We start from the raw sequence: 42,733 nt of genomic DNA, 5'->3' as shown, positions 1-42,733 counted from the left end.
AGGAGATCACCGACCGCATCATTGCCGAGCTGGAGCGCGGTACCGTGCCATGGGTCAAGCCATGGGGCAGCGCAAAAGCAGGCCTCGGCCTGCCGAGGAATGCGTCCACGGGGCGCAGCTATTCCGGCATCAATATCCTCATCCTGTGGGGCGCCGTCATCGAGCGCAGCTATCCCAGCCAGAATTGGCTGACCTTCCGGCAGGCGCTTGCCCTGGGCGGCAATGTCAGGAAAGGCGAGCGCGGCACGACCATCGTGCATGCCGACCGCTTTGTCCCCAAGGACGAGAAGGAGCGCGCACGCCACGAGGGCGATGCACCACAGGCCGTGCCTTTTCTGAAGCGCTTTACCGTCTTTAATGTCGCGCAGTGCGACAATCTTCCGGAACACCTCCATGCCCCCGCCGAGCCGCTGCCTCAGTGCGAGATCGCGCCGCAGGCCGAAACGCTGATTCGCGCCAGTGGTGCGGATTTCAGGGTCGGCGGCGATCGCGCTTTCTACATGCCGGGCAGCGACCACATTCAGGTGCCGCCGCAGCCGGCGTTCCATCAGCAGATCGACTATTACCGGACCTGCTTTCACGAGCTTGGCCACTGGACCGGCCACCCGACGCGGCTTGCTCGCGACCTCTCCGGCTCCTTCGGCTCCAAGGCTTACGCGCGTGAAGAATTGGTCGCCGAAATCACTGCCGCCTTCGTCTGCAGCAATCTCGGCATCGAGCCGACCGTGCGTCACGCCGATTACATCGGCTCATGGCTGAAGGTGCTGCGCGAGGACAACCGCGCCATTTTCCGTGCCGCCAGCCTCGCTTCGAAGGCCGCCGATTTCCTGCTTGGCCTTCAGGCCGATGCGGAAGGCGAGGCGCAAGAAGGGACTGCGGCATGACGATGCCCGATGCTCAACTGGCCACGACCGAGCCGACGCCGGATAGCGAGGAGATGCCCATTCCCGACGGCGCCCGGGACTCACCCGCCCCGATGCAGAACTATGCCGATCTGCATCGCCAAGGTGCGCCCCGGGTCGCAGCGCGCAGCCAACGAGACAGTGACTGCCAGCCTTGCCGGCTGCAAGGCTGACGCCGCATTCGGCAAATGCGGCACAAGCTGTTGGCCTGCCCGGTGGTGGCCAGCGGCAATCGCGACCCCTTGCTGCCGCCGGCATGTTCGCGCGCAAGGTGGGCGCTTGGCGACGACAATTCGTGCGCGTCGTCGGCATATGGCGGCAACCGGACAATGGCGTTTCGATCGCTTGCGCGACGAGGAAATCGCCGATTCGATGCTCGCCGAGATCGGCGGCAAGAACATCGAGAAGCCGCCTCAGCTTGAGGCCTGGCTGCCGCGCTGGATCAAATTCCCGGCCGAAAGCTACCCAGCTGCGAGGCCTTCCTATTCGCCGATCTGTGCGCAAGGAAGCAGTCGCTGTTCGTGCGCGAATAGTCGATCAGGGCCCGAGCGGCGTTTTCTCGAGTACTGCCGCTAAGGACGCGCGCGCCGCTCCGGGCCGCGCCGGCTCCGATTGATCGTCTTGCCGAGCCAGTGCCGCGTGCGATAAATTCCAACGCCAATTCGCCCCCATTCGGCAGCCCCGCACCGCCCCGGATTGCTTGCTGAGGCGCCAGGCGCATGGCGCCAATTGTACATCCGGTTGCCGAGAGAGCCCGCGCCGCCGGCCCCCTGCATAGTGCCGCCTGCTTATTGTGCCCCCGATCGCGCACCCTCTCTCCATTGTGTCTCAGGGACCATTCCCCTGCGCCTGGCTTGACGACCTATGGGCGGATCCGGCCGGCCCGAAACCCTCGCCGGCAGCTTTTTTCCCCGCCGCCTGCGGCGGCTTCCTCGCGCCGCTTCGCTTCAAAAAAACTCCCCGCTCGGGTCCTCCGCTATCGCTGCGGCCGTGCCGGTTCCGGCGATCCGGACGCGCCCATCACGGTCCGCCATCGCAGGGGAATGGTCCCCTGCGAGCACCAAGAGGAGACTGAAAATGACCGCAATCGGATACGTGACCAAACAGGAAAACGGCGGCTACAAGGGCCAGCTCAAGACGCTCAGCGTCCGCGCCGACATCGACATCGTGCCCAATCAGGCAAAGAGCGCCGACACCCATCCGGACTACCGGGTGCTGACGCAAGGGGTCGAAGTGGGTGCGGCCTGGATCCGCACCGGCGAGACCTCCGGCAAGGACTATGTGAGCCTGTCGATTGCGGCCCCCGAGTTTGGCCCGCGCAAGCTCTACGCCAATCTGGGCCGCGCCGCCGGCCAGGATGACGACGACACTTACGCCATCATCTGGAACCCGGTCGACTGACCGGCCGACCCGCAAAGCCCTGCGCCGCCCACCGGCGCAGGGCCTCTCTCAGGACCCGTGAGGCCGCCGAAGGGGCGGCGAAAACTCGCCCCCCACTCTTCGCCCGTCCCCAAAACGATCTCGCTCGCCGATCCTCGCCTCGCTTGCCCGTAACGAACCGAGGATCATCATGGACGACGAAAACGAACGCGCAGCCCGCGCCAAGAAGGGCAGTCCGTTTCTCAACACCGCGCAGGCGGCCTTCTATATCGGGCTGTCCCAGCGCACGCTGGAGAAGATGCGCCTCAAAGGCGGTGGCCCACAATTCCGCAAGCACGGCCGCTATGTCCGCTATCACATCGACGAACTCGACGACTGGTCGAAGGGGCACGCGCAGGAGACCGCGCCCGAGGATGGCGCGCACCAATCCGGCTCGGCCGGTGAGGGAGGCCGCTCATGAGCCGGCGTCCCACCATCCGTCTGATCGGCAGCCATCTGCGGCGCATTCGAGCCCGCAAGACGATCGTCGTTGCCACAATCGGCCTTGGCCTGATCGGCTTCGCCGCCTTCGGCAAACCATCGCCCTGGCTGGTCTGGAACGCCTCGGCGAGTGCGCCGGTCGGCCTCTATCGCGTCGCATCCGGATCGCCCGCTCGTGGTGATCTCGTACTCGTCCGCCCACCAAGACCGGTCGCCGATCTCGCCGCCGAACGCTTCTATCTGCCCAGCAACGTGCCGCTGATCAAGCGCCTTGCGGCGCTGCCCGGCGAGCATGTCTGCACCTTCGGCGACGCCATCATCATCGGCGGCGAGATAGCCGCGCGCCGGCTTGCAACCGACACGCAGCACCGTCCGCTGCCTTGGTGGAATGCATGCCGAAAACTCGCCGCCGCCGAGGTTTTCCTGCTCGGCAGCGATAAAGATCGCTCGTTCGACAGCCGCTATTTCGGGCCGGTGCCGGCCGAAAACATCATCGGGAGGCTCGTGCCGCTATGGACGGAGTGACCCTCCTTATGCTGAGCATGGCGTGTCTCGCACCATGCTCCTGTTCCGCCGCGACCAACACGAAGCCGGTCGTCATCTCCCATAGTCCGCAGCTTGCAAGATGGCAGCCCTTCGTAGCCGAAGCAAGCCGGCGTTTCAGCATTCCACAGACCTGGATTTATGCCGTCATGGATGCCGAAAGCCGGGGGCAGACGACGCTCAATGGGCGGCCGGTCACGTCGAGCGCCGGCGCCATTGGCCTCATGCAGGTGATGCCAGCCACCTACGAGGAGTTGCGCGCAGAGCTTGGCCTGGGAGCCGTCCCGCACGACCCTCGCGACAACATTCTGGCAGGCACTGCCTATCTGCGCGCCATGTATGACCGCTTCGGATTTCCAGGCCTGTTTGCAGCCTATAACGCCGGGCCGAAGCGCTACGAGCAGCATTTGCAGCGCGGGCGACCGCTGCCCAGCGAGACGGTTTCGTATCTGGAAGAGATCAAGGCGGCGGGCATTTCGGCCGCCGATATGGACGCGCTCACCGGCAAATCCCGTTCCAAAAGCGCGCCGGGAATCCCGTCCGGGCAGTCGCTGTTTTTTCTCCGAAACGGTGTTTCCGTGACCGGCCCGAATGGCCAACTCCTGGTGCCGCTCGGATCGGAGCGAGCAAGGTCAGGCCGGCCGGATCGCAGGTGAGGGCAGCGGCTACCGTGGTTCGGGCGGGGCAGGGAGGCAGGTCGGCGGAAGGCAAGATAAAGGCAGCGCCTCCTGGAGGCGGCGAAGTGTCTGTCTGCACATCGTTTTCCCCGGAGGTTGCCTCCGAGTCCAGGAGGGTGTGGCGGGCAAGCTTCTGATTTTGCTGCTGGTTCATCGGAGGCCGCATGCAGGATAACGAATTCACGCCGAAGCTCGGCAAAATTGGCTCGCGCGGCTCGAAGGCGGGCAAACGCTACGCTGGCCAGGTGCAGGCCGCGGTCAACCGAGCAGGCGGCAGGAGCGGACGTGGCAGCCGCTTCATCGGAAGCCGGGTGGGGCGCGGCGGGGCCGCTGCCGCCGTTCTTAGAGCGCGCGACCGCCACGCGGCGTTTCGGCAGCGGCGCGCAGTCGTCAAGGCACGCATCGTCAAGCTGGCCGGCAAGGGAGTCGACGGGGCTCGTGCGCACCTCCGCTACCTCCAGCGCGACGGCGTCACCCGGGAAGGCGAGCGTGGCGAGCTCTACGCTGCCGACAATGACCGCGCGGACGGCAGGGCCTTTCTCGATCGCGCGAACGGTGACCGTCATCAGTTCCGCTTCATCGTCGCCCCTGAAGACGGTATCGAGTATGATGACCTGAAGCCGCTCACCCGTCGCCTCATGGCGCAAATGGAAGAAGACCTCGGCACCAGGCTAGACTGGGTGGCCGTCGACCATTTCAACACCGGCCATCCCCACACCCACATCATCGTGCGCGGCAGGGACAATCACGGCGAAAACCTCGTCATAGCGCGGGACTACATCTCCTCTGGCTTGCGCGAGCGCGCAGCCGAACTGGTTAGCCTCGACCTTGGCCCGCGCACCGACCGCGAGATCGAGCAGCGCTTGCGCCAGGAGATGGAGCAGGAACGCTTCACCAGCATCGACCGGCAGCTGATGCGCATGCGCGACGATGAGGGGTGTGTCTCACTGGCCAGCCGAGACACCTTTCGCCAGACGCTGCACCAGGGCCGCCTGCGCAAGCTCGAGCGGATGGGCCTCGCCGAGGAGATGCCTGCCGGTCGCTGGCGCCTGGAGGATGAGCTCGAAGCCACGCTACGCCACATCGGCGCGCGCGGCGACATCGTCAAGACCATCCATCGCGAGCTGACCGGCAAGGGGCTCGTCCGCAGTGCCGCCGACCATCTTATCCACGATCGATGCGACGGGTCGGCTCAAACCGTGGTCGGACGTGTCGTCGGGCGCGGGCTGGCCGACGAAATGACTGACCGCCATTACCTCGTCGTCGACGGCGTGGACGGCAAAAGCCACTATTTCGATATCGGCAAAGGCGAGGCCACCCAACCGACACCAGAGGGCTGCATAGTGCGGGTCAGGCCGAGGGACACCGGGCCAAGAAAAGTCGACCGCACAATTGCCGGCATCGCCACGGTCAACGACGGGCGCTACAGCATCGATATACATCTCAAGCATGACCACTCGGCCACCGAACGCTTTGCCGAAACGCACGTGCGGCGACTGGAGGCGATCCGCCGTGCGACCGGTGGCGTCGAGCGCGAGCCGGACGGCACATGGACAGTCGCGCCCGACCATCTCAACCGCGTCGCGGATTACGAGCGTCAGCGAGCGAGGGCCCAGCCTGTTGTCGTTGACAAGCTCTCATCAATGCCGCTGGAGAGCCAAGTAGGCTTCGACGGCGCCACCTGGATCGACCAGGAGCTGGTATCAGCCCACCCTGAGTCCTTGCGCGACTCTGGCTTCGGTCGCGAAGTACGTCAGGTCCAGGCCCGCCGACAGCAGTGGCTGATCGCGCAAGGTCTTGCCCATGATGCGCAGGATCGGGTCATCTATCGCGCCAACATGCTTTCAATGCTGCGCCAACGAGAGCTGAACCGTGTTGCCAGTCAGCTCTCGGACGAACTCGGGCTCTCGTATTCTGAAGCGCAGCATGGCAATCGAATAGACGGAACGCTGCGCCGCTGCGTCGAGCTCGCCGGCGGAAAATACGGTGTCATCGAGGAATCGCGCGAGTTCACGCTGGTGCCTTGGCGGCCGGTGCTTGAGCATCATATCGGTAAGGAGGTGTCTGGCGTGGTGCGCGCCGAGGGGATTTCCTGGACGATCGGACGCCAGAGGAGCGGGCCCGGCGTTTCGTGAACTGGCTACAATTTATTTGTCCGCGTTGAAACACATACTCAGCCCAGACGGAGTTCCTCCGCCTGCTGCTTGCTCGCAGCATTCATTTGGCGGAGAGTCAGTGTTCTGCATTAAGGAGTAGCTCGTTCCGTGTCCAAGCCCAGACAAGCCTTGGTTTTCTCACGGGCGCGATACAAAAGGCACAGGCTGGACTTGGCTGTCGGAGGCGGGGCTTGTCGACCGCTCGATGGAAAGTGAGATGCGAGGCGGAGAATCACCCATGTGCAGAGCGGCAAGGCGCTCGCCTACCTCCCTGTCATTCACCGTTAGCCGATGGTTTAGACGAAGATAGTCCGTCCATGTCGGCGTGCGGAATGTCTCGGTCCAAAGCGTCGACTTCTGAAGGTCGCGCTGGAGGGTCCAGTCCCGCGCACCGGCGCGGCTCTGAACGCGCCGCCTTTCGCGCATGCAGCTCAGAAATTCATCGATACTCTCCTCGAGTATCGAGTACTCCATCTTGATCACGATCGGACCGCTCCTGGGCTTCAAAGGGAGGGCCAGTTCTGGTGGCCTGAAGTCGACGGCCGCTTGATCCGATTCCTCCCATAGCCGCACCGGCAATAGCTTTCCCACAGCCGCGACCAGCAACAGTGCCGCTGCAGCACCTTCCAAAGCCCACGTCAGCGAATAGTACTGCGCGACAGCACCCCAGATCCAGCTACCCGCTGCCATGCCGCCGTAGGTCAGGGCGTAATAGATGGACAGGGTGCGACCAACGACCCACCTTGGGCTTGCCAACTGCACACACACGTCGGTTCCGGTCCAGGTGACAACCCAGCCAGCGCCACCGATTGCAAGCGCGATCGCCGCCACAGCCACCGACGATGTGAGGGCCATCAAAAGGCAGCACGTTGCGCAAGCAACGGATGCGAGCGTGATCAATCGGTTCTGGGACGTGATGCGTCTCAAGTAGCTGCTGCCAATGCCGGCGATGAAGGCGCCTGTGCCGAAGCCGGCCAATAGCACGCCGTACACAATTGGCCCTCCCGCCAGCTGGTCGCGAACCAGGAGGGGGAGCAAAGCAAGGATCGAGATGCTTGATAGCCCGAACAGGGTTGCACGCACGATCGCCACTCTGATCTCTGAGGATATCGCCGTGAATCGCATGCCATCATGAATGGCCGTAGTCATCCGCTCGCGCGGAAGAGGCGAAGAGCGAACTTGCCATTGTGAGCGCAGAACAGCGCTCAACGGGACCAGGTCACTTAGCGCAGCGAGGGCGAAAGCCGTAAGGGGGCCCAGCAAAGCTAAGATTACACCGCCCAGCGCCGGTCCTATGCTGCGAACCACGTTGTACCCCACCGACATCAGCGTCACTGCAGCGGGTATGTCGCGCTTTTCCAGGATATCGCCGACCGAGGCGTGCCAGGCTGGATCGTTCAAGGCAAAGCCGCATCCGGCCAAGAAACTCAGTCCCAGGATTAGCCATGGACTAGCAAAGCCCAGTCCCACAGAGAGTGCCAGCGCCGTGGATGCCAGTGCGATCAGGCAGTGTCCGGCAAGCATCACGCCACGGCGGCTGAAGCTGTCTGCAATGGCTCCAGCAAGGATCGACAAGAAGAACGCGGGCAGTGTCGATGCAGCCTGTACGAGCGCAACCATCAGATCGGAGGCTGAAATCGTGGCCATGAGCCAGCTTATAGCCACGCTCTGCACCAGCCAGCCAAGGCTGGATATCTGCGTGGCTGTCCAGATAGAACGAAAGACCGGGTTGTGAAGAGGGATCAGTGTGTTTGCCGCAAAGCGCGGAGGATCTTGACGCCGCATCACTTCTTCACCTCCACTGGGTGTCGTTCTTCCGCTCATTTTGCTTACCAGCGGTGCGCTCTCTGCACAGACTGCGTCACAACGAAGTTCCGAGATCGCGCTCGCAACAAGGACAATGTCGCATCCACGGTGCTGATGCGCGTTGAGGTACCAACCTGGCCGTTAGCTGATGGGTCCCGCAGCCCGCTTGGTGCGGTCGGTTCTGCCCTGCGACTCTTGGCTTTGGACGGTGCTAGCGCCCCGATGGCCGGCTTGTCAAACTGCCGTAGTGCCAGCACATCCATCCCATCTGTTGAACGCGATCTCCGACGAGGTCGAGCAGCAGTAGGTCAACGGCAAATCTTGGTATTTCCGCTTCCGGTCGAGCGCGTGGCCATCGTCCAGAAACCCGAAGACGTTCATCACCCATGCGACCACGCGCCCGAGACGATGCGACACGGCGATAGCGGTTCACCAGAGGACGTGCGTTCTGCTCAGCAGGAACATTGTTCTGCCGATCGTCGGCTGCGCCAGCAGCCACATAAAGCGGCGCCAGAGTTCTTGCACGCGTCATTGGACTCCCGCTTTGCAGGTTTCGCCTAGGGCCTGCATCAGGTCATCGATAATGTCCTGAGGATGTTCAAGCCCTACAGAAATTCGCAGCAATCCGCCTGGCGCTTTGGACTTCGCACCTTCAACGGATGCGCGATGCTCTATCAGAGAATGCGTCCCGCCAAGGCTTGTCGCCCGGACAACAATCTTCAGGCGGCCGGCCACGGCCATTGCAGCATCGGCTCCGCCCTCGACGACAAAGGATAGCATCGCTCCGTAATGGCTCATTTGCCGCGTAGCAAGATCGTGTCCCGGATCAGTTTGCAGACCAGGAAAGAGCACTTTTTCGACGCGCGGATGAGACGCCAGGGCCTCGGCCACTTTCTGGGCGCCTTCGCAATGGGCGCGCATGCGGACCGGCAATGTCTGCAGGCCCCGCAACGCCAGCCAACAGTCGAAGGGCGCTGCAACGCTGCCCTTGTGTTTCTGGACCATCCGCAATGGGCGACCGAGGGGTGACGCGTTTGGGACAATGACTACTCCGGCCATCAAATCCGAGTGGCCGCCAATGTACTTTGTCGCCGAGTGCATTACCGCGTCTGCCCCGATTTCGAGTGGCAGTTGAAGCACTGGGGTGGCCCAGGTGTTGTCCACCACCGCCAAGGCACCGGCCTCGTGCGCGATTGCGCAGATGGCCGCAATGTCGACAACGCGGATCATCGGGTTTGACGGCGTCTCGATCCAGACGAGGCCAGTCCGCTTCGATGTCACCGCGGCGCGCAAAGCGTCCAAATCGCGCATGTCGACTGGGGCAAAGTCGAAGCGAGACCCAATGTCGGTCTCTTCGATCAGCGAACGAATGCCGAAATACATGTCATCCGGCAGAACGATCCGACCCGCCGACGGATGGCTCTCGAAAACTGCAGCGATTGCGGCCATGCCTGAAGCGAAGGCGATGCCGTCTTCCCCTCCCTCAAGCATCGCCATGGCCGCCTCGAACGCATTGCGTGTAGGATTTCCATCCCTTGTGTATTCGAAGCCGGACGGAAATGACCCGTTGACACCGCGTTCGAACGTCGTGCTGGTGTGCAGCGGCATGGATACGGCCCCCGTGGACTCGTCGACCCCTCGGCCGCAGTGGATCGCCTTCGTCTCAAAACGCATCGGTCATTTCCTTCCTAACGGGCAGTTGCAATTTCGGCCTGGTCATTATACTGACCACAATAGGTGAGCCGAGGTCCTAAGTCAATATAATGACCGATGTTACGACAGCGATGGGTTCCGAGCAGGTGCTTGGCAAAGCTATAGCGGTTCGAATCCGAGACTTGAGGCGCGACCAAAATCTGACCCTGGATCGACTGGCAAAACTGAGCGGCTTGTCCAAAGGAACCGTCGTCTCGCTGGAGCAAGGCAAGGCGAACCCTAGTATCGGCATACTTTGCCGACTGGCGGCGGCGTTTTCGCTCTCCGTGGCCGATTTGCTGAATGACGAGGCTTCCACAGTTCGCCTTCCTATTGAGCGGACAGAGACAAGGACACTTTGGACAAGCGCCAAGGGAAGCTTTGCACAACTTCATTCATCGACCTCGGGGCGCACGATGTTCGAATTGTGGAGCTGGGTCATTATGCCGGGCGACGTGTTTTCCGCGGACGCTCATAGTCCGGATACGCGCGAGCTGATCTCGGTCAGTCAGGGTGCCCTGAGCGTTGTGGTAGGTGCCCATGTGGTAATATTAAGCGAAGGCGAGAGTGCGCGGCTTGTCACTGACCAACCGCACTCATATGCGGCGGCATCTGATGTGCCCGCCCACTTCACGATGGCGGTGCTTGAGCGTAGTGGACACCGAGATCCGGGGCACTCGTCGACGGCAGCGAAGATTCAGGGGCCCGTTCCGTAAGATTTCGCCGATCACTAACAGCCGCCATTCACGACAGGAGATTTAGCGTTGTACGTTCCGCCACATTTTGCCGTCCCCGATCAGAACGCCCTGTTCGAGCTTATCGAGAGACACCCGCTCGGTATCCTGGTCACCCACAGCAAAGGCATCCTCGACGCGAACCACGTCCCCTTTGAGCTCGACCGCTCGAAGGGAGACAAGGGCGTCCTCAATTGCCATGTTGCCCGCAAGAATCCAGTCTGGGAGGAAGTCGCCAATGGCGATGAGGTTCTCGTAATCTTCCGTGCGGCCGACGCTTACATCTCGCCGAACTGGTATCCAAGCAAGCATGAATTCCACAAGCAGGTGCCGACGTGGAACTATCTCGTCGTCCATGCCCACGGACGCATCACTGTCCGGGATGATGAGCGGTATGTGCGCCGCAACGTGGCGAAGCTCACTCATATGCAAGAAACCTCCCAGCCGGTCCCATGGAAGATGGGCGACGCGCCGAGGGACTTCATCGACACGATGGTCAAGGCAATCGTCGCCCTGGAGATCGAGATCACCGGCCTGGTTGGAAAATCAAAACTCAGCCAGAACAAAGAGGTGCGCGACATTCAGAACCCTGGTGAAATGCTGCGTGCCCAAGGGGCCATTGCGATGGGAGAAGCGATGCTCGCGGCTGCGGCGGCCAAATCCCAATAGCATGTGTCTTGTCCCGACAAAGCCGCTGGTGCCGGCTTCCGACGGGTCACCTAGCCCGCCTTGACGCACGGCAATAGCTTTTGACGGCCTCAAGCGACGCTGTGGTCACCGTTGTGATACTTTCCCACGCGCCTGGTCAGGCGGCAGGATTGCTCCGTAGCGGCCGACGGGTTCGTTTCAGTCGCCTGCGCCCCGTTGTATGTCGGCGACCATCCGCTACCGGTCTTGAATGAGGCGCATTCCACGCGTTTCGAAGCCACGTACCTTGGGCGGCAAGCTCGACCATGCACTCGACGCAGCTCCCAAGTGGCGGCGCCGTCAACGATCTCCTTGAACCTGCGGAACTTGCCTGAAAGCACTTCTCTTACGGGAGATGATTGGCTATGTCGCCGAACCGATGATGGAGATGGTGGCGGGCGCCGCCGTAGCGATCAGACCCGCCTTGCAGCGCAATGGCTACCCGGGCCCGACCGGGAGATGCGGGCGGGACTGTGGAACTGCGGAGACGGAGCGGATCGGCATGGAGCCGTGACCGCTTGCGGTCTGGCTCTGGAACGAGTTAACGAAGCGCGGACTTCCGATCGTGTCAAGCGCCGCCCTCTCGATGATGCCGGACAAATCGGGCCCCCACGAGCGGCGGGCCTTGCCAGATCGGACGGCCGGATGGTTTAAGCAGGTTCGCACCAAGAGCCACGGCACCTGTGTCGTGCGGGTGCTGCTGTCGGCACGCGACCTTCTCGTCAGCCTAGTAGGCAAAATCGAGAACAGATGCCTGGGCTTCTTAACGCCTTCGGCGTCATATTCGGCAAGAAGATCGATGCCCAGGTGATCCTACACATGCTCAGGATCCAGGCGACGCAGGTCTACCATGATCCGCTGCGAGCCGGCATCAACGACGTGCAGGAACTGTCGAAGACACATGAAGCGATCGCCAGGGCCGAGACCGAGATCCAGCACCGCATCCTGACAACTACCTGCCGCTGTATTTTCCCGAGATCGATCGCTTCCGGGGGAACAGCCGCAGCGATCGGTTCTTTGCCTTCCTCGATGCCTTTTCGACCCCAGCAAGCATCACGGCGCTGACGAAGGAGGAGTTTGTGGCAGCAGCTTGGGATGTCGTCGGCCGCAAGGTCAGCAAGACGAGATTCTGATGGATGTTCGAGACGGCGCGCCCATCGATCGGATTGCCGCTGCCACTTGATGCGCCTGCCGTTCGCATGTTCCGGATGGTCATTGACGAAGCACGCAGCCTGATCCGGCAACGCAATGAGATCGAAGCACAGGCCGACGATCTGCTGCGGCACAGCCAGGATTATCAGCTCCTGCGACAAATCCCGGGCATCGGACCGATCAAGGCATTGACCGTCATTGCCGAAGTCGGCGATCCTCGCCGCTTAGGTCATCATCGCCAGTTTTTAAAGTTCTGCGGGCTGGACCTCTCGACACAGAAGTCCGGTCAATATCGAGGCCAGACCCGCCTTTCCAACCCAGTCTCCCCGGTTCGGTCTGAATGGACAACCTCCCGAAAACTCACAGCAAGCACACGACCCATTCAGCATTCCTAAGCATACTGACCAGGGCGACCTCGACCCCCCTAATCACAGCGGTGAGCTCGCAGGCGGGGTCGATGAACACTATTGAGGCCGAGCTTGAGCGGCATCTCTATCACATTGATAGCCTATTAGGCTGGTCCGGCGTTTGATCGGACCCATGATCCATCCGAGCAGCTTGTGAGGGATGCAGCCGAACCAGGCGCTGCTCCCACAGTCTTCGCAGGTCCTCCATCAGAGCTTCATGCTCAGCCTGATCCGGCGCAATTATATTGAGGTGATCGCTTAACACGGCTTCGCCCTCAATCCGCATCAGCAGATTAAACAGGTCGTTTGAAATTCGCACACTGTCAATGCTGGAGTGGTTCGGAATAATCTCGCAGACAGTCTCCTGATGATCTCGCGCTGTGTAAGCACGGGTTTGATGGAGGGAGACTGAGGGAGGCAATGAAATCGAAAGCGCAGTCCAATCCTGCAGCGTTGCAGCCCGTTTTTTTACCAGGAAGGGCCCGACCACAAGTCCATCCAGCTCTGTCGTCAAAAATGTGGCAATCGCGTCTGCAACCGTATCCACGATCGGTTCAGCATTGTTGTTAAAGGACGTATTGAGCAGAATTGGAGTGCCTGTCCGCTTCTTGAACGCATTGATGACCTCCCAGTAAGCGGGGTTGGCATCGCGCGATACTGTTTGCAGCCGAGCCGTACCGTCGACGTGCGTAATGGCACCCAACAAGGCGCGCTTTGAGTCACGCACGCGAACGACGAAATTCATGAATGGAAATTCGTGTTTACCGTCCGGGAGGTCGAAAAATTCGCTCGCATCCTCTTCCAGCACAGATGGTGCGAAAGGCCTATAGCCTTCGCGCTTCTTGACCATGGCATTGATCCGGTCCTTGTTTGCAGCGGGCCGAGGGTCGGCAAGAATGCTGCGGTTGCCCAGCGCACGTGGCCCAAACTCCGAACGACCCTGCACCCAGCCGATCACGGCGCCGTTGGTGATCCAGTGGGCTGCACTGCTCGCTACGTCATAAGAGCGTTCAACCTCGAGATGTCCGGACCATGCATTCAGTTCCTGTTCCACGGCGCGGTCGCTCCCGAGATCAGGACCCCAATAGACCTCCTGCAGTCGCTCACGCGGCGCGGGGCGGCCCATCTCGTTAGAGACTATCAGCGCAGCTCCCAATGCGCAGCCAGCGTCGTGAGACGCGGGTTGCACGAAGATGTCTTCGAAAAGCCCTGAATACAGCAGCTTGCCGTTCATCGTGCAGTTGTGGGCTACCCCTCCCGCCAGACACAACCGCTTCATGCCGGTGGCCTCACGGTGGTGCCGGAGAATGTGGAACACGATCCGCTCAAGCGCTTCCTGCAGTGACGCACTCACATCTCGATGCTGCTGGGTGAAAGGCATTCCCTTTCGCCTGATCTCGATGTTGCGGAGCAACGCCGGACCGATGCGGTCGAGGTGAACACGGTAGCCACCGTTGGCGGAGAGCTCGTAGAACTGCTCGAAGAGCTCGCGATAGGGAGCGGGGTCGCCATAGGGCGCGAGTCCCATTACCTTATACTCGTCGAACATGCCGTAGCCGAGACAGCGGATCGTCTCGAGATAAAACAGCCCAAGAGAATTGTCCTCCGGGAAAGCCTCGATTTGCGTAATTTCTGTGCCAGACCCTATCGCCACAAGGCCCGACAGGAAATCACCACAGCCATCAATCGCTAGAATGAGACTTTGTTCGAAGCCCGACATTGCAAAGGCGCTCACGGCGTGCGCCTGATGATGACCTACGAATGAAATACGCGAACTGTCCAACTTAGTGCCGAACTCACGCGCTAACAGGTTCTGCACCAACATTTTAGCATCCAACGGAGTGGAGAGAATGTCCGGTTGGGAAGCGGACATACCTTCAAGCATGGCGTTGGCATAGGGCTCGCTGGCGTAGACCGCGACACGATCGATGTCGCTGAGCTGAACCCCGGCCGTCGAGAGACAGTATTGAATCGAACCACTTGGCAGCTTGTTCGAGTGCTTGATTCGATTGAGGCGTTCCTCTTCTACGGCGGCTATCACCTTTCCGTCTCGGACGAGCACCGCGGCGCCATCGTGCATAAAGGCGTTCGGACGCTCGAATCGGTTTTCATGGACTTGGTCAAGTCCGCCGCTGATTCCTAGGCACAGCATTTCTTTCTCCAGATAGTAACGGGAAGCCAAATTGGCTTACCTCGACTGTTTCCAACTAAATAGGCCGTGTTGTCGCCTGCAGCTGCGACCGCCCGTCAGGCATCAGCGGCATCGAAGAAAGCCTCATAAACGATCAATGAGATGCTTCGACTGTGACGCCTACGGTGCCATCACGCCGAGAGCTTGGCTGGATCATCCAATCCTGAGCGGCTGCTGACATGTATCCGGCGATGTTGTTTTCATCGGCAGAACCAACTTGCGATGCCGCCTGTCTTGGGAAGGGCGGCCGTCGACGAATAACAGTACCGCCCCCGTGGACTGGCCCGATTTCATTCTCCGAAGCGACCATGGTCGCACCGCCCGACATTGTCGGCCAGTTGCAACTCACTTTCTCGGCACGACCTCCACTGCACGTCAGGGCGCATCGAAGATTTTCTCCTTTGGATTGTTCCTAAGGCAGCTTTCGTCACGCGATAGAGCAGGGTGTGATTGGTGCGTGAGGCTCTTTTTTGTCCATGCACGATTCCGGAAGAGTGATGAAATCGATTGTTTTGATCAAAGTCATCCACGCTATGAATAACAGCCGCAGCACATGCGTTTTCAAAGCGCTTCAGGCTTCCCGGATGGCTACTCCGATGTGAAGCGCATGGCATTCCAAGCGCTCTGTCAACCAAACGATGAGTATCGGCGTCGACCCTCATTGCCTTCGTCTTCGCGACTCCGTGACAGCGGCTGGCATTGTGTTTGTAGGGCATCGGGCGAAGATCATGTCGATCGGCCATCTCGCCTGCCTATTGACAAACCCTTGAACAATGATCCACGCACCAGCGCGATTGTGATCACGAGCGCCTCTGAGCTCGGGAGGTTCGGTTTTCTGAGGGTTCCTGGGTCTCCGAAGCGATGGAGGTAGCTAGCCTTCCTGGTGCTATACGGTTGTGCTCTTCATGGAGTGGACGCATTTGCGTCTCGAAAGCGGTTCTTCAGTGGAACCGGCGCCAAGGCCCGTCTGTGGTCGTTCAGAACACGGGGTGCCGTCTCCAAACCGGATATTGGAGCGGGCAGCCGCCGGAATTTGACCAATGGAAATGAGCGCCTGTCAGGAGGCGTTCGAAAACGGCGCGATCTTCATCGCGGCTGTTTCATGGTGTCATTCCTGACATGTTCTTTATAATCGGCAGCTTGCGGATAGTCTTGCCCGTCGCCGCCCGTAGCGCGTTGGCGACGGCCGGGCCGATCGGCGGCACACCTGGCTCACCAACTCCCGTGGGCGGCTCCTCGGACGGCACAATGTGCACCTCGACTCGCGGCATCTGCTCGATCCTGAGCGGTGTATAGGTATCGTAGTTCTCTTGGTCTACGACACCGCCCTTCAGGGTCAGCTCCTCCTGGAGGATCGCACCTAGCCCGAATCCGATACCGCCCTCCATCTGAGCGCGAATCTGGTCAGGATTTATCGCGGTGCCGCAATCTACCGCGCAGACGACGCGGTCGACCTTGAAACCATTTTCATCATTGAGGGTGATCTCCACCACATCGGCGACATAGGTCGAGAGGCTTTCATGCAGGGCCACGCCGCGGAAACGGCCTTCCGGCAGAGGCTTGTCCCAGCCTGCCTTCTCAGCAGCCACTTTAAGCACGGCGGCATGCCGTGGATGGTGACCGAGCATTGACAAGCGGAAGTCGACCGGATCACGGTTCGCAGCGGCGGCGAGCTCATCGATCAGGGTTTCCACCGCGTAAGCGGTGTGGGTGGAGCCTACCGAACGCCACCACAGCACCGGGATGTTCACGTCCGTGGTGGTCAGCTGGACCTTCAGGTTCGGGATCGCATAGGGCAGGTTGGTGGCGCCCTCTACGGAGGTTGGATCGATGCCGTTCTTGATCATCGCCGCAGAGGTCGAACCGCCCAAGACCGATTGGCCCACGATGTGGTCATGGAGAGCGACGACATTGCCTTTCTTGTCGAGCCCCGCCTTGACTGCGTGCACATAGGCCGGCCGGTACCGCCCACCCCGCATGTCATTCTCGCGGGTCCACTGCACCTTCACTGGCTTGCCGCGTCCCAGTGCACGCGCTGTGGAAACAGCTTCGATAATGACATCTGCATCCAAGACCGCGCGGCGGCCGAAACTGCCGCCGGTCTTCATCACGTGCAGCCTCACCTTGTCCGGCGTGGTGCCGCCTACCTGAGCGGCAGCCGCCTGATAAAGGTCGGGCATCTGGTGTCCGCCCCAGACGTCGATGGTGCCGTCTTCGTTGATTCGGGCGGCCGCGTTGAGTGGCTCGATCGAAGCATGGACAAGATAGGGGAATTCGTAGTGCCCCTCGATGATTTTCTCAGCACTGGCGAACGCTGCGGGAGTGTTACCGTCGTCGCGCGCGGTGGCCGCGCCCAGATCGTCTGCTGCCTTGTTGTATTCGGCCATGATCTCGGCCGTGCCGCGCTCTTCGGCCTTCTCCTCGTTCCAGGTCACCTCCACGAGGTCGCGGCCCTTCAGCGCCGTCCAGGTGTCCCTGCCAACCACGGCAATGCCTCGCGGCGTCTGGACGACATCGACAATGCCGTCGAGTGCCTTGGCCTTGGTTGCGTCGAAGCTCTCGATCTCGGCGCCGAACTTCGGCGGATGGATCATAACGGCCGTCTGGAGTCCCTCCATCATGAGGTCGATCGTGTAGGTCTGCGCGCCGTTGGTCTTGCCGGCGGAATCGTAGCGCTTGAGGCTGTCCGATCCGATCTGGGCCCACTTGTCGCGCGGCTTTAGCGGCACGTCGTCGGGAACCGGCATTCCCGCTGCGGCTTCAGCCAGGTCACCGTAGCGCGCCTGCATCCCTGAGGCGTGCGACACGACCCCGGAAGCGACTTTGATCTCGCCGGCTGGCACGTCCCACCGCTGCGCCGCGGCCGCCACCAGCAAGGCCCGTGCGGCAGCACCCGCCTTGCGGTAGCGTTCCCACGACGAGCCCATCGACGTGGAGCCACCAGTTGCCTGTGCGGCCCCGCCCCAGGCGAGATTGCCGTAGAACGCGGTATTGCCATATCCGCCGACCACGTCCACCTGCGCCCAGTCGCCGTCGAGCTCTTCCATAACCAGGGTGGCGATGCCGAAATAGGAGCCTTGTCCCATCTCGAACTGCGAGGAGTGGATGATGATTCGGTTCTCCTTTGTGATCTCGACATAGGTCTGGAAGGGGTTCGCCTGAACCTTTGCAGGGGTCGTTTGTGCGATGTCGGGCGCGGCCAGCACTGGCCGGTAGCCCACTGCGAGGCCGCCGGTGGTGACGCCCGCGCCGACGAGGAACCAGCGGCGCGTGGGCCGCACGGCAGTATGCTTCGAGAGAAACTGCGACATGCCTCAAGTCTCCAGCCGGTTGGCGGTCTCGTGGATGGCCGCGCGGATGCGATGATAGGTGGCGCAGCGGCAGAGGTTGCCGCTCATCGCCGAATCAATATCATCGTCCGTCGGCTTAGGCGTTTCTGTAAGGAGGGCCACGGCCGACATGATCTGGCCAGACTGGCAATAGCCGCATTGAGGTACGTCGAACTCGGCCCACACGGCCTGGACCGTTTCGCCTATCTTGCCCGACACACCCTCAATGGTGGTGATCGAGGCTCCTTCGATGTCGCCGACTGCGGTCTGGCACGAGCGCGTCGGCATGCCGTTAACGTGAACCGTGCAAGCGCCGCACTGGGCAAGCCCGCAACCGAATTTCGTTCCCGTGAGTCCGATGACGTCACGGACCGCCCAGAGCAGCGGCATCTCTGGATCGACGTCGAGTGTTCGCGCCTCGCCATTGAGGGTAAAAGCGACCATTGCTTGCTCTCCTTGTCCTGAGCTGGCTATCTCGTTGAGCCTCCGCCCGCCTGGCAACCGAGCTCTTGTTGCTGAGGCCTAGCGACCACACCGTAGGAACGCGCAGCTCAAGCAACAAGCCGCTAGGTTGGCGAGTTACGAGATCGTGAAGTGGGTCGTGTCGAAAGGCTGGAGGCAACTGAATGTCATTTTTTGGGCGGACAGGCCGCTTTAGGCTGGGTTACACGAGACTGGACATTCGGGTCGTCGCGAACATCGACCGCTGGTCGGCCGCGTCCGGCAGGGCCCTGATTGGCTACACGAAATGAAATGGGACTACTATCGATGGGGGCCTACCTCGACCCGCAACCTCCACGACTGGACCCTCAGGTTTCCGGCTATCGTCCCGGGCGGTGGCCGAGCTCGGCGCCTCGGACGCGATAATAGACGGTGAGGCGTTCGTCGCTGACCAGAAGGCTTGTCGCGCATTCCCAGTCTTCAGCGGGCTCTTGGCCGCGGCGGGAGACGTCAGGACCGTGCTTGCCGGCTTCGACCTGCTCAAGATCGACGGCGAGGGTCTTCGCGATCGGCCACTGTCGATCGGCGCAAAGCGCTAGTTAACCTGCTGAGACGCCGCCAAACGGCATCGTTCTGAGCGACGAGATCAGCGGCGGCAGCGACATTCTCGCGCAAGTCTCCCAGTTCGGCCTCGAGGGCATCGTCTCCAAGCTGCGTGTCAGTCCATATCGATCCGGCCGGCGCCAAGAATGGGTGAGACAAAATGCGTGCTGAGTGATGAGTTCATCGTCATCGGCTGCGAACCCGGCAACAGTTACGGCGGTCGGGAAGCGTGCTCTGGCGAATGTCGAGGACGGAAATCTGGTGTTCGCCGGCGGCATTGGCACCGGCTTCAATGCGCGCACCGGGCCGGAAGTAAAGCGCCGGCTCGATGCCATTCCAATGGATAAACCACCGATTCCTAGTTTGAAGGCGAACGGTGCGGCATGGGCGGAGTGCCCTGCGCAGTCTGTACCTCCGCAGTCGATTGTCGAGTTCGAAGGGGGTGTGATTGGCGTCGAGACCGCTCCAGCCATGGCTATCAGCACGCCGAGTGCGTTGTTTTCGATCAGTTCTCGAAATGAGCGGGTAAATACCTTTCACTTGCCGAACGGGGTTTGCTGTTCACCGGCTGGCATCCGATGGCAAACCTTTCAACGCGGCGGCGATCTGGCGCTTCGCTGCTGGGGGCAGAGGCAGGATGGGACGCGGGGGTTCGGCACTGCAAACGTCGAGCAATTCAGCGAGTGCATAGACGACGCGAAGGCTCGAGAACTCCTTGAAGAGGCTCCAGATCGGGACCAGCGCGGCATTGATCCGTCGCGCTTCGGCCGCATCGCCCTGTTGCGCCGCTGTGACGATCGTCATGCAGACCTCGGGCAGGATGCCCGCGAGGACGCTGTACCATGTGTCGGCGCCGGCGATCATGGCCTCGGCGGCGTTCCAGTCGCCGCTGTAACCAATCGAGAACCCTTCCGGCAGTGTGCGCCTCTGGGCGGTCAGGTGGTTCTTGATCGCATCGCTTTTGTCTGTCGGATTCTTGATGGCGACAATCCCAGCCACCTTTGCCAGGCGGCTGACAAGGGGTGGACTGAAATGGAAATGCGTCGTTCCTGGATTGTCGTAGACGACGATCGGCAGGCCACTTTCGCGCGCCACAGTGGAGAAATGATCGAACACCTCGTCATCAGTAAGCGGGGTGTAGGAGGCGGCGGCAAGCAAACCCGCAGCTGCTCCAAGGGCCTTGGCGTCTTGCGCGAGCCCCACGGCTTCATCGGTGCGCAGCGCGCCCACACCCACCACGACCGGCATTTGCCCCGCCGTTTGGTCCAAGGTCTCGGAGAGCGCCCGCCGCCGTTGCTCGCGCGACAGATAGATGTATGTGCCGGTGCTGCCGAGAAGACCGATGGAATCGACCTGAGCAATGCCAAGCCGAGCAATCAGCCTGCGCAAGGCAACGCTATCGACGCGGCCGTCACGATTGGTCGGGGTGATGGGGAACGCGGAAAGACCGCTCAGGAATGCCATGGCAAGGCTCCAGATCTATGTGTGAGCGCAGAGGTGGCCGCACGCCAGGTCATTACAAGACGTCCAAAGCCCGCCGCAGATCGGCGATCAGGTCATCAGCGTCTTCAAGCCCCACCGAGAGACGCATGAGATCCTCGCCGACTCCATCGGCCAAATGGGCATCCTTGCGGATCGGCTGCCGAGCACGGGTGAGGCTTGCTGGATGATAGATGAGGCTGTCGGCATCGCCGAGGCTGACGGCGCGAATGATCAGGTTGAGCCGGTCCATCATCCGGCGCGCTCCTTCGTATCCAGCGTGGAGGCCAAAGGCCAACATGCCCGATCCGTTGGACATCTGTTTTCGCGCCGTCACCTGATCAGGGTGCGAGTCGAGGAACGGATAACTCACAAATGCCACCGCCGGGTGCGCTTCCAGCGCCCGAGCCACCGCAAGGGCTGTGGCGCTGTGCCGTTCCATACGCAGCGTCAGCGTCTTGAGACCGCGCAGGATTAGGAAAGCTGACATGGGCGAGAGCGCTGCGCCGGTGATGTAGCGCAGGCCCGTTTCATGCAGCGTACGGAGCGTTTGGGCGTCGCCGAGAAGCGCCCCGCCAAGGGCATCGCCATGACCATTGATGTACTTGGTCATCGAATGGAGCACGATGTCCGCCCCGTGCTCAAGCGGTCGCTGGAGCGCGGGCGAGGCGAAGGTGCTGTCGACTGCAACCCTTACACCGCGCGCGTGAGCGCGCTCGGCAATTGCCGCTATGTCGAGGATGCGGCTCAGCGGATTCACCGGCGTCTCGAAGAAAACCAGCCGCGTCCGCTCGGTGATCGCAGCATCGAGATTGTGGGGATTTGACAGATCGACCGCGACGACCTTGATGCCGAAGCGGGGGACCGCCTGTTCGACCATGGCAAGCGTGTTCGCATAAAGCGTCTTGTGGACGATGAGTTCATCGCCCTGGGACAGGAGCGACAGGATCAGAGTGCCGAAGGCCGCCATCCCCGAGGCAACAACCAGCCCCGCCTCGGCTCCTTCCAGATTCGCGAGCCGCTGCTCGAGGATCTCGGTCGTGGGATTGTATTCGCGCGCATAGAGCCTTCCACCAAGGGCGGCGGCGGCATCGTTTGCTGCCACGCTTTCGAACCCATAGGTTGACGTCAGGAACACTGGCGGCTGGACGGCATTGGAAAAGCCGGCCGGATCGTAGCCATGATGGATCGCCCGGGTGGCAAATCCGGGGCTGGTGCGGTTGAGCGACCCCGTGGGAGCATCGGTTTCGGATTGATGGGAGCTGGTCATTCGGCCTCTGCGATCTCTCTTGGGGTTCCGAAAGATTGACGGCAACCTGGCCAATGTGAAATATCCAGTTGGCGATGAAAGAGATGGTCCAGTCTTCAAGTGCCGGGTCTGCAGCGCGCTCGCACGCGATGGGTGCACGCCAGATATACGAAGCCCTTCGCGAGCAAATCCTCGGCGGCGTCTACGAAACCGGCAGTCAGTTGCCATCCTCCCGGGCCCTGGCAAATGACCTCGGCGTTTCGCGAACCACGGTGACGGTCGCCTATGAACAACTGGCTGCGGAGGGTTTCATCGAAGTCCGTCAAGGCGCACGACCTCGCGTTGCGTCTTCGTTGATGGGCCATGGGACGGGGCGCACTCACGCGCAACGGGTCGGCCCAATCCACCTGTCCGCATATGGCGAGCGGCTGCGCGCGACGTCACCCTGGCCAGATTATCTGCCGACTGGGCTGAAGGTCGAGTTCCGCTATGGCGACCTCGCGCCGTCGGATTTCCCTTCATTGGTCTGGAAACGCGCGATGAACGAGGCGATGGGGCAGCGCCCGCTGCGTCTTGCCTATGACGATCCTCGCGGCTCGCGCCGGCTTCGCCAGGCGCTTCAGGGCTATCTCTGGCGCGCCCGGACCCTGAGCTGCGACCTCGACCAGATCATAGTTGTGAACGGTTCGCAGCAGGGCCTTGATCTGTGCGCGCGCCTGCTTCTCGATCCCGCCGACCGTTTCGTCATCGAGGATCCGTGCTACAGGATGGCGCGTCAGGTCTTTGCCAGTACGGGTGCGTCACCCATCCCGGTCATCGTCGACGAAGACGGGATGAGGACCGAGTTGCTGGCGGGGATCGGAGCACGACTGGCTTATGTGACGCCATCGCATCAGTTTCCGCTGGGCGGCGTCATGCCGATCGCGCGCCGCCATCAGCTTCTGAAATGGGCGCGGCACAACAACGCCTATGTGATCGAGGACGACTACGACAGCGAATATCGCTACGACATCAATCCGGTCCCTCCGCTGCACAGTCTCGAGGACCACGGGGCTGTCATCTACCTCGGCACGATCTCCAAAACGCTCTCGCCGATGCTGCGCATCGGCTACCTCGTCGTCCCGCCCGAATTGCAGGAGGTCTTCGCAACCGCCAAACAATTCGCAGACCGGCATTCGCCGGTCGCTGAACAGGAAGCGCTGGCATCGTTGATCGAGAGCGGCGGCTACGAAAGCCATGTGCGCCGTGTGCGCAGGCTGAACGGCGAGCGTCGGGAAACGTTGTTGGGTGCCTTGCAGCACAGCTTCGGGGATCGCATCACTATCCAGGGAGCAGATGCGGGACTGCACGTCGCGGTTTGGTTCAATGACCTGCCACGATCGCGGGAAACGGCCTTGGTCGAATCCGCCCGCGACGCTGGCCTGGGGCTACACCTGATCTCGCCGCTCTACGAACGGCCATCGGACGAAGGCCGCACCGATCGCGTCGGACTTGTCATGGGCTATGCCGCCTTGAGCATTCGGCAGATCGGGAAGGGCGTTGAGGTCCTGCGAGAGGTTGTCAAGCAGGTGCAAGACGCGATGCCGGCGCGGAACAACTGAGCCGGGGCGACGCCGAAAGCTGGCGCTGAAAACGGTCCGAGGGCCCCCCGTATTTCTTTCCAAACAGCCAACTGGACCGGGAAAATGCCATGCAACTGGCGCTGTTGATCAGGCCAGTTTTGCAGCAGGTTTCCACGAGACGAATTTCCGAGAGCGATGATGACCTGGCGAGGAAAGCTGCTTCACGTCCACATCGCGCCTGCCGCCTCCTATGAAATGGAGGAGCTGGCGCAGGCGCAGCTTATTGCCGGCCAAGGCGTTGTCGGAGACCGCTACTACCTGGGGACGGGGACCTATTCCGCGCGTCCTGACGTTCGCGAAGTGACGCTGATCGAAGCTGAAGTCTTGGACGCCATCGCGCAGGGCGAACCCAGAATTCCGGGCTTCAAGGCCAAGCTCGCACCCGAAGATCACCGGCGCAATCTGACGACACGAGGCGTTCCGCTTAGCGATCTTGTCGGCAAACGCTTCCGGGTCGGGGAAACGATTCTCAGGGCCGCCCGGATGAATGTGCCGTGCAAGTATATCGAGGAGTTGCTCGGGCTTCCGGGTCTCTACGAGGGGCTTCTGAACCGCTCCGGCCTGAACTGCACAATCGAGGTCGGGGGCGTGATCCGCCCCGGTGATCTGATCTTGCCCATCGACGAGTGAAACGCCATGGCCTCGCCGCGCATCATCATGAAGCTGACCGTGACCGCCGCCCGCAAGGAGCCGGGCGACGTGCTGGTCATCGACCTGAAACACCCACGCAAACCTGTGCTGCCGGCGTTCGAAGCGGGTTCTCACGTCGACGTCCATCTGCCTGAAGGGAAGGTGCGTCAGTATTCACTTTGCGGCGATCCGACCGAGCTTGGCCGCTACACCATCGCGGTGAAGCGCGAGAATGACGGCCGTGGCGGCTCGGCGTGGATCCACGAAACCATTGCCGTCGGCTCCACACTGCCTGTCTCCGCGCCACGCAACCATTTTGCGCTCAAGCCAGGCGAGGGGCCGACTTTGCTGCTGGCAGGGGGAATCGGGATCACCCCGATTCTGGCCATGGCGCGCGCGCTCACCCGGCAGGCCAAGCCCTTCGAGTTGCACTATTTCACCCGCAGCCGGGCGCTCACGCCACTCTTGGCGGCGATCGGGAGCGATCTTCCTGGCGGCAATGTGCGGATCCATTTCGACGACGAGCCTCAGACCCGGCAGAACATCGCCGCGCTGCTGGCGAACCGTTCGGACGACGCGCAGACATACTACTGCGGACCGCCTGGCTTCATGGCGGTTGTGGGGCGCGCGGCTCAACACTGGCCCGAGGGTACTGTTCATTTCGAAACTTTCCAGCCTCCCGAGTTTGATGGCGCGCCACCGGAACCGTTCGTCATAGAACTGGCTGAGGGCAGGGTGGTTGAGGTTTCGGCTGAGACCACGGCACTGGCCGCCTTGCGTGCGGCCGGTGTGCCGTTGATGGCCTCGTGTGAGAACGGGGTGTGCGGGACCTGCGAATGCGCAATGCTGGCGGGACAGCCGATCCATCGGGATGCCGTCCTGTCCAAGGAGGCACGCGGCCACCGCTTCATCCCCTGTGTGTCGCGCGCGACAGGTGTGTTGAAACTCGATCTTTGACCATTTGGGCGGGGGTCCTGTGAGACCGGCAGCTGATTTGCGGGAAACTGAATGACGAGGAAACTGGAATATCTGAACGAGATCGAGCGCTGCGTCTCCTGGCTCGCAGCCTGGACGATCCACCACGCCAACCACGTCCGCGAGGGCGATGAGATCAAGGTCGGGGGGCATCAGGCCTCGTCCGCGTCGCTGAGTACCATCATGACCGCGCTCTACGGTTCGGTCCTGCGCCCGCAGGATCGGGTGGCGGTCAAACCCCATGCGGCGCCGATCTTCCATGCACTTCAGTATCTGGCGGGCAACCAGACCCACGAAAAGCTCATGAACTTCCGCGGCTACAAGGGCGCGCAGAGCTACCCTTCGCGGACGAAGGATGTCGACGATGTCGACTTCTCGACCGGGTCGGTGGGTCTCGGCGTTGCTCAGACGCTGTTCTCGTCGCTGGTGCAGGACTACGTCTCGGGTCACGGCTGGATGAAGGAGCGTGCCGAGGGCCGAATGGTCAGCCTGATCGGCGACGCCGAGATGGACGAGGGCAACATCTACGAGGCCCTGATCGAAGGCTGGAAGCACGGGCTCAGGAACTGCTGGTGGGTGGTCGACTACAATCGCCAGTCGCTCGACGCCGTGATCCGGGAGGGCCTCTGGCAGCGTTTCGAGCAGATTTTTCGCAACTTCGGCTGGGACGTGATGGTCCTGCGCCACGGCGCTCTGCAAGAGGCTGCCTTTGCCGAGCCGGGGGGCGAGAAGCTGCTCGAGTGGATAGAGCGCTGTCCGAACCAGCTCTATTCGGCGCTGACCTTCCAAGGGGGTGCTGCCTGGCGCAAGCGGCTGCTCGACGAGATCGGAGACCAAGGGCCGGTCACCACTCTGATCGAACGCCGCTCCGACGACGAGTTGCAGGCGTTGATGACGAACCTTGGCGGGCATGACATGCCGAGCCTCCTCGAAGCCTTCGAGGCGGCGTCCAGGCATGACCGTCCCGTCTGCTTCATCTGTTACACCATCAAGGGCTACGGTCTGCCGCTTGCCGGACACAAGGACAACCACGCGGGGCAGATGACGCCCACGCAGATGGAAGACTACCGCCTGCAAATGGGCGTAAAGCGGGGTGAGGAGTGGGACAAATGGGCGGCCGCCACCTTGCCGGAAGCGGAACTTGACGCCTTCTTCGCAAAGGCGCCGTTCTTCAGTGAGGGGCATAGGAGGCTGTCTGCGCCGTCGGTGCCGGTGCCTGAAACCCTTCCGTCACCGGGGCAGCCCGGCAAGCCGCTCTCGACCCAGATGGGGTTCGGCCAGATCCTGAACGACATCGCACGCGAGCGCAGTCTGCTTGCCGACCGCATTGTCACCACCTCGCCCGATGTGACGGTCTCGACCAATCTCGGTGGCTGGGTCAACCGGCGCGGCCTTTTCGCCCGGGAGACCATGGCGGACACCTTCAAGGCCGAACGCATTCCGTCGACCTTTACCTGGGAATTTGGGCCGAAGGGGCAGCACCTCGAGCTCGGGATCGCCGAGTCGAACCTGATGATCATGCTCGGGGCACTCGGTCTCTCGCACTCGATCAATGGCGTGCGCCTGCTGCCGATCGGGACAGTCTATGATCCCTTCATCTACCGATCGGCCGACCAGCTAAACTACGCCTGCTATCAGGATGCGCGCTTCATGCTGGTCGCAACGCCCTCGGGCGTGACGCTAGCGCCCGAGGGCGGAGCACACCAGTCGATCGGCACCCCATTGATCGGCATGGCGCAGGATGGGCTTTGCGCCTTCGAACCGGCCTTCGTCGACGAACTGTCCGTGATCATGCGCTTTGCCTTCGATTACATGCAACGTAATGGCGAGGGGGATCCGGATGAGACGACGTGGCTGCGTGATCAGACCGGAGGATCGGTCTATCTTCGCCTGTCAACCCGGCCGCTCGAGCAGCCGCTGCGCGAGATGAACCCGGCGCTCGCGCGGGACATCGTCAATGGCGCCTATTGGCTGCGTCCGCCTGGGCCCAACGCGAGTGTCGTCATTGCTTATCAAGGCGTCGTCGCGCCGGAGGCGATTGCCGCGACGGGTCTTCTGGCGGAGGACCGGCGCGATGTCGGGCTGCTCGCGATCACCTCCGCGGACCGGCTTAATGCGGGCTGGCAGGCGGCGGAACGTGCCCGGCAGCGTGGCGCGATTGGCGCCCTGAGTCATATCGAGCGGCTGCTCGCGCCGCTATCGCGTGACTGCGGCATCGTCACCGTGATCGACGGCCACCCGGCGACGCTCGCGTGGCTCGGTGGGGTTAACGGGCATCGCGTGAAGGCGCTCGGGGTCGAGCAGTTCGGCCAGACGGGGACTATTGCGGACCTATACCGTCACCACGGCCTGGACACCAACGCCATCGTACATGCGGCGCAGGCGGTCAGTGCGGGACCGGCTGTTCGCTACCGGAAGGCGCTGCCTTGACCATGAGCGACCGGATGCTCCGTGGCTGGTACGGATCGGCTGTTTCCACGGGCGTTCCGGTTCGCTTCAAAGCGGACAGGGCCGGGACACTGTGGACGTTCTGATCGCGCTTGAGTAGCTTGTGCGACCCCCAGGGTCACCTGGGAATACGCAGGGAGGCGGCTTTTATTTAGCCTTGCGCCCAATTACGAATTCGATCCAATCCAGTCCGGAGCAAAAGCTCCGCGTCCTCCCGATTTTCGGCTTCGACGTAGCACCGCATTTCCGGGGCATTTCCGGATGGACGCAAATGCAAGACACGCTTATCCGCGAGAGTGATACGAAGTCCGTCAACATCGCTAACCTTGCTTACCACTCCAATCGACCCGACGAAGGCGGCGATGTTAGTTTCCGCTGTACGAAGGTATGTCATGAGGCGAGTGCTGCTTTCGACGGAAAAATTTTCCAAGCGATCCGCCGCCGCCGCCGGCAATTGAAAGGAACTGCCAATCTCCGACAGTGGCTGCCCACTTGTATTAACAAGGGAAAGTGCCGCGAGGATGGGGAGAAAACTGTCGCGTGTAGGTAGCGCTGGCAGTTTAGTTCCGTTCGGGTCAAAGTCCGTGCCGGTCAACAAACCACCGTTTGCTTCGAAACCAACCACGCGCTCGTGACCCGACGCAACCAAATCGAGCATGGCAGCAATAACAAATGGCGATCCAACCTTGGTACGCACGACTTTAAAAGAACCTGCGGTCTCGATACCAGAGTTTGATGTGACCGGCGTGACGACTGCCTTCGCTTGCAGGAAGTTCGCCGTAATCAGGCCTAACAAATCACCGCGAAGGGGGTCTCCGTGGTCGTCAGCTACCAGTGGGCGGTCACCATCGCCATCTGCCGAGACGACCGCATCAAGCCGATGCTCTTTGGCCCAGAGCTTGAACTGTTGAGCAGTCTCGTCAGAGACCGCTTCAGTGTCGACAGGAATGAAACCTTCCGAACGTCCCAGGGTTACGACCGTCGCACAGTGATATGAGAGAATGTCAACCAAGAGATCGCGCGCGACTGTGCTGTGCTGATATACGCCCACCGTTAAGCCCTTTAGAGCATTAATCTCCATAAGCTTTCGATTGCGCGCCATGAAAAAGGCCTTGCATTCGGCCTCCCGGTGCTGCCGACGTGCAACAGCACCTTCAAGGACGTATCCGCGCTTCTCCAGCTGCAAGGCGATGCGCGTTATCTCCCGCTCATCATCCTTGTCGATCTCACCGTCGGGTCGATAGAATTTTATTCCATTACGGTCGGCCGGAATGTGCGAGCCTGTGATCATCAAACAACCACTCTTACGCGCCTGAGCATACAGTGCCAGGGCAGGGGTGGGGACTGCGCCGCAATCGACTACGATGAAGCCGAGCGCGGACAGTGCCGCCGCACAGACGGCGGCGATGGCCGGACTCGAGGCGCGAAAGTCGCGCCCTATGAGTATCTCGTCGCCAATTCTGGCCAGGCCGGATTCCAGCAGGAATGTCGCGAATGCCGTTGCATATAGGGCAGAGGCGGCTCCTGCCAATTCTGTCGCCAGGCCCCGTAATCCACTTGTTCCGAATTTCATACCAAATCCGACGTTGCTAACCGGGTTTTGAAGGTAACATGCTCAAACTTTGGCTCGTCCGGAATGCCCATCGACAGATCCCTCGGACGAGAACAAGAAGTACATTCGGTTACCGTAGACGCGTTCGGTTATCGACGGTTACCCTTGTGAGGATTGACGCAGTCGGCGTCGGCGTGGGCAGCGCACCGTGACCTTCACGGCGACGAGGTTGGAGCGGATGGGGTCCGGGTCCGGCGGGGCTCCTCGCGGCTGGCTCACATGAGCGCTATCGCCATCGAGTGATTGTCTCAGTCTACATTAGCTCTGGGTCCCGAAAGCGCGTACAGGCCTGAGACGCAGCAAATCCTCTTATCTACCGCCGTTCGGTGTAGCTCCCGTTTAGAAATGCATGATAGACACTCTCGATGCCTTCCATGAGAGTGATCTTTGCTGCCCATCCCAAAGTGCGCAGCTTGTCGACGCTCATCAGCTTTCGCGGTGTACCGTCAGGTCTAGAGTGATCATGCGCGATCTCCCCAGTAAATCCGACTACACGGCAGATCATTCTAGTCAGCTCTAGGATCGTGATGTCCTGTCCGCAGCCGAGATTGACGTGATCATGGTCAGAGTAGTTCTTCAGAAGGAAGACTAATGCGTCGGCGCAGTCGTCGACGTGCATGAATTCCCGACGTGGTGTGCCCGTGCCCCAGATGGTGATTTGCTTATCACTTATGAGCTTAGCTTCATGCGCTTTCCGGATCAGCGCTGGGATGACGTGGCTTGACTGCAAGTCATAATTGTCGCCTGGCCCGTAGAGATTCGTCGGCATAGCGGAGATGTAGTCGCGGCCGTATTGCTGGCGATAGGCTTGAGCCATTTTGATGCCGGTGATCTTGGCGACGGCGTAGCATTCGTTGGTGCGCTCTAGTGGCCCGGTCAAAAGCGCGCTTTCAGGAATGGGCTGTGGTGCCATCTTCGGATAGATGCAAGACGAGCCGAGGAAGAGGACGCGGTCGACATTGTTTTCGTGGGCTGCCGCGAAGATATTGGCCTCGATCATCAGATTGTCGTAAAGAAAGTCGACCGGATAGGTGGCGTTCGCGAGAATACCACCTACCTTTGCCGCCGCCATAATGATAGCGTCCGGTTTCATCACTGCCACGAAGTTTTCAACCTCGGTCTGTCGCTTGAGGTCTAGCTCTCCCCGAGGGGCGGCCACAACTTTGCAGTCTTCAGACGCGAGTCGGCGTACAACAGCGCTGCCCACCATACCTTTGTGGCCAGCGACCCACACGGTTTTTCCGTTCAGATCATACATTACGCTTCCTTCATGACTACAGATGTCTGCATGACCTTCAGGTCTTCGCGCACCATTTCCGCAGCAAGCTCGCGCACGGATGTCTCATGCACCCAGCCGAGCTTCTCCTTCGCCTTGGTAGCGTCACCCAGGAGAAGATCGACTTCCGTGGGGCGGAAGTAGCGTGGGTCCACTTGGACTAGGCATCTGCCGCTCGCTACATCATAGCCCTTTTCGCCGACACCCTTGCCACGCCATTCGATCTCGACGCCGATATCTTCGAAAGCCCACTCGACGAATTGGCGGACAGGAGTCGTTTTGCCCGTAGCCAGCACGTAATCATCCGGTTGATCCTGCTGTATCATCATCCACATACCTCGCACGTACTCACGCGCATGGCCCCAATCGCGTTGAGCATCGAGATTGCCGAGATAAAGCTTGTCCTGCTTGCCCAGGTAGATAGCAGCGGCAGCGCGGCTGATCTTGCGCGTCACAAAAGTTTCGCCACGAAGGGGGCTTTCGTGATTAAAAAGAATGCCGTTGGAAGCGTGCATACCATAGCCCTCGCGATAATTGACGACCATCCAGTAGGCGTAGAGCTTGGCGGCGGCGTAAGGGCTGCGCGGATAAAAGGGCGTCGTTTCGTTCTGCGGTACGGACTGCACGAGGCCGTATAGCTCCGAAGTCGAGGCTTGATAGAAGCGGGTCTTGTCCGTCAGGCCGAGGAGGCGAATCGCCTCAAGAAGTCGCAATGTACCGATACCGTCCGCGTTTGCTGTGTATTCAGGTGTTTCGAACGACACCTGCACATGGCTCTGAGCAGCCAAGTTGTAAATTTCGTCTGGCTGAGATTCCTGAACCACGCGGATGAGGTTAGTCGAATCAGTGAGGTCACCGTAATGCAAGATCAGGCGCGGATCGGATTCGTGCGGGTCTTGGTAGAGGTCTTCGATACGACCCGTGTTGAAGGAAGAGGAACGTCGCTTAATCCCATGAACGATGTAGCCTTTTTTGAGAAGAAGACGGGCAAGATAGGCACCATCCTGTCCAGTTATGCCCGTAATAAGAGCAATTTTTCTGCTATCGCCCATTCTATTCCTGCTCTATCTAAAGTTTAAAGTTTCGGCTCCGGCTCGCCACGCCGACACAATGTGCGGCCCGCCCCGTGCCCTATGGAGCACTTCGACAGATGCGGCGCGAAGCTCGTCATTGACAGTCTGCCAGCCGAGCACACCTGCTCTTGCTTGGAGTCACAGCAAAATAGAGTTGCGCCGCTAACTGGGATTCGTACATGCGGTCAGAGTGCCGCTCAGCTCACGCCGCGAGCGACTGTACTCCAAGCACCTTGCAGCTGATTTGCTCATCTATCAGCGAGTGAGGACGCCCTTCTTTCTTGCTTCAGCGTCTTCTAATGGGAATTGTTTGGATCAGTGAAATCGATTGTTTGGATAAAGTGCATCCACAGAATGGATGGTCTGACCGAGCAGCCGGGGCGCATCGCCGGCCCGGAGTCGTAGGTCCCGAGCTTCCGTTCGGGGCGAGGACAAAGTTCGTGGCCGCGAGCCCTCACCACAGCATCCGGCACAGGTCGTGCAGAACTTTGGGAGCAGACTGCAGATTCTGTCGATCAGCTGGTTCCAGGCGCGTCGAGCTGTCGACCTCATCTCGCCCGGTACCGGTTGCTGTATGCAGCCTTGCACCCTTGGCGTCTGGCGTCGACGGAATGATTTGCTTCGGCAGGCAGTGTCGCAGCGTTTCCCGGCTGTTTCGGCTCTATTGGCCGGGCCCGCGTCAGCCGAGCCCCTTCATCATGGCATCCAACACATGGATGGCCGGCATCCACTCAATAGATTTTACATATGCCGCGGAAGCCCATTAGAGAAGGCTGAACCGGAAGCGAGGGCATCGGCTTCAAGCTGTGCAGGGATAAGTGGGCAGTGCTGAGGGAGCTCTTCTGCCCTACGGCCCGGCCTCTGCCAAGCGCCCGGCGTCAGGGTCTACTAGTGTCGACTAAGGATTCCAAGCCGGATGCAACCTCCTCTCCGAAACGAGATTTCCGAAAATGCATGTTAGTGGATTGGAAAAGCGCCGGTTCGTCGTCTCTCGGAGGCGTACGGGGTTCGGTGATTGTCTGTGGTCATTGGCGGCCGCTTGGCGCTACGCGCAGCGGTCGGGACGAACTCTAGTCATCGACTGGCGGGGGGCCTGCTACCTCGACCAACCCTTCACAAATGCGTTTCCGGTGTTCTTCCAGCCGATCAATGACATCGCTGGCGTGCCGGCTATTTCCGACGACCGGATCAACGACGTTTCCTTCCCTGGTCCATTCTTCCCGGAGTGGTGGAACAGGCCGGCGATCGAGTGCCTTTACCGGCCAGATGAGCAGATTTTCCAAGAGCGCGATGAGTTGGGCGAGCTCTTTCAGGCCGAACACGATGTCGAAGCGAACACAGTAGTGTGTGACGCTTGTCTGATGTGGCGGTGCGATGAGGATGCAGAGCGGCAGGTGTTCCAGAGTGTCCAGCCTCGGCCAGAAATTCAAGCCCGCATAGATGCCATTTATCAGGAATGTTTTGAGGGGCACAGCATCATCGGGATTCATGTTCGGCACGGTAACGGTGAAGACATCATGGAGCATGCGCTCTACTGGGCCGATCCGGAGCTCGCCGTTCGGCAAGTGTGCGCTGCAATTGACAAGGCTAAGGCGTTACCGCACCCTAGGCCTGTGCGGCTGTTCTTATGCACGGACAGCGCGCGGATACTGGATCTTCTGTCGGCCAGGTTTCCCGATCTGCTCACTGTCCCGAAGCACTTCGGATCCAATCAAGGTGGCCCCTTACACACTGCAGCACTCGGGATTGACGGCGGAATTTCCGCCCTCGTTGAGATGTATCTTCTCGGGCGCTGCGATACCGTAATTCGGTTTCCCCCGACGAGCGCCTTTACACGATATGCACGCCTTTTCGCACCACGGGTAATTGAATTCGATCTGAAAGAGCCAAGTCGTTTGACTTTGATAGAAGGCAGCCAAGTCTCTGATCTCAGTTAAGACCCGCCACCTGCGCAATTCGGCAGACGCAACCAACAGGCATAATTGAATGCGCATTTCTCACCGACGCCAGTGGAGGCGTCGTACATTACCGATAGCGTCGTCATCTGACGCCGCCTGCAACGCGCCAGAACTTCGCTGTTACGCGGGGGCCGCAGACACGCCAGAGCGACGGCGATCGTGACGCTGACGCTCGAAAGAACGCGGGCGATCACTCCAGAGACGAAATTGAGGTTGGTTATGAAAGTGATTCCCGTGATCATCAGCGGCGGAGCCGGATCGCGGCTATGGCCCGCCTCAAGGCAATCGCACCCCAAACCTTTCCTCAAAGTAGCGGATGGATATTCTCTCATTCAGCACACTGTGCTGCGCGCCGCTTCGATAGAAGGTGTCGTGGAACTCGTCGCTGTGACATCCGGGGAACACCTCTTCCTGACCAAGGACGAATTTGACGAGCTGGATTCCGTGGTCCTGCCACGCACCTTTCTGCTCGAGCCCGAAGGCCGGGATACGGCCGCCGCCGTGGCTGCAGCCGCGATCCATGCGAGGGCAACGCAAGGCCCTGACGCGATCCTGTGCGTCTTCCCGGCCGATCACCTGATTAGCAACCTGCCTGCGTTTCTAGACGCCATGGGCCTGGCCATGGAACATGCCAAGCTCGGGCGGATCGCCACATTGGGCATCACCCCAACCAGACCGGACACAGCATTCGGCTACATCGAAGCAGATGGTGAGAACGTCGTCCGTTTCGTTGAAAAACCGGATCTGGATACAGCCAAAGCCTATGTCGCGTCTCAACGCTTCTTCTGGAACGCCGGCATCTTCTGCTTCAGTGCGCAAACCATGCTCGACGAGATGGTTTTGCATTGTCCCGAGGTGCTCCAGGCGGTCGCCGATAGCTACGAGAACGGCCGCGCCAGTCAATGCCAAGGCTTTGCCAAAATCGAACTCGCGCCTGAGCATTTCGGTTCCGCGCCGCGAATCTCGCTCGACCACGCTGTCATGGAGAAGACTAACAGACTTGCCGTGATTCCCTGCCACATGGATTGGAACGACATCGGATCTTGGAACGCAATGGCCGATTTGATCGCCCCCGACGAAAGCGGGAACAGGATACGCGGCGATGTGCACATGGTCGACACGACCGGCACCTATGTGAGCTCCGACAAGCGCGTCATCGGCACGGTGGGCGTAAGCGATCTGGTGATCGTGGATTCCCCGGACGCTTTGCTTGTCACATCCCGCGACCGCGTTCAGGACGTTAAGAAGCTCTTCGAGGGCCTCAAGGCTTCGGGACATGAAGCTCATCTGGTCCATAGCACGGTACACCGGCCCTGGGGTACCTATACGGTTCTGGAGGAAGGCGAGCGCTTCAAGATCAAACGCATCGAGGTGAAGCCCGGTCGCCAGTTGAGCCTGCAGATGCACTATCATCGTTCGGAGCACTGGGTCGTGGTCAGCGGCTCCGCCAAAATCGTCAATGGCGAGCAGGAGTTGTTCCTGGCGACAAACGAATCGACCTACATCCCCTGCGGCCATAAACACCGGCTGGAAAACCCAGGCAGAATTGACCTGGTGATCATTGAAGTGCAGAGCGGCGATTATCTCGCCGAGGATGATATCGTTCGCTTCGACGACGAATATGGTCGAACGTAGATAACAGTACAAAAAACGTTAAACGGCGAGCCGTCGCTCAAGGATCTCTGTCGTGGGTTCTGGGCCTGACATTGGCAAGCAGCGGGCCGAGCGTGTCATAGTATCCGCCCCGCACTCTCATCAGGCACTCGATCGTGGTCGAAAACATCGGTGATTGCTTGACAGCGCGCCGTCCGCTGTAAGGCGGCAATGAAATCCTCATCGCTGCAGATGCAGCGGCCGCTGGAATCTTTGGCTTTCGGATCATGGAGGTGAGAACCAAGGGGGCGCAGTAGATTCACGCGAGTGCTGGTTGTCGGACTCATCGGAAAACCCGCACTATGCTTGACCAGGTCTGCGGCAAGCATGATCCCGGCAAGCGCTGATTGAAAGGCCATCGGAACCACGGTTCGAAGGAGACGACTTCCATCGCTAAGCTGGAACACCAGGCCGCCGCAGATAACCTGCTGATAAAAGGAACGGAGGGGCTGGCCAACAAACGCGGCGAGCGGCTCAAACGGCACAGCCATCGCCGCACCATGCGACACCTCCCAATCCTCTCAGATTAAAGGTGTTGCGGCGACCGGTTGAACCCACCGCCCTATTTCGGCCGTTGAAGTCAGCTTCGCCACCGCCTGAAAGCGGATGTTGCAAGCGGCCAACCTGGAGGTCGCAGTTGCGCCAGAGAACGAACCCGCTCGCGGGAGGGGCGCGGGCTTTGGGGTGTGTGCTTCGTCGGCAGCGTCGGTGAGGCTTTGATCGATCAGGGGTGACGGACGGCCATCGGCCTCCGAGCATGAAGTGTCAACCTTCAGCTTGACCGTCCCTACGCATCCATCCAGCAGCGCGCTTCGCGAGCGCATGATCGAAGACATGTCCATGCGCGGCTTCACCGAGGATACGCGCCGTGACTATATCCGTTGCGTGAAGGCGTTTGCAGCCTTCATCGGGCGCTCGCCCGACACGGCAACGACTGAGGATCTTCGCCGTTTCCAACTGCACCAGACGCAAGCCGGCATGCGGCCGCCCGGCATCAACAGCTCGGTCTCGGCGCTGCGCTTCTTCTTCACCGTGACGCTCGACCGGCCCGATCTTTCCCGCCGTCTCACGATCATCCACGAGCCGCGCAAGCTGCCGCTGGTGCTGAGCGTCGAGGAGGTGGCGCGGCTGCTCGAAGCCGCACCGGGTCCGAAGTACAAGGCCGCCCTCGGCACGGCCTACGGCGCCGGGTTGCGGGTGTCGGAGATCGTGGCGCTCAAGGTGACCGACATCGATAGCACACGCATGCTGATCCGCGTCGAACAAGGCAAGGGCCGCAAGGACCGCCACGCCATGCTGTCGCCGCAACTGCTCGGCCTGCTGCGCACCTGGTGGCGTGAGGGCAAACGCCGCGGCGTGATGTTGCCGCGGGGCTGGCTGTTTCCGGGCCGCAACCCGATCAAGCCGCTCTCCACGCGGCAGATGAACCGCGCCGTTCATGCCGCAGCCGAGGCCGCCGAGATCAAGAAGCGGGTGACGCCGCACACGCTGAGACATTCCTTTGCCACCCATCTTTTGGAGCAGGACGTCGACATCCGCGTCATCCAGGTCCTGCTCGGACATGCCCGGCTCAATACCACCGCGCTCTATGCCCACGTGGCCACCAAGACGATCCACACCGTGATAAGCCCGCTCGACCGGATCACGCTGCAGGCAGAGGCAGACGAGGAGACGAGACCGGACGGCTGACGCGGCGGCGGTGCGCCGCCCGTCCCTGGAGGTCGCCGACATCTTCCTTCGCCACGGCGCCGCCTGGCGCGCAGCCCAGGCCGGCCACTTGAGCCTCGGCCAGCTGAAGGTGATGTCGGCGATCGAGACCTGCCGCCGCAGCCCTCGGCGGTCATGTCGAGGCCTGCGAGGACTGCGGCCACAGACGGATCGCCTTTAATAGTTGTCGCGACAGACATTGCCCCAAATGCCAGGGCGCGGCGGCCAGGGAATGGCTTGCCGCGCGCGAGGCCGAGCTGCTGCCCGTCGGCTACTTCCACGTCGTCTTCACCCTGCCGGCCGAGATCGCCGATATCGCCTATCCCAACAAGGCGGTGATCTACGACCTGTTGTTTCGCGCCGCCTCGGAAGCGATGCTCACCATCGCGGCCGATCCAAAACATCTCGGCGCCCGCATCGGCACCACCGCCGTGCTGCATAGCTGGGGCTCGGCGATGACCCATCATCCGCATGTCCATATGATCGTGCCCGGCGGCGGCATCGCGCTCGATGGTGAGCGTTGGGTGTCCTGCCGGCCCGGCTTCCTCCTGCCCGTGCGCGTGCTCTCAAAACTGTTCCGGCGGCTCTTGCTGGCGAAGCTTACTGATGCCCATGCCGCCGGCCGGCTGAGGTTCTTCGGCGACAATGCTGGCCTTTGCGACCACCGCGCTTTTGCTGCCTTCCTGGCACCGCTCAGACGGAAGAACTGGTTCGTCTATGCCAAGCCACCCTTCGCCGGACCCGAGGCCGTGCTGGCATACCTGTCGCGCTATACCCACCGCGTCGCCATCGCCAACAGCCGGCTGATCGCGCTCGACGAGGCCAGCGTGACGTTCCGATACAAGGACTACCGCCGCAACGGGGAGGAGCGCTACCGGACCATGACGCTCGAGCCGGCCGAGTTCATGCGCCGCTTCCTGCTCCATGTCCTGCCCAAGCGCTTCCACCGCATCCGCCACCATGGGCTGCTTGCCAGCGCCAACCGCAAGGCCAACATCGCGCGCGCTCGCGAACTGCTCGCCGCACGCCAGCCCAAGGACGAATGCGGCGGATCCAATAGCGCCGATGCGACCGCCCCAACCGACTGGCGGCCGCCATGTCCGTGCTGCGGCGGTCGCATGATCATCATCGAAACCTTCGAGCGCGGCAGCGATGCCAGAGCACCCCCGTCCGGCAGCTCGACAAGCGGAGCCCGAGCATCATGACCGGGCCCCGCTCATCACCGCGCATCATCTCTGCCGAGGGACCTTATCGTCCCCGGATGAACGGCTTCGCGCGCCGCCGCCCAACCGCACCGAAATCGCCCGCTCTTCAACCGCCACACCGCATCATGCGCCGCCTCGGCCGGCCGCGCGCGCCCGTCAACCTGAGCAGTCCCACCTGTCAGGCGCATCAGTGCACCCACCGCGGACCAAGCGAAACCGTCAAATCCCCATAGCGCCGAAACCGAGCCTCCATCCCGCGAGTTCTTTCCCTGGAGGCTTTCGGACGCCGGCCCGTCGCCAAGCCAACACGTTGTTGGCCGGCATCCGTAACCCTACACAGTTCCGGACATTCCTGGCGCTTATCCAAAGCCGACCTTTGCGTTGCGGCCTGACTCGGACCCAGAGCCTTCATGACCCGTTCCCCTAAGCCAGATGCTCGCTGTACGATGGGTGGCCCAGCATTTCGCGACAGCTGCGCGCCGATGCCCACGCAGATTGTGGTCATCCCTCTCTTCCTGTTCCCGAAGGATCATGGCATAGCGTTCCAACAGGTGGGGGAGCGGGATGTTATCGACAGTCAGGATTAACGCTCAAAGCTACTACAGTTACTTACCTAACAGCGCGCACGAATGTGGTGACATATGGCGCGGGCTTCCAACATTCGGCTCACTTGGCTGCGAGAGCTGCTGCGGGATTGTCATCACTCCGGCTTGTGATCTCAGCTGGCATAAGTCCGAAACCGTTACCTACCTGCCGATAGTATCGATCCGCTCCTATTTCTCGCTGGGGTCTGCTCTTCCGGCTGTGCTCGAGAAGCTACTCGGTGCGTTAAGGGCGACCGGAGCCGAAGTCACCCCAATATGGTCAGCTGAAACGTACATTCCCCCAGCCGAAGAGGACTTGTTGGGCGCTGATGCAACTCTAAGAATGTTCCTGTCAGAAAAACAGCGGAGCGAAAAAGCACGAGGCGCAGTTGATCGCGCCCTGGCTGGGCTTGAGATATTACGTGTTATGAGAAGCAATCCGGGTGGCGAGGTCAACGTAGACTCCCTCTCGAAACTATTCGGATCTGAGTGGCCGAAGATAAAGCAGCGGATCATCTCCAACAGCTACTCTCCGTCCTTGCACTTTATCCCTTGCGATGAGCAAAACGTGACCTTCAGCGGTGTTTCTGCGCACTCTGTTATACTATTCCGTTATCCGATCACTCTGCCAGTTAGTGTGTTAACAGTTGCGCAGGAGTCTCCAGCAGGCAGTTGGCCAGATCGCATCCGTCGAGTCGGCTTTCCGGAGCATCTCACAACAGCTCTGAGCAGCGCCCATCCTATAAAGCTTCTATCGTTGCGACCTGCTTTTCTGTCTGATCTCCTGACCCGATTCTCTAGCCTCTATAACAGAGTGGGCTCGCCAGACTTCTCCCCTGACACCTTACGACGCTTCGAAATCGAGGTTGATGCCTGATGGAATATGTTGGTTTAACACGCGAGACTTGTTCGTGGCTACTAACCCACCCAACTGCGCTGTCCTCGCTCTCTACCGTCCTCCTTAAGAATGATCTGACGGGACTTTCAAAAGCCGACTTTAACGCCGGTCCCCTGCGCCTCTCGGCTAGTGAAGACCATCGCATCCTAGCAGTCTGGAATGCCGACTATCTCTCTAATACTGGAGGAGAGAGTTGGGGAATTTTCCGACTAAACGGCCCGATGTCTATCGCGCGCCACGAGCAAATCGCTCCCCAGGTGATCGAAAGATTCATCTATGTGATAAGCCAGCGTCTGCAGGGCCTCATCATTGAGGGAGACTATATTCATCGTACTCAGGCCAATGGCTCGCATACTTGCTTAGCCGGACGAGGCTCGAACGCGCGATATTATTCCATTTGCTATTATGAAGCATCGCCGGGATTCGAAGACCTGAGCGCCAGAAGCCTCATCGGCATTGGGCCAGAACATGCTTTTGACGAGCTGACGGGTGGGATTGAGTCTGAGATAAACCGCATCGCAGTTCTCGTGACATTGTGCAATTCGCTCGTGGAGAAGCAGAATAGAAGACCTGCTTTGGAAGACCCTGCGTTTAATGAACTTCGGGCTTCTGTCCAACCAGCTCAAGTCGATCAGGATTTTCTCAGCGAGATAACGGTAAGTACCAACGGAGTATCTGCTGACATTGCGGTAAACCCATATGAGACGATTCACTGGAACTATGAGCAATGGATATCAAGCGGAGCACTCAATGAAGCTCAGCGTCGGGCCTTAGCAAGTGACGTTCTTCACGGCCATCCGGTTCGGATAATAGGCCCTGCAGGATCGGGTAAGACACTTCTGATGCAGCTACTCGCAATGCGGTACCTCCGAGATGCTGAGCGAACGAGCCGAGCTATCAAAGCAGCCTACATCGTACACAACGCCGCGATGGCTCAGTCGGTCACAGACCGTTTCAAAGTACTGGGCGGTGAAGAGTACCTAACCGGAGTAGACCGGCAACTGGTAGTCACGACTCTATCCGAGTACGGTCGAAAGAGGATCGAAATAGATGATCGCATGGTCATTGATCGCGACGCTCAGAAGACAAAGTTGTTTCAGCTAGGGCAAATAAAGAATTCTCTGAGAGAGGTACTTGACGCCCAGCCTCAACTCTTCTCTGACGGTACACTGCTACGGCAGGTCTGGGAGCAAGAGGAACTATTTAATGCGTTTGCAGTACTGACCATGTCCGAGATATCCTCGGTGATAAAAGGGCGTGGCCTCACGGACGAGAAGGAGCGATACGTTGGTGCAGAGGTCCCTTTTAGCCGTTTCCACCGGCTTCTGACACCAGCCGAGCGCGCTGTCGTATTTGACTGTTTCCGAGCATATCACAGGGTGGTTTTTGAGGAGTTTGGGATGCTCGACTCCGACGACATCGCTCTTTCACTCGCTGGTCGGTTGAGAACGCCAGTCTGGGAACTTAAGCGACGTTCCGAAGGCTTCGATATCGTTCTCGTCGATGAAGCCCAGCTTTTCAATGAAAACGAGCGAAGAATTTTTTCACTTCTTCCTACGGGTGCCACGCGGCACGTTCCAATCGCCCTGGCCCTGGACGAGGCTCAAGAGCCCTTTGGCCTGTCTGCCGCCGGGCTAGCGTCACTAGGCATTTCAGATGTCGAGAATGAAAAGCTTCCTTCAAATCACAGGTCTACGAAGGAGATTATCTCGTTCGCCTTTTTCATCATTCAAAAGACCACCGATCTTTTTGGCACGGAGTTCCCCGACTTCACAGGAAACCCTAAAGCAACCGTAGACTCTAGCCATGCGCTTGCCAGTCCTCCTGTGCTGATTGTGAGGAACCCCGAGCAGAGGAGCCTTGGCCGGTTTATTGTCAAGGCAGTTCAGAAGTTGCGTTCCCGGAACGTTCGTCAAATCGCTGTCATTTGTCATTCTGAAGGGTATTGGAACGACCTGGTGGCTAGCTTTCAGGAATCCCAACTTCCTTTGCATGTCATTACACAACGCGGAGAGAAGATCACCCCTGACCAGCCACTCGTTGTCCTTAGCCGCCCAGCATTCATAGGCGGACAGGAGTTTGACGCGGTCGTGCTTGTCGGCCTTGAACAGGGCGTAGTACCACCCCGTGTAATAGACAACCCGCCACTTGCAGCAGCGCTGGAGCAACAGGTGTTGCGAGAGACGTATTTGAGCATTTCACGCGCGCGTTTTCGGGTCGTTATTGCACTTAACGAAAACTCTTCACCAAACTCAATAATGGCGGCGGCTCAGTCGGCAGGTCTCATATCGCCTGGTGCGATAGTTTAGGGGCCTACGAACTGCCCCTTCCGGACTGATCGCCACCTGAACGGGATGTCAGAGGCAAAGAAAAAGTTTTCCGAATGCATCACACCGAGGCTGGCCAATTCGGATGGCGAGAGCCGAACGCTGAGGTGAAACCGTGTCCCGTACCCAGCGCGAACATATTCAAGGTAAGCTAAAAGGGTCAGGATCTCCGGTTCCGCTGAACGCTGGCTTCGGAGACGCCCTTGCGTGACAGAAGGTCCGGAACGGGTCAGATCACGTCGACGCCTGCGGCTGCCGGGAGTGTCCGCTTCTCAAAATCGAGCCTCGAAGCTGCCAGTCCGCATGCGGCCCCATTTCCGCCGTTCTGGACCCTGCTCCCAACGTTCGCAAAACGAGGTCAGCTATGGTCGGCAGTTTGGGGTCGCGGGAGCATACGGAACGATACGGGAAGCTTTCAGATTCTGGCCCACGAAAAACTCAACGAAACCAAGGATTGAATATGTCGTCCGGGCCACCATTATCGTTGTCTATCAATAAGTTAGCGTGTTTTATTTGCCTCGGTTAGCCAAATCAGGTTGGTGAACCTCCATCGATCTCAATTCATTGATTTATGGTGGGCTCCCGAGGACTGCCAATCAAACTGCTTTACAACACATGGCGGCGCGAAAGGAATCGAACTGCCCGCTATGCGCTCGTTCGCGATTAACGCCCCAAATTCAGTAGCGTTTGTTCAATCTTCGCAAATGGCAGCAATGCGCCTCATTGCGGCCGTTCAGCTGTCAATTGATCGCCGACGAAAGCTGTCGCTAACCTAGGCTCAGGACCTATTAAATCGCTTGCAGGGATAAGGATCGGCTGATTCATTGGCGGCGCAAGGAGACGCTGTCATGGGTGAT

General features: G+C 60.3%; 31 protein-coding genes and 2 pseudogenes. 21 read left to right on the top strand and 12 right to left on the bottom strand.

From position 1 onward, the window contains the following. The 8 genes from NKJ37_RS29515 to rlxS form a co-directional block, all read left to right on the top strand. Positions 1-884: ArdC family protein (locus NKJ37_RS29515; RefSeq protein WP_352776174.1), on the top strand; the 884-nt coding region annotated here is incomplete at its 5' end. Further along, complete coding sequence (locus tag NKJ37_RS29510; RefSeq protein WP_031261320.1) at positions 881-1,075, top strand: hypothetical protein; 195 nt, start codon at positions 881-883, stop codon at positions 1,073-1,075. The genes NKJ37_RS29515 and NKJ37_RS29510, both read left to right, overlap by 4 nt. A 106-nt stretch (positions 1,076-1,181) precedes the next feature. Next, a complete protein-coding gene (locus NKJ37_RS29505) occupies positions 1,182-1,478 on the top strand; it encodes a hypothetical protein (RefSeq protein WP_352776173.1) in 297 nt (98 codons plus the stop codon). A 501-nt stretch (positions 1,479-1,979) separates the two neighbouring features. Continuing rightward, positions 1,980-2,303, top strand: coding sequence for a DUF736 domain-containing protein (locus NKJ37_RS29500; RefSeq protein WP_023735798.1), 324 nt, complete (start codon positions 1,980-1,982; stop codon positions 2,301-2,303). Between the two features lie 169 nt (positions 2,304-2,472). Then, positions 2,473-2,742 (top strand): helix-turn-helix transcriptional regulator, encoded by a 270-nt coding sequence (locus tag NKJ37_RS29495; protein WP_352776171.1) that lies wholly within the window; start codon positions 2,473-2,475, stop codon positions 2,740-2,742. Continuing rightward, positions 2,739-3,287: a S26 family signal peptidase gene (locus tag NKJ37_RS29490; RefSeq protein WP_023735796.1), complete on the top strand. Its 549-nt coding sequence runs from the start codon at positions 2,739-2,741 to the stop codon at positions 3,285-3,287. The genes NKJ37_RS29495 and NKJ37_RS29490 overlap by 4 nt, the downstream gene beginning before the upstream one ends. After that, entirely contained in the window at positions 3,275-3,961 is a 687-nt protein-coding gene (locus NKJ37_RS29485; protein WP_352776169.1) for a lytic transglycosylase domain-containing protein, read from the top strand. The genes NKJ37_RS29490 and NKJ37_RS29485 overlap by 13 nt, the downstream gene beginning before the upstream one ends. A gap of 185 nt (positions 3,962-4,146) precedes the next feature. Continuing rightward, the gene (rlxS, locus tag NKJ37_RS29480; RefSeq protein ID WP_352776167.1) at positions 4,147-6,117 is read left to right on the top strand and encodes a relaxase/mobilization nuclease RlxS; all 1,971 of its coding nucleotides are present in this window, start codon (positions 4,147-4,149) and stop codon (positions 6,115-6,117) included. A gap of 159 nt (positions 6,118-6,276) precedes the next feature. Here the strand turns inward: rlxS and NKJ37_RS29475 are convergent, their stop codons facing one another. Both NKJ37_RS29475 and NKJ37_RS29470 read right to left on the bottom strand, forming a co-directional pair. Continuing rightward, positions 6,277-7,923: an MFS transporter gene (locus NKJ37_RS29475; protein WP_023735793.1), complete on the bottom strand. Its 1,647-nt coding sequence runs from the start codon at positions 7,921-7,923 to the stop codon at positions 6,277-6,279. Positions 7,924-8,472: 549 nt separating this feature from the next. Then, positions 8,473-9,618 carry a trans-sulfuration enzyme family protein gene (locus NKJ37_RS29470; RefSeq protein ID WP_352776165.1) on the bottom strand — a complete coding sequence of 382 codons (1,146 nt, stop codon included), beginning with the start codon at positions 9,616-9,618 and terminating at the stop codon, positions 8,473-8,475. Between the two features lie 89 nt (positions 9,619-9,707). Between NKJ37_RS29470 and NKJ37_RS29465 the strand changes: the two genes are divergently transcribed. The 3 genes and pseudogenes from NKJ37_RS29465 to NKJ37_RS29455 form a co-directional block, all read left to right on the top strand. Next, complete coding sequence (locus NKJ37_RS29465; RefSeq protein WP_023735791.1) at positions 9,708-10,352, top strand: helix-turn-helix domain-containing protein; 645 nt, start codon at positions 9,708-9,710, stop codon at positions 10,350-10,352. Positions 10,353-10,400: 48 nt separating this feature from the next. Next, positions 10,401-11,039, top strand: coding sequence for an FMN-binding negative transcriptional regulator (locus NKJ37_RS29460; protein WP_023729033.1), 639 nt, complete (start codon positions 10,401-10,403; stop codon positions 11,037-11,039). Positions 11,040-11,855: 816 nt separating this feature from the next. Continuing rightward, positions 11,856-12,523 (top strand): annotated as a pseudogene (locus NKJ37_RS29455) (transposase); the annotation flags it as partial. Positions 12,524-12,704: 181 nt separating this feature from the next. On the opposite strand, the gene NKJ37_RS29450 reads toward NKJ37_RS29455, so the two are convergent. The 6 genes from NKJ37_RS29450 to NKJ37_RS29425 form a co-directional block, all read right to left on the bottom strand. Next, positions 12,705-14,768, bottom strand: a complete 2,064-nt coding sequence (locus tag NKJ37_RS29450; protein ID WP_352546088.1) for a carbamoyltransferase family protein — start codon at positions 14,766-14,768, stop codon at positions 12,705-12,707. A 329-nt stretch (positions 14,769-15,097) separates the two neighbouring features. Continuing rightward, on the bottom strand, positions 15,098-15,550 hold the full coding sequence (locus NKJ37_RS29445; RefSeq protein ID WP_352546071.1) for a hypothetical protein: 453 nt from the start codon (positions 15,548-15,550) through the stop codon (positions 15,098-15,100). A 357-nt stretch (positions 15,551-15,907) separates the two neighbouring features. After that, the gene (locus tag NKJ37_RS29440; protein ID WP_352546072.1) at positions 15,908-18,118 is read right to left on the bottom strand and encodes a xanthine dehydrogenase family protein molybdopterin-binding subunit; all 2,211 of its coding nucleotides are present in this window, start codon (positions 18,116-18,118) and stop codon (positions 15,908-15,910) included. A gap of 3 nt (positions 18,119-18,121) precedes the next feature. Continuing rightward, positions 18,122-18,580: a (2Fe-2S)-binding protein gene (locus tag NKJ37_RS29435; RefSeq protein WP_023689394.1), complete on the bottom strand. Its 459-nt coding sequence runs from the start codon at positions 18,578-18,580 to the stop codon at positions 18,122-18,124. Between the two features lie 1,161 nt (positions 18,581-19,741). Next, a complete protein-coding gene (locus tag NKJ37_RS29430) occupies positions 19,742-20,644 on the bottom strand; it encodes a dihydrodipicolinate synthase family protein (RefSeq protein ID WP_023685525.1) in 903 nt (300 codons plus the stop codon). A 52-nt stretch (positions 20,645-20,696) separates the two neighbouring features. Further along, the gene (locus NKJ37_RS29425) at positions 20,697-21,929 is read right to left on the bottom strand and encodes a trans-sulfuration enzyme family protein (protein WP_023697828.1); all 1,233 of its coding nucleotides are present in this window, start codon (positions 21,927-21,929) and stop codon (positions 20,697-20,699) included. A gap of 74 nt (positions 21,930-22,003) precedes the next feature. On the opposite strand from NKJ37_RS29425, the gene pdxR reads away from it, so the two are divergent. From pdxR to NKJ37_RS29405, 4 genes are all read left to right on the top strand, one after another. After that, positions 22,004-23,509 (top strand): MocR-like pyridoxine biosynthesis transcription factor PdxR, encoded by a 1,506-nt coding sequence (gene pdxR / locus NKJ37_RS29420; protein ID WP_352776180.1) that lies wholly within the window; start codon positions 22,004-22,006, stop codon positions 23,507-23,509. 159 nt (positions 23,510-23,668) lie between these two features. Next, entirely contained in the window at positions 23,669-24,160 is a 492-nt protein-coding gene (locus NKJ37_RS29415) for an MOSC domain-containing protein (RefSeq protein WP_352776178.1), read from the top strand. Between the two features lie 6 nt (positions 24,161-24,166). After that, a complete protein-coding gene (locus tag NKJ37_RS29410; RefSeq protein WP_023697831.1) occupies positions 24,167-25,117 on the top strand; it encodes a PDR/VanB family oxidoreductase in 951 nt (316 codons plus the stop codon). Positions 25,118-25,168: 51 nt separating this feature from the next. Next, entirely contained in the window at positions 25,169-27,565 is a 2,397-nt protein-coding gene (locus NKJ37_RS29405; protein ID WP_352776163.1) for a transketolase, read from the top strand. Between the two features lie 169 nt (positions 27,566-27,734). Here NKJ37_RS29405 and NKJ37_RS29400 read toward each other — a convergent pair whose 3' ends face one another. The 3 genes from NKJ37_RS29400 to gmd form a co-directional block, all read right to left on the bottom strand. Then, entirely contained in the window at positions 27,735-29,156 is a 1,422-nt protein-coding gene (locus tag NKJ37_RS29400) for a phosphomannomutase (RefSeq protein ID WP_352760256.1), read from the bottom strand. A gap of 352 nt (positions 29,157-29,508) precedes the next feature. Next, positions 29,509-30,453, bottom strand: coding sequence for a GDP-L-fucose synthase (gene fcl, locus NKJ37_RS29395; protein WP_023689384.1), 945 nt, complete (start codon positions 30,451-30,453; stop codon positions 29,509-29,511). Next, positions 30,453-31,523 carry a GDP-mannose 4,6-dehydratase gene (gmd, locus tag NKJ37_RS29390; protein WP_352776161.1) on the bottom strand — a complete coding sequence of 357 codons (1,071 nt, stop codon included), beginning with the start codon at positions 31,521-31,523 and terminating at the stop codon, positions 30,453-30,455. Before gmd ends, fcl begins: the two co-directional genes overlap by 1 nt. 971 nt (positions 31,524-32,494) lie before the next feature. Between gmd and NKJ37_RS29385 the strand changes: the two genes are divergently transcribed. Beyond that, the gene (locus NKJ37_RS29385) at positions 32,495-33,481 is read left to right on the top strand and encodes a nodulation protein NodZ (protein WP_352776159.1); all 987 of its coding nucleotides are present in this window, start codon (positions 32,495-32,497) and stop codon (positions 33,479-33,481) included. Positions 33,482-33,721: 240 nt separating this feature from the next. Next, complete coding sequence (locus tag NKJ37_RS29380) at positions 33,722-35,137, top strand: mannose-1-phosphate guanylyltransferase/mannose-6-phosphate isomerase (protein ID WP_352776176.1); 1,416 nt, start codon at positions 33,722-33,724, stop codon at positions 35,135-35,137. A gap of 95 nt (positions 35,138-35,232) precedes the next feature. Here NKJ37_RS29380 and NKJ37_RS29375 read toward each other — a convergent pair whose 3' ends face one another. After that, positions 35,233-35,664, bottom strand: coding sequence for a hypothetical protein (locus NKJ37_RS29375; protein ID WP_352776157.1), 432 nt, complete (start codon positions 35,662-35,664; stop codon positions 35,233-35,235). Between the two features lie 313 nt (positions 35,665-35,977). Here NKJ37_RS29375 and NKJ37_RS29370 point away from each other — a divergent pair, with 313 nt between their 5' ends. From NKJ37_RS29370 to NKJ37_RS29355, 4 genes and pseudogenes are all read left to right on the top strand, one after another. Further along, complete coding sequence (locus NKJ37_RS29370; RefSeq protein WP_352776155.1) at positions 35,978-36,844, top strand: tyrosine-type recombinase/integrase; 867 nt, start codon at positions 35,978-35,980, stop codon at positions 36,842-36,844. A gap of 10 nt (positions 36,845-36,854) precedes the next feature. Further along, a pseudogene (locus NKJ37_RS29365) lies at positions 36,855-38,067 on the top strand (IS91 family transposase). Between the two features lie 564 nt (positions 38,068-38,631). Continuing rightward, positions 38,632-39,528: a hypothetical protein gene (locus NKJ37_RS29360; protein ID WP_352776153.1), complete on the top strand. Its 897-nt coding sequence runs from the start codon at positions 38,632-38,634 to the stop codon at positions 39,526-39,528. Continuing rightward, a complete protein-coding gene (locus NKJ37_RS29355; RefSeq protein WP_352576255.1) occupies positions 39,528-41,858 on the top strand; it encodes a UvrD-helicase domain-containing protein in 2,331 nt (776 codons plus the stop codon). The genes NKJ37_RS29360 and NKJ37_RS29355 overlap by 1 nt, the downstream gene beginning before the upstream one ends. Positions 41,859-42,733 lie beyond the last annotated feature (875 nt).

This window comes from Mesorhizobium sp. M0140 (assembly GCF_040322475.1).
GTDB lineage: Bacteria > Pseudomonadota > Alphaproteobacteria > Rhizobiales > Rhizobiaceae > Mesorhizobium.
This window is presented reverse-complemented; position numbering and strand designations above follow the sequence as displayed.

Excerpts from the sequence above, each read along its gene's own strand:
- NKJ37_RS29450 (WP_352546088.1), bottom strand. The coding sequence starts at position 14,768 with ATGCTGTGCCTAGGAATCAGCGGCGGACTTGACCAAGTCCATGAAAAC.
- NKJ37_RS29415 (WP_352776178.1), top strand. The coding sequence starts at position 23,669 with ATGACCTGGCGAGGAAAGCTGCTTCACGTCCACATCGCGCCTGCCGCC.
- NKJ37_RS29385 (WP_352776159.1), top strand. The coding sequence starts at position 32,495 with ATGCATGTTAGTGGATTGGAAAAGCGCCGGTTCGTCGTCTCTCGGAGG.
- NKJ37_RS29485 (WP_352776169.1), top strand. The coding sequence starts at position 3,275 with ATGGACGGAGTGACCCTCCTTATGCTGAGCATGGCGTGTCTCGCACCA.
- NKJ37_RS29465 (WP_023735791.1), top strand. The coding sequence starts at position 9,708 with ATGACCGATGTTACGACAGCGATGGGTTCCGAGCAGGTGCTTGGCAAA.
- NKJ37_RS29440 (WP_352546072.1), bottom strand. The coding sequence starts at position 18,118 with ATGTCGCAGTTTCTCTCGAAGCATACTGCCGTGCGGCCCACGCGCCGC.
- NKJ37_RS29510 (WP_031261320.1), top strand. The coding sequence starts at position 881 with ATGACGATGCCCGATGCTCAACTGGCCACGACCGAGCCGACGCCGGAT.
- NKJ37_RS29410 (WP_023697831.1), top strand. The coding sequence starts at position 24,167 with ATGGCCTCGCCGCGCATCATCATGAAGCTGACCGTGACCGCCGCCCGC.
- NKJ37_RS29355 (WP_352576255.1), top strand. The coding sequence starts at position 39,528 with ATGGAATATGTTGGTTTAACACGCGAGACTTGTTCGTGGCTACTAACC.
- NKJ37_RS29400 (WP_352760256.1), bottom strand. The coding sequence starts at position 29,156 with ATGAAATTCGGAACAAGTGGATTACGGGGCCTGGCGACAGAATTGGCA.
- NKJ37_RS29360 (WP_352776153.1), top strand. The coding sequence starts at position 38,632 with ATGTTATCGACAGTCAGGATTAACGCTCAAAGCTACTACAGTTACTTA.
- gmd (WP_352776161.1), bottom strand. The coding sequence starts at position 31,523 with ATGGGCGATAGCAGAAAAATTGCTCTTATTACGGGCATAACTGGACAG.
- fcl (WP_023689384.1), bottom strand. The coding sequence starts at position 30,453 with ATGTATGATCTGAACGGAAAAACCGTGTGGGTCGCTGGCCACAAAGGT.
- NKJ37_RS29370 (WP_352776155.1), top strand. The coding sequence starts at position 35,978 with ATGATCGAAGACATGTCCATGCGCGGCTTCACCGAGGATACGCGCCGT.
- NKJ37_RS29475 (WP_023735793.1), bottom strand. The coding sequence starts at position 7,923 with ATGCGGCGTCAAGATCCTCCGCGCTTTGCGGCAAACACACTGATCCCT.
- NKJ37_RS29490 (WP_023735796.1), top strand. The coding sequence starts at position 2,739 with ATGAGCCGGCGTCCCACCATCCGTCTGATCGGCAGCCATCTGCGGCGC.
- NKJ37_RS29425 (WP_023697828.1), bottom strand. The coding sequence starts at position 21,929 with ATGACCAGCTCCCATCAATCCGAAACCGATGCTCCCACGGGGTCGCTC.
- NKJ37_RS29495 (WP_352776171.1), top strand. The coding sequence starts at position 2,473 with ATGGACGACGAAAACGAACGCGCAGCCCGCGCCAAGAAGGGCAGTCCG.
- NKJ37_RS29470 (WP_352776165.1), bottom strand. The coding sequence starts at position 9,618 with ATGCGTTTTGAGACGAAGGCGATCCACTGCGGCCGAGGGGTCGACGAG.
- NKJ37_RS29405 (WP_352776163.1), top strand. The coding sequence starts at position 25,169 with ATGACGAGGAAACTGGAATATCTGAACGAGATCGAGCGCTGCGTCTCC.
- NKJ37_RS29435 (WP_023689394.1), bottom strand. The coding sequence starts at position 18,580 with ATGGTCGCTTTTACCCTCAATGGCGAGGCGCGAACACTCGACGTCGAT.
- NKJ37_RS29430 (WP_023685525.1), bottom strand. The coding sequence starts at position 20,644 with ATGGCATTCCTGAGCGGTCTTTCCGCGTTCCCCATCACCCCGACCAAT.
- NKJ37_RS29500 (WP_023735798.1), top strand. The coding sequence starts at position 1,980 with ATGACCGCAATCGGATACGTGACCAAACAGGAAAACGGCGGCTACAAG.
- pdxR (WP_352776180.1), top strand. The coding sequence starts at position 22,004 with ATGAAAGAGATGGTCCAGTCTTCAAGTGCCGGGTCTGCAGCGCGCTCG.
- rlxS (WP_352776167.1), top strand. The coding sequence starts at position 4,147 with ATGCAGGATAACGAATTCACGCCGAAGCTCGGCAAAATTGGCTCGCGC.
- NKJ37_RS29380 (WP_352776176.1), top strand. The coding sequence starts at position 33,722 with ATGAAAGTGATTCCCGTGATCATCAGCGGCGGAGCCGGATCGCGGCTA.
- NKJ37_RS29445 (WP_352546071.1), bottom strand. The coding sequence starts at position 15,550 with ATGGCCGATCGACATGATCTTCGCCCGATGCCCTACAAACACAATGCC.